Source organism: Kitasatospora sp. NPDC029312, from assembly GCF_055569215.1.
In genome coordinates this window covers 1-56321 of the sequence record NZ_JBVHXY010000044.1, presented here as the reverse complement: position 1 = coordinate 56321, position 56321 = coordinate 1, and the positions used below count along the sequence as shown (strand labels likewise).

The following is a 56321-nucleotide window of genomic DNA, read 5'->3' as shown; positions in this document are numbered from 1 at the left end:
GATCGTCGCTCCGGCGTGAGGACCGCTCCGGCGTAAGCGGCGCGCATCCGCCGGTAAATCAGGTGCACCGGCGGGAGGGGCCTGGCTATGGTCTCTCTCGTCCAGGTGCGCAGGCAGAGGTTACTTCCACTCCTCATGGGCGGGTCGCGGGTTCGAGTCCCGTCACCGGTATTCCGTACCGGTGTAGCTCAGTCGGCAGAGCAGCTTCGTCACCTCAGCCGATCCGGAACTCTGGACACCCACATGTGAATAGGAATTCCGCACCTCCCGGTGCGACGGCAGCGGTTACTTCTGGCAGACGCCGGTATTCCGGCGTAGCGGTTCGAGCCCGCGAAACACCGCCGCCCATCCGATCTCGGGAGGCATCGCGCTTCGGAGTGCCCGGTGCGCAGGCGGGGGTTACTTCGGATCTTGCGGTTCCGGGTTCAAATCCCGGGCGTGCCGTGCGCGAGCGCGGCCGCTAGCTCAATCCGGTAGAGCACAAGGCATACACCTCCGCCGACGTCGGCCGTCCCACGGCCGGCACGATCTCGGGCACCCCGCACAGCCGTATGCCTCCCTCCCGTCCACACCACCAGCAGACCGAGGGGGGCTGTCGTATGTCCAGGTTCAATCTCCGCAAGGCCAAGGCGGGTCCGAGCTCGCCGGTGACCACGACCGGGCAGCGCGGCCTCACCCACGAGGGTGGTGCCGGCCACACCCGGGACCGCAAGTCCGAACTCTTCCTCCTGTCGATCGCCAACATGGTCGGCCGGGACACCTTCTACGAGCGCGGCGGCGACCGCGACGACCGCTACACCGCGCTGGTGCGCGAACTCGCCGTCGCCGAGCCGGAGTGGACCCTCGGGCTGCTGCGCTGGCTGCGGTACGGGGCTCAGATGCGCACCGCCGCGCTGGTCGGCGCCGCCGAGTTCACCCGGGCCCGGCTGGACGCGGGCGCCCACGGCTACTCCCGGCAGGCCGTCGACGCCGTGCTGCGGCGCGCCGACGAGCCCGGCGAGCTGCTCGCGTACTGGACCTCGCGCTACGGCCGGGCGCTGCCCAAGCCGCTCAAGCGCGGGGTCGCGGACGCGGTGCGGCGGCTGTACGACGCGCGTTCACTGCTCAAGTACGACACCGCGACCAAGGGCTACCGCTTCGGTGACGTCCTGGAGTTGACCCACCCGACGCCCGACCCGGACAAGCCCTGGCAGGGCGCGCTGTTCGGCTACGCACTGGACCGCCGGCACCGGCCCGAGGAGGCCGTTCCGCCCGCGGCCCTGCCGCTGCTGACCGCCAACCGCGAGCTGCTGGCGCTGCCTGTGGCGGAGCGTCGGGCGGCCGCGACCGCCGAGGGCGGTGCCGAACGGCTGGCCGCCGCCGGACTGACCTGGGAGGCGCTGGCGGGCTGGCTCCACGGGCCGCTGGACGCCGCGGTCTGGGAGGCGGTCATCCCCTCGATGGGGCCGATGGCGCTGGTGCGGAACCTGCGCAACTTCGACAAGGCCGGGGTGTCGGACGAGGCCGCGGCCGAGGTGGCCCGGCGGATCTCGGACCGGGGCGAGGTGCGGCGCTCGCGCCAGTTCCCGTTCCGCTACCTGGCCGCGTACCGGCACGCGCCCTCGCTGCGCTGGGGGCACGCGCTGGAGACGGCGCTCGCCCACTCGCTCGCCAACGTGCCCGAGCTGCCCGGCCGGACGCTGATCCTGGTCGACCGCTCCGGCTCGATGTTCGACCGGCCCAGCGCGCAGACCGAACTCAACCGGGCGGACTCGGCGGCGATCTTCGGCACCGCGCTCAAGGTCCGGGCTGCGGAGGCGGACCTGGTCGAGTTCGGCACCACCAGCCGGGTGATCGAGGTCGGCCGGGGCGACGCGGTGCTGCGGGTGCTGGATCGTTTCAGCAGCCTGGGCGGCACCAACACCGCCGAGGCCGTCCGCACCCACTACCGGGGCCACGACCGGGTCGTCATCGTCACCGACGAGCAGACCGGCTTCGGCTACCGGGGCAGCGATCCGCTTGCCGCCGTGCCGGCCCAGGTGCCCGTCTACACCTGGAACCTGGCCGGCTACGCCCACGGCCACGGGCCCAGCGGCGGCGCCAACCGGCACACCTTCGGCGGGCTCAGCGACGCGGCCTTCCGGCTGATCCCGCTTCTGGAGGCGGGGACGAACGCCGGGTGGCCCTGGGAGGCGTAGCCGGGGGGCGGCGGCCGCACCGGATCGGGGGACCGGTGGGGCGCGCTGCGTCGACGCCGGGGGGTGCGGCGCATGTGGCCAGGGGGGCGCATGCGCCGCATCGCGGCCGCGCACGGGGGGAGGGGGCGGCGAGGCCCGGCTGGGAGGGGGACGGAGCCACCGGGGGGTGGCTCCGCCGACACCGGAGGTGGGCGGCGGAACCACGCCGCCCACCTCGGCATGCCCGACCGGCCCGGGCCCCGCCACCGTCCGCGGACGACCGCGCCGGACCACCGCGCCGGACGACCTGACCGGATCACCGACGGCGCGCCCCGCGCGGCGGAGCCTTCACGGGCCGACCGCCGCGCCGGGCGACGCCCGCGCCGCAGCCGAGAGGCCCCCTCGACCCCCACCGGCCCCCGTGGCAGCATCGGCGACAGGCGACAGGCGGCAGGCACGGACCAGGCGGCAGGCGGGAGCGCGCGGTGGCAGGCGAGGGCGAGTTCGATGTCGTGGTGGTGGGCGGCGGGATCGTCGGCCTGGCCACCGCCCACGCGCTGACCCGGACCCGGCCCGGCCTGCGGCTCGCCGTCCTGGAGAAGGAGCCCGGCTTCGCGGCCCACCAGACCGGGCGCAACAGCGGGGTGATCCACAGCGGCGTCTACTACCGCCCCGGTTCGTACAAGGCCCGCTTCGCCGTCGCGGGCGCCGCCGAGCTGGTGGAGTTCTGCCGCGAGCACGGCGTCCCGTACGAGGTGACCGGCAAGCTGATCGTGGCCACCCACGCCGCCGAACTGCCCCGACTGGCCGCGCTGGCCGAGCGGGGGCGGGCCAACGGCATCCCGGTGACCGAACTGGACCGGGCCGGGATCGCCCGGTACGAACCGGAGGTCAGCGGCCTGGCCGGGCTGCACGTCGGGACGACCGGCATCTGCGACTTCCCGGCCGTCGCGACGACCTACGCCCGGCTGGCCCGGGAGGCGGGCGCCGAGCTGCGGCCCGGCACGGAGGTGCGGACGGTGGCCAGGCGCCGGGACGCCGTGACGGTCGACACCGCGGACGGGGAGCTGCGCGCCCGGGTGCTGGTGAACTGCGCCGGGCTGCACAGCGACCGGATCGCCCGGCTGGCCGGGGACGACCCCGGCGTGCGGATCGTGCCGTTCCGCGGCGAGTACTACGAACTCGCCGAGCAGCGGCGGGACTTGGTGCGCGGCCTGGTCTACCCGGTGCCCGACCCGGCCTTCCCCTTCCTCGGCGTGCACCTCACCCGGGGCATCCACGGGGCCGTCCACGTCGGCCCGAACGCGGTGCCCGCGCTGGCCCGCGAGGGCTACGACTGGCGCACCGTCCGTCCGCGCGACCTGGCCGACACCCTCGCCTTCCCCGGCACCTGGCAGATCCTGCGCCGGCACTGGCGCCACGAGGTCGGCGAGCTGCACCGCTCGCTGTCCAAGCGGGCGTTCACCGCGGCCGTCCAGCGCCTGCTGCCCGCCGTGACCGCCGCCGACCTGCTGCCGACCGCCGCCGGGGTACGCGCCCAGGCGGTGGCCCGGGACGGCTCGCTGCTGGACGACTTCGCCTTCGCTGGCTTCGACCCCGACGACCCGCGCTCCCCGCGCCGCACCGTCCACGTGCTGAACGCGCCGTCCCCCGCCGCGACGGCCTCGCTGCCGATCGGCCGCGAGGTGGCCCGCCGGGCGCTGGCCGCACTGGAGGCGGGCGGATGAGCCGCGCGGCGGGGACCGCGGCGAACCGCCCGCTCCTCCCCCGGCCGAACCGCCCGCTCCTCCCCCGGCCGAACCGGCCGGGCGGGCCCCGGATGAGCCCCGTCACACACCCCGGCGGGCGCCCCGCACGGCCCCGTAGACTCGGGTGATTGTGACTGCCACCGCCCCGATCCCCCAGCAATCGCCGTCCGCCCGGATGTCCGCCGCGCCGGCCGCCTACCCCGCGCCGATGTACCCGCACAAGGCCACCGAGGCCCAGCACCGGGAGCGGCGCATCCGCAGCTTCCAGCCGCGCCGGGGCCGGATGACCAACGCCCAGGCGGGTGCCCTGGACCGCAGCTGGGAGAGGTACGGCATCCCCATCGACGGCAGCCCGCTGGACCTGCGGGAACTGTTCGGCGGCCTGCCGGTCACCCTGGAGATCGGCTTCGGCATGGGCGAGACCACCGCCGCGATGGCCGCCGCCGACCCGTCCATGGGCATCCTCGCCGCCGACGTGCACACCCCCGGCCACGGCAACCTGCTCGGCCTGCTGGAGCGCGACGGCTCGCAGAACGTGCGGCTGGCCGCCGGTGACGCCGTCATCCTGCTGCGCGACATGCTGCCGGACGCCTCGCTGGCCGGACTGCGGGTCTACTTCGCCGACCCGTGGCCCAAGCCGAAGCACCACAAGCGCCGGCTGATCCAGCCGTCCTTTCTCGACCTCGTGCTGCCCCGGCTCGCCCCCGGCGCCCTGGTGCACTGCGCGACCGACTGGGAGCCGTACGCGGAGCAGATGCTGGCCGTGCTGTCCGCCTCGCCGGAGCTGGAGAACCTCCACCCGGAGGGCGACGGCAGCGGCTGGCTGGAGCCCGCGGACCACCCGGACGGCAGCGTCCCCGGCTACGCACCGCGACCGGACTGGCGGCCCGTCACCAAGTTCGAACGCGCCGGGATCGCCAAGGGCCATGTGGTCCACGACCTGCTGTTCCGCCGCCGCTGAACCCCCGGCCGCCGTTCGAACGGGCGGCGGCCCGCTGAGCGGACGGCGCCGCGCCCCGCGAGCGGTTCGTCCCGACTCCTCCCGACGGGCGGCCGCCGTGGCCTACCCTGTGCCGCATGGGCAGCCCGTCCGGCGGCGGGTTCCGGACGTCCGCCCGTGCCGCCGCCGACGCACCGGGGACGGTCCAGCGCACCGGTGACACCCGGACCATCCCGGGGCCCCGGGGGCGCCGGGCCCGCCGGCTGCTGCCCCGGCCGACCGGGGCGTTACCGGCCGGCAGCGCTGCCACCGCTACAGGTCCGCGCGATCGGGCCGCCGGTCCGGCCGTACCGCCGGGCCGCGCCCGGTCGATGGCGCTGTCCTCCGTCACCGCGACCGCCGTCCTGACCCTGATCGGCTGCGGCGTGCTGATCCTGCACCTGGTCCAGCGGCAGACCGGCACGGTCGGACTGCTGGTCGGCCTGGGCCTGGCGATGGTGCCGCTGCCCTTCGTGCTCGGCGGCCTGGCCTGGCTCAACCTCACCGCCCGGGTGCCGCTGCGGCACACCGTGTTCTGCCTCGGCTGGGGCGCCTGCGCGGCCACCACGATCGCGATCCTCGCCAACAACTGGACCGCCGACTACCTGACCGCGCACCCCGACCCGCTCGGTCAGCTGCTCGGCGCCGGGATCGCCACCCCGCTGATCGAGGAGAGCGCCAAGGCCACCGCCCTGCTGGTGCTGCTGCTGCCGCTCGGCCGGCGGCTGCCCTGCCGCGGCCGCCGCACCGAGCGCCCCTGCGCGCCGCTGCTGCACCGGTCCCCGGTGCCCGGGCGCACCCGCCCGTACGAGCGCCGCCCGGCCGGGCCGCACGCCCGGAGCCGGCTGAGGCTGCGCCCCTACCTGCGGCCCCTGCCGTACCTCTGCCCGGCCCCGCCCTCCCCCGGCACCCCGCACCGCCGCTCCAGGCCGCGCACCCTGGCCGCCGGGGTGGTGCTCGGCGGGATGACGGCCTGCGGCTTCGCCTTCGTCGAGAACGCCCTCTACCTGGGCCGGGCCTTCACCACCGACCAGCGGAACCGGCTCGACAGCATCGGCCTGGGCGACCGGCCCAGCCTGCGGGACTTCGACAGCACCGTGCAGACCTTCGTGCTCCGCGCCCTGCTCTCCCCCTTCGCCCATCCGCTGTTCACCGCGCTCACCGGAATCGGCCTGGCCGTCGCCCTCACCACCGGACGCCGCTGGCTGGCCCGGCTGGCCGCACCCGCCGGCCTGCTGCTGGCGATGGTGCTGCACGGCACCTGGAACGCCGCCGCCGACCTCGGGACGGACGGGTTCCTGATGGTCTACGGCGTCCTGATGGTGCCCTGCTTCGCGGCCCTGGTCTGCTTCGCCGCCTGGGCCAGGTCCCGAACCTCCCGGCACGCCCCGAGGCACGTCCGACGGGCCCCGGAAGCGGCCTGAGGACCCCGCTCGGGGCCGCCCGCAGAACCGATTTCCCATATCGGCGACTTCCCCGTATCGTTGTGTTCACCGACGCGGGGTGGAGCAGCTCGGTAGCTCGCTGGGCTCATAACCCAGAGGTCGCAGGTTCAAATCCTGTCCCCGCTACTCAGTAGCCGAAGGGCCCGGAGGATTCGTCCTCCGGGCCCTTCGCCGTTTCCGGGCACCGGCAGAGCACGGTCCTGCCACGAAGCGATAACAGGGATCGAATCCAAGATCTACTGTCTGCGGCCTCACCCATACTTCAGAGGAAAAATTTCATCCATTCGGGGGTGGCAACGCCGTGCCCCGGGACAGGAATCACCTCATGCCGTCGAAGCGCCTGGTCAGCACCGCCGTGATCTGCCTCCTCCTGGGAGCGGGCACGGCAGCCTGCGGCGACACCAAGGACTCGGACAAGGCCGCCGCGCCCGCGACCACCGCGGCTGCGGCCGCGCCCGTGACCGCCACGCCGACGCCGACCCCGACCGTGGCGAAGTTGGACACCGACAAGCTGACCGCGCAGGAGATCAAGAAGCAGGCCAAGGACGCCCTGGCCGGTGCCACCGCGGTCAAGATGGCGGGCACGATGGTCGACGAGGACGGCAAGACGGAGCTCAGCCTGGCCATGGACAGCAAGGGCCAGTGCACCGGCACCATGTCGGTGCCGGGCATGGGCAAGGTCGAGATCGTCCGCGACGGCAAGGCCTCCTACATGAAGCCGGACGCCGCCTTCTGGACCGCCATGGGCGGCCCGAACGGCGCCAAGGCCGCCGAGCTCTTCAAGGGCCGTTACCTGACCGGGTTCGACAACGACCCGCAGATGAAGCCGTTCACCTCCCTGTGCGACCTCTCCGACTTCAGCAAGCAGATCGTCGAGGGCGGCGACACGGCCGGCACCGGTGCCGAGAAGGGTTCCGCCGGCACCACGAACGGCGTGAAGAGCTTCAGCCTCAAGGTCACCAACGCCCAGGGCGAGCACGGCACGATCTACGTCGCCACCGAGGGCAAGCCGTACCCGGTCCGCATCGAGACGGCTCCGAGCAAGGACGGCCAGACCCAGATCGACCTCACGGACTTCGACAAGCCCCTGACCGTCCAGGCCCCGTCGGCCGACAACACGATCGACTTCTCCAAGTTCAAGGACCAGATCAAGACGGCCTGATCAGCGGCCCGCATAAATCCGTTGCCTCCCCGACAGGGGCCTGCCTATCGTGGGGCCACACTGAAAGGAGGTGATCCTGAATTGAGTTCCATCAGGATGCGTGAGGTGGCTGCTCGCTAGAGCCGCCCCTGCCTGCGCAGGGTGAGGCCCCTGGCCTCCGGCAGGCGAAATCCACAGCAGTCACCCGGCCCGCAGGCTCACCGGAACATCCCCGGTGCCTCGGCGCCAGGCCAGTGCACGGGCCGGCGTCGAAGGAGCAGCCTGCGGGCCGTCTGCGTTTTGGGCGGCCGTCGCGTCGTCGCCGCGGTGCCCCCGGAACGTTTCCGTGGTGGGGTCGCGGCGCTAGAGTCGGCGCGGACTCCGCAGCGGAGCGGCGCGGACACTGGGGGTGGGCGATGGCGAGGTCGCGGCGGGTCGGCGCGTCGGCGATGCGGACGGCGCAGGGGGCGGCCGCCGGGGTGACGGCCGGGACGGGACTGCTCGGGCTGCTGCTGTTCGCGCTCGGCCGGGCGCACACCTGGCAGGCGCTCGGCGGCGGGCTGGTGGTGGCCGGGGCGTCGACGGTGCTCGGCGGTGCGTTGGGCTTCCTGTTCGGGGTGCCGCGGGTGAAGGGCGGTTCGGGGGAGCCGCAGGGCTCGTACACGCCGAACACCAATCTGGAGCAGGTGTCGGACTGGTTGACCAAGGTGCTGCTCGGCGTCGGGCTGACCCAGCTCGGCTCGCTCGGCGAACGGCTGCACCAGCTGGGCACGGTGCTGGCGCCCGCGCTCGGCGGTGGGGACGCGGCGGTGCCGTTCGGGGCCGCGCTGGTGCTGTACTTCCTGGTCCTCGGCTTCCTGGCCGGCTGGTTGGTGACCCGGCTCGCGCTGCCGCAGGCGCTGACCGACGCGGACCAGGCGCTGGACCTCTTCCTGGCCGGGCAGGACCGCGACCGGCACGGCGACAAGGTCGGCGCGGACGATCTGCGGATGCGCGCGATGCAGCACCTCGGACTGCTCGGCGGCAGTGCGGACCATCCCTCCGCGCTGGCCGCGCAGCTGCCGCCCTCCGTGGGCTCGCCCGCGGGGCCGGAGGGGGTGGTCGCCGAGGTGCGTTCGACCGCGACCCGCTCGGCGCTGACCGCCGACCAGGTGCGGGGCCTCTACGCGGACGGCTCGGAGGGCCGCCGGATCCAGGCGCTCGCGCTGATGCAGGGCGACCCGTCGCTGGCCGACCTGCCGAGCGTGCTGGACGCGATCGAACGCCCGCGCTCGGGCTTCGAGCAGTACCACGCCCTGCTGGCCGCCCGGGGCCTGCTCTCCCGGCTGACCGACCCCGACGCGCAGCGCCTGCGGGACGCGGTGGCGGCGCAGTTGGTCGACCCACGGGGGATCCCGTACGGGTCGGACCGCAGCTGGCTGGCGGAGAAGATCCTGTCCCGGCTGCAGGTGGCGGCCTTCGTTCCGGCCCGGCCCGCCGCCCCGGTCCCGGCCGCGGCTGCGGCCGCGTCGGCTTTGGCAACCGTTCCGGTCCAGCCGGCCGAGTCGGTCCCTCCGGCCCGCGACGACGCGCCTTAGACGGTGAAGCGCAGTTCGGGCTGTTCCCAGGGGGTCTTGGGCTGGGGCGGGCGGGTGCCGGTGCGTTGGGCGCCCATCTGGAGGTAGAAGCCCTCTGCGGGCGGGTGGGAGACGACCTTGACCGTGGCGATCCCGGCCTCGCGGGCGCGGGCGAGCATGTCGGTGATCAACCGGCGGCCGATGCCGAGGCCTTGGGCCTCGTCCGCGACGAACATCAGGTCCAGTTCGGCCGGGTCGCGGATCAGCGCGTAGAAGCCGAGCAGCCGGTCGTCGGCGGCGTCGACGGCCATCCGTACCTGGTGGCGCTCGACGTAGTCGGGTGTCACCTCGTAGCCGTCGACCATCGCGAAGTACGCGCCGCGGTAAGCGCTGGAGGCCTGGATCAGTGCCGTGAGCCGGGAGGCGTCGGCCGGCTGGGCGGGCCGGACCGTGGTCTCGCTCATGGCGTCCGAGTATATGGGCAATGCCGACTAGTGACTATTACCGATTCGGACTTCGCCGAGCGTCCGGGCGGCGCCGGTCGGCGGCTCGTAGTACCAGCATCCGGCGGGTGCGGCCGTCCTCGCGGGGGACGCTGCGGATCTCGCTGGAGATCCGGTGCCTGCCGAGCGCGTACCGCAGCCGGTCGAGGTGGCCGCAGCGGCGTCCGTACCCGTCGTGCAGCGGATGGACGCGGACCTCGCCGTCCGGGGCGGTGACCCGGACCAGCTCGATGAGCGCCGCCAACTGGCGCTCGGGGCGGAACAGTTCGGGGTAGGCGAAGAGCAGGTAGCCGCTCAGGGTGAGGGCGAAGGTGCCGTCGGCGAAGGGCAGTCGGGGCAGCGCGGCGGCCACGTACCGCTGCGGGTGGGCGGCCGAGTCGGCGGTGAACAGCCGCCGGGCGCGGTCCCAGCTGCGCAGGTAGCGCTCGGGCCGGCGGCGGCCGGAGGCGGGGTAGAGGTGCGGGCGGGCCGCCATGGCGACGGCCATCGACTTCCGGGCGGCCACCGCGTGGGCCGCGACCTGGGGCAGTGGCAGGGCGTACGCCGGGTCGGCGGCGATCACCCGGCAGCCCAGCGCGCGGGCCTCGGCGGCCAGGCCCGCCGCGCCGCCCGGGCAGTCCAGCAGCGGCCCCGGTAGGGCGGCCAGTCCGGCGCGGGTGAGGCCGAACAGGGCGCAGTACTCGTCCAGCGGACGGGAGGTGACCAGGACGTCGGGGTCCGGTGCGGGGGTGGGGGCGTCGGCCACGCGGCCATCCGAACACGGAGCGGCCCCGTCCGCATCCGGGGTGCATCCGGAGAGCGGCCGGAGCGCATCCGGGGCGCATCGCCCCTTGGGCGGAGCCGTCAGCGGCCGAGCAGGCCGACCGCGGCGGCCCGGTTGACGTTCGTCAGACCGCGGACCAGCTGTGCGGTGAGGAAGACCAGCAGCAGCCCGACCGCCGAGAAAGCGGCGATCTGCCAGGCGCCCTCGATGTAGTAGACGTGCCGGACGTGCTGGCTGTCGGTGTAGTCGAACACCCGGTATCCGGGCCAGTTCGTGAAGGTCGGGAAGACCCAGTGGTAGACCGGGTAGAGCGCCATCGTCCAGCCGAGCAGCAGGAACACCAGCGTCATGCTGAAGCTGAACACCGCCCACGGGAACATCACCACCTGGTACAGCACGCCCTTCCAGCCCGCCGCGTCCGCCAGCCGGGCGGTGATCGCGCCCCAGCTGCCCGGGCGGACCTGCCGTACCGGCGCCGGGCCGGGCACGTCCACGCCGAGCATTCCGCGCACCCGGGCCCGCTCGAGCCGGCCGAAGCCGCGGGCGGCGGCGGTCAGGCCGGCCAGCACGGGCAGGCCGAGGACGGTGACGAAGGTGCCGAGGCCGAAGCAGAACATGGTGATCGCGACGGTGAAGGCGACGATGGCCACCGGCAGGCCGGTCAGCGCGAAGCCGATCTCGCGGACGTGGTACGCGGAGAACGGCGACCGCCAGGCGGACGGCGGCCACTCCGTCCGGCGGACCCCGGCGCGGGGTCCCTTCTCGTCGTCGTAGCCGCCCAGGGTGTCCCACTCCTGGTCCAGCGTGCTTCGGCTGCTGCTCATGTCCCGGCTCCCGGCCCTTCGGTCCCTCGTGCTCTTCGACCCGACGTCCTCGAGTCTGGCCGAGCCGCCGCCGCGGGGGCATCCGGGGGACCGGCGGATCGGAGGTGGGGTTAACCCCCCGTCCCGGCCTCCTGCGTGCCGGTCCGGCCGGGCCACTCGTCGACGAGAAGCGAGTACTGGTGGGAGTCGGACCCACACGCCGCCCCGGTACACGTCGTGCCGGATCCGCCCCTCCAGCCGGAAGCCGAGTCTGGTGAGCACCCGGGCGGCGGCCGGGTTGTCCACATCGGTCCGGGCGGCCAGCCGGTGCAGTCCGAGCGGCCCGAAGGCGCACCCGCAGAGCAACTCCGCGATCTCGGTCGCGTAGCCGCGGCCCCACACCTCGGGGCGCAGCACGCAGCCGAGTTCGGCGGAGCGGAACCCGCCGAGGGTCAGGCCGGCCTGCCCGACCGGCACCGCGTCCGCCCGGTCCGCCGGGTACTCCCCGTCCCGCATGCCCGCCGCGCCTGCCGCGCCCGCCGCCTCCCCCGCGTCCTCGCGGCGGCAGACGGCGAGCCGGTAGGTGTCCCGCTCCTCCGCCATCGCCTCCTCCAGGTACAGCTCGATCTGGTCGGCGCAGTCCTCGCGGTCGCGCGGGCCGAAGGTGAGGCGGCGGGTCACCTCGGGGTCGCCGAACAGCGCGTGCAACGCGTCCACGTCCTCCGGGGTGTGGTGGTACTCGGATGGTGAGCCGGGGGCCGGTGAGTCGTACGGGGACCATGGGGGCCGACCCTGCCCGCGCCCGGCGGCTACCGTTCGGGACATGAACGACGATGACCTGCGGCTCGCTCCGCGCACCAAGGCCGCCGAGCTGCTCGCCTGGGCGGCCGAGCAGGGCCGCGCGCCGGTGGCCGAGGCGCCGCTGCGCACGGTGCTGGCGCTGCTGGAGCTGGGCGAGGGCAGGATGCACGACGGCTGGCCCGAACTGACCTCCGACGCGGTGGAGCACCTGCTGTACGAGCGGCTCCACCTGTACGTCCAACCGGCGCCGGACGCCGATCCGCTCGCCTACGGGAACGCCGTGCGGCTGCTGGTCGACCACCAGCGGGCGGTGAAGCGGCTCAATGCGAAGCGCCAGGAGCGGCTGCACGCCGAGGCCGAGTGGCAGGGCGAGGTCGCGGCCGGGCTGCTGCGCCGCGCCGATCTGGTCACCTGGCCGCGGCTGTACGCGGTGCTGCTGCACGCCCACGGGGTGGACACGGCCGACGGGGCGGCGGTGCGGGACTGGCTGACGGGCTTCGCCGCACTGGGCGAGGCGGAACGGCTGGCCGGGTACGAGGCGCTGGTGCCGGCCGGCTGGCTGGACGAACCCGATGAGCAGGGTTGGGGGCCGGGCCGGGTGCTGTCCGTCGGCATGGCCACCGACGGCGCGCGGCGGCTGCTGGAGCAGGGCCTGATGCGGCGCAGCTACCGCAACCTGGCCGAGCTGACCGCGCTGGGGCGGCCGATGCCGGAGGAACTGGCCGGGGATTTCGGGGCGTTCGAGGCGGCGGCGGCCGGGGTCGCGCTCGACCTGTTGGGCCAGTGGACGGTGCCCGGCCTGCCGCGGCTGCTGGTCGAGGAGTTCGCCGAGCTCGCGCCGGAGCCGGGGCCGGAGGAGATCGACGCCTATCTGGCGCAGTTGCCGGCGGAGTGAGGGACCGGAGGCGGGCTCCGGGCGCGCCCGGGGGCCCGCCCGTCGGGGGCCGTTGCGGCCGTCGGGGCCGTTACGGGTTGAGGCCGCGCTGCTGGAGCCAGCTCTCGGGGTCGACCGGGGCGCCGCCGCCGGGGCGGACCTCCAGGTGCAGGTGCGGGCCGGTGACGTTGCCGGTCGCGCCGACCTTGCCGATCTGCTGGCCGGGGCCGACCTTGCCGGAGCCCGTGATGATCGAGGAGAGGTGGCAGTACCAGATCTCGGTGCCGTCGGGCAGGGTCTCGACGATCCGGTAGCCGTACGCGCCGGACCAGCCCGCCGAGGTGATGGTGCCCTGGCCGACCGCGTACACCGGGGTGCCGGTGTCGGCGGCGAAGTCCAGGCCGGTGTGCAGGTGGGCCCAGTAGCGGGCGCTCTGGCCGTAGTGGGCGGACAGGTTGTAGTCCTTCACCGGCAGGGTGAGGGCGGCGGCCTTGGCGCGCTCGGTCTCCTCGGCGGCGCGCTTGGCGTCGGCCTCCTTGGCGGCGGCCTTGGCCTCGGCCTCCTGGGCGGCCTGGAGGCGGGCGTTCTCCTCGGCGGCGGTGCGCTGGCTGTCGGCCTGCTGCTGGATGCGGGCGGCGAGCGCGAGGCCGGGGTCGGCGGCGAGGGCGACCGGCGTCTCGTCCGCGGCCTCGACGGCGGGCGCGGCGGCCGGGGTGGCGGAGGCGAAGCCGGTGGCGCCCAGGGTGGCGGCGACGGCGGTGACGCCGAGGAGCGGGGAGGCCCCGCGGGTCTGACGCGGCATCCAGTGGCGGTTGGTCTCGGCTTCCGGGGCGAACTCGTCGGTGCCGAGAGACTCGGCACCGTCCGGGCCGGGGTGGTCGAGGAGCTGGGTACCGGCTGCGGGGCCGCCCGGGTGTGCCGGGGTGTGCGTCGACGCCACGGAGGCGCGCTCCTTTCCTTCCTTCGCGCCTACCGGGTTAGCTGACGGGTTCGGAGCAGGAAGGTCTCCTACGGCCGGGCCGGGGCCCCGCCGATTCACCCCAGGGAACGTGGTTCCCCGGCTCCCTGACCTGCCCGGAGGCCGGCCGGTGGGATTAGGCGACGGCGCACGGTGCCGTCTGGGTACGGCGTTGACGACCGCGCTGCGTTATCAAACGTTAATCCTAGGAGCCCCTGATTCCAAGCCATCCGTCCGGGACGGCTGGGGGCCGGGTGATCGGACGTCAACGAACGACCCGTCATTCACCTGGGTCCATCTGAGTACTCCTACTCATGTGTGACCCGACAGCGCCGTCGCATCCTGTCGCCATGACCGCACCGATGCAGACCCGCACCACGGCCGCGTACTACGCCCAGGCCGTCCTCTCCTTCACCATCTCCGGCGTGGCCCTCGCCGCCGGGATCGCCTGTCTGCCCGTCGCCGGATGGACCCGGGCGTTCCTCGGGATCGGCCTCCTCTACACCGTCACGTCCGCGTTCACGCTGGCCAAGGTCATCCGGGACCGGCAGGAGTCCGCGGACACCGTCGCCCGGGTCGACCAGGCCCGACTGGAGAAGCTGCTGGCGGAGCACGACCCGTTCAGGGTCGAGGGAGTCTGAGCCCTCGCCCGGCCGGTCGGGGGGGGCGAAGGGGGCCGGAACGAGGGGCTTGACGGCTAAGGCTATTAGCCGTAGCTTCTTGGCTATCGGCAGCAGCGCCCCCGTGGAGGACCACCGTGAACGGCACCAGCACCCCGAGCACCCAGTACCTCGACGTCTCCGGCGGCCGGATCGCCTTCGACGACACCCGAGAGGGCGCCGGCGCCCCCGTCGTCCTGCTCCCCGGCATGCTCGACACCCGACGGGCGTACCGGCACCTGCACCCGCTGCTCACCGCGGCCGGACACCGGGTCATCACCATGGACCTGCGCGGCTTCGGTGAGTCCTCGATCGTCTGGGACGACTACAGCCCGGCCGCCATCGCCACCGACGTCCTCGCCCTGCTGAACCGCCTCGGCATCGAACGGGCCGTCCTGGTCGGCCAGTCCTACACCGGGGCCACGGTGGTCAAGCTCGCCGGGGACGCACCCCAGCGGATCGCCGGGATCGCGCTCATCGACGCCTTCGTCGAGCACCGGTCCAACGCCCTGATGCGGGGCGTGATGGCCGTGACGGGCACCGCGCTGGTCCACTGGCCCGCCTCCTGGGGCCTCTACCTGCGCAAGATGGCCTTCCCCGGCCCCCGACCCGCCGACCTCGACGCGTACGTCGCCGGACTCGTCGCCGACCTGCGCACCCCGGGGCGCAAGACCGCCACCCGCGGGCACGTCACCGGGGACTCCGCGCCGATCGGCTGGTGCGCGGCCGTCCGCTGCCCCTCGCTCGTCCTGATGGGCAGCAAGGACCCCGACTTCCCGGACCCGGCGGCCGTCGCCGACCGGCAGGCCGCGGCGCTCGGCAGCCGGAAGGTGATGATCGAGGGCTCAGGGCACTACCCGATGGCCGACAACCCGCAGGCCGTGGCGGACGCCCTGCTGCCCTTCCTCGCCGAACGCGCCTGACGCCGCCGGCCCCGCATCCCTACGGAGAAAACCGAAGCCATGCCCCGAGTAGGACTGACCCCGGACCAGGTCGTCGGCTACGCCCTCGCCCTCATCGACGAGCAGGGCACCGAGGCCCTCACCCTGGCCTCCGTCGCCGCCCGCGCCGGGGTCGCCACCCCCTCCCTGTACAAGCACGTCAGCGGCGGTCTCACCGAACTGCGCCGGCTGATCGCCGTACGGGTCACCGAGGAACTGGCGGACCGGCTCGCCGACGCCGCGGTCGGCCGCAGCGGCGACGACGCCGTCACCGCCGTCCTGCGCGCCTACCAGGCCTACGCCACCGAGCACCCCCACCGCTACACCGCCCTCCCCCAGGCCCCACGACCCGACGACGACCTCACCCGCGCGGCCACCCGACTCCTCGGCGTGATCCTCGCCGTCCTCCGCTCCTACGGCCTCGACGGGCCCGAAGCCGTTCATGCCGCCCGCACCGTCCGCTCCCTCGCCCACGGCTTCGCCTCCCTCTCCACCACCGGCGCCTTCCAACTCGCCGAGGACCTCACCACCACCCATGACCGCCTCGTCACCACCCTGACCACCAGCCTTCGCAGTTGGCCGAAGCCGGCGCAGGAGGAAGTGGACGAGGAATAGGAAGCAGGGGGAAGGCGAGCGAACGCGGCCATCGGCCCGAGGAGCCGCGCGAGAAGTCGGACGGACCGACTTCCGGCGATCAGCGGGTGACAGCCCTCCGGCGGAAAGCAAGATGAAGGGCCGGCGAAAGCGGGGTGGAAGGGGCGGATCGAGTCACCCCCGCGCGCGAGAAGTCGGGCGGGCCGACTTCTCGCGAGTGCGGCGCAGCGGCTGGTGCACGCGGTGGGGCTGCTCGGTGCGGACGACCGAACCCTGGTGCCGGTACGGCGGCCGGGCGCCGGGTGGCACCGGTACGCCGGGCGGCCGCGGCCCGTTCCGTGACGCCGTGCGCACAGCTTCCCCACAACCGGGGACGGGAATCAGCCATCGACCGACCCGTCGACCGGGATCGGAAGTGCCTGGACGAACGGTCGCCGCCCTCCTCGGCCCCCTGCGGTCGGGGCCGAACCATGCGGGATTGGCGGCGTATTGACGGGATTTTGACGAGATCCAGTCACTTGGCGAGATCCGTTCACACCTACGTAGGATCATCACCCTAGAATTCGCGGCGTGACGATGACTCAGTGGTCCGTAACGGCAACCGGCGTGCTCGCCGTCCTCGCCCTCGTGGCCGCCGCCCGGTACCGTGCCGTGTCCGTCACCCAGCGCGTCCGGGCCGACCGGCTGCAGGACGAACTCGCCCGGCTCCAGGACCAGCTGACCGCCGAACTCTCCCGCCGGGGCGCCGACCTGGCCGCCGTCCAGCAGGAGCAGGAGCTCACCGCCTCCACCCAGCGGGCCTTCCTCAGCGTCGCCCGCCGCATCCTCGTCATGGCCCACGACCAGCAGGCCCTGCTCGACGACATGGAGCGCACCCACGACGACCCGACCCTGCTGGAAGGCCTGCTCAAGGCCGACCACGCCGCCGCCCAACAGGCCCGGCTGGCCCAGACCCTGGCCGTCCTGTGCGGCGCCCGGGCCGGACGGCACTGGCCGGAACCGGTGACCCTGGAGGACGTGGTGCGCGGCGCCCAGTCGCGGATCCTGCCGTTCCAGCGGGTGGTGGTCCGCAGCCGGATCGAGACCGCCGTGGTGGGCGCCGCCGCCGAGGCGCTGATCCACGCCATCGCCGAGCTGCTGGACAACGCCACCCGCTACTCCCCGCCCAGCACCCAGGTGTTCGTCACCTTGATGCCGGTGCACAACGGCGCGGTGATCGAGATCGACGACGGCGGCGTCGGCATGCCGGAGCAGGCCGTCGCCAAGGCCGCCGCCGCACTCGCCGGGGGCAGCACCCTGGAGATCTCCCGGCTGGGCGAAGTGCCGCAGTTGGGCCTGGCCGCCGTCGGCCGGCTCGCCGAGCAGTACGGCTTCCGGGTCACCCTCAGCTCGGCGCCCTCGCCGTACGGCGGGGTCCGTGTCGTGGTGCTGCTGCCGAACGCCCTGCTCACCGAGCCGCTGCCGCCCACCGTTCCCGGCCTCGGTCCGGACGACCGGGCGTTCACCCCAGACCCGCGCCCGGTCGCCGGCCACCCGCACCTCGGCAACTCGCGCAGCGGCCACCCACACAGCGGCCACCCGCACGCCGGCCACCCGATGGTGGAGACCCCGCCCACCGGCCGGCCCCCCGCGGGCGGCGACACCCCGCCGCCGCTGCCCCGCCGGAGCCACCGCCGCGACCGCGCGAACCGGCCCGCCCAGCACGCCGCTCCCCCGCCGCCGGCCCCGCCGTACCGCTCCGCGCAGGACGCGCAGGCGTTCATGGCGATGTTCCAGGCCGGCACCGCCAGCGGCCGATCGGCGGCCCGGGGCCAGGCCCAGACCCCGCCCGGCCACCACTGACCGTCCCCCCTCCCCGACTTCCCTGCCCCCCGGAGAGTTCCATGACCACCACCCCCGACCTCGGCTGGCTGCTCGCCGACATCATCGCCGTCCCGCAGGTGCAGCACGCCGTCGTCGTCTCCAACGACGGCCTGGAGATCGGCCGCAGCGCCGACATCCCGCGCGAGGACGCCGAGCGGCTCGCCGCCGCGTGCTCCGGCTTGCAGTCGCTGGCCCGCGGCGTCGCGACGGGCTTCGGCGGGCCGGGCAGTGCCACCCGCCAGATCATCATCGAGTACGGCGGCGGCTACCTGTTCATCGTCGCCGCCGGGGCGGGGGCGCACCTGGCCGTGGTGGCCGGCGAGGCGGTGGACGCCGGGCTGGTCGCCTACCAGATGCAGGTCCTGGTCGAGCGGATCGGCACCCACCTCACCAGTCCGCCACGGGTCGACCACGGGGCCGGGAGCCAGCGGTGAGCGGGCCCGTCCGGCCCTACGTCATCACCGGCGGCCGCAGCCGCCCCTCCCGGGCGGACCTGGCCGTCGAGAGCCTGGTCAGCGCGTTATCCGAGCCCCCGGAACTGCCCGAGGACGTCCTGCTCAACCGCGAGCACCGGCGCATCCTCGGGCTCTGCCACAGCCTGCTGTCGGTCGCCGAGGTGGCGGCCCACCTGGGGCTGCCGCTCGGCGTCGTCAAGGTGCTGGTCGGCGACCTCCGGGACCTCGGCGCCGTGCAGGTGCTCCCGCCCGTCCCGCAGGCCGAACGCCTGCCCGCAACCCTCCTGGAAGAGGTGCTCGTTGGCCTCCGCCAACTCCGCTGAAGCCCCCGTCGACCTGCCGTCCGAGCCGCAGTACCTGCCGTCCTCGGTGCAGGGCGCGGTCAAGATCCTGGTCACCGGCCCGTTCGGGGTGGGCAAGACCACCCTGGTCGGCTCGCTCAGCGAGATCACCCCGCTGCGCACCGAGGAGACCATGACCGCCGCCAGCAGCGGCGTGGACGACCTCACCGGGCGCAGCGGCAAGACCACCACGACGGTCGCGCTGGACTTCGGCCGGATCACCCTCAACTCCCGGCTCGCGCTCTACCTGTTCGGCACGCCCGGGCAGCAGCGGTTCTGGCCGCTGTGGGACGACCTGTCGCGCGGTGCGCTCGGCGCCATCGCGATGGTGGACCTGCGGCGGCCGGACGAGAGCTTCGACGTGCTGGGCCGGCTGGAGGAGCAGCGCATCCCCTTCGCGGTGGCGGTCAACACCTTCCCGGACACGCCGAGTTACCCGGAGGAGGAGCTGCGCTCCGCGCTGGACGTGCTGCCGGACGTGCCGATCCTGTACGCCGACGCGCGCGACCGGCGGCAGGCCTACGACCTGCTGATCGACTTCGTGGACCACCTGCACCGCAGCTCGCTCCTGGAGCTGCAGCGGTGACCGCCCCCGAGCCGCCGCGGGCCGCCGGCTGCCCGGTCGCGCACGGCGGAACGGGCTACGGCGGGGCCGGGTACGGCCAGGCGGGGCACGGCGGGCCCGGACCCGGCGGGCCCGGACAGGGCGGACCCGGACACCGCGCGCCGCTGACCCCGCTGTACGGGCAGGCCGTCGCCGACGACCCGCACGGCCTGTACGCCCGGCTGCGCGAGCGCTACGGCCCGGTCGCGCCGATCGAGCTGGAGCCGGGTGTCGAGGCCTGGCTCGTCATCGGCTACCCCGAGCTGCTCGAACTCACCCGCAACGAGGCGCTGTTCTCCAAGGACTCGCGGCACTGGCGGGTGCCCGCCGAGGGCCGGCTCGCCCCGGACTCCCGGCTGCAGCCGATGACCGCCTGGCGGCCCACCCTGCTCAACCTGGACGGCGCCGAGCACCAGCGGCTGCGCGCCGCCGTCTCGGACACCCTCGCGCAGATCGACCACCGGCAGCTGCGCGAGACCACCGAGGCCGCCGCCGACGGCCTGATCGACAGCTGGGGCCCGGACGGCACCGCCGACCTGATCGGCCAGTACGCCCGGGCGCTGCCGCTGCTGGTCTCCACCCAGCTGATCGGCCTGCCCATCGGGGCCGGGCCGCGGATGGTCGAGCTGATCAGCCACTTCGTGGACAGCGGGCCCGAATCGGTGCGCGCCGCCGGGGAGTTCCAGGCGACCCTGGCCGACCTGGTGCGCCGCCGCCGGGCCGAGCCCAGCGCCGACCTCACCTCCTGGCTGCTCGCCCACCCGGCCGGGCTGAGCGACGAGGAGGCGGTGCACCACCTCGTGGTGCTGATGGTCGCGGGCAACGAGACCTGCATCAACTGGATCGGCAACACGCTGCGGCTGCTGCTGACCGACCGGCGCTTCCGGGCCACCCTCACCGGCGGGCGGCTGACCGTCTCCGACGCCCTGGAGGAGGTGCTCTGGCGCGACCCGCCGACGCAGAACTTCCCCGGCCGCTGGGCCACCGGCGACACCGTGCTCGGCGGCCAGTACATCAGCGCCGGCGACATGCTGGTGCTCGGCCTGGCCGCGGCCAACGCGGATCCGGCCGCCCAGGGCGCCGCCTCCGCCGCGCAGGGCTCGCTCGGCGGCAACCGGGCGCACCTCGCCTGGGGCGCCGGCCGGCACGTCTGCCCGGCCCAGCACCCCGCCCGGATCATCGTCGAGACCGCCGTCGAGACCCTGCTGCACCGCCTGCCGGACCTCCAACTCGCCGTGCCGGCGGGCGAGCTGGCCTGGCGGCCGTCCCCGTGGTCGCGGGCGCTGGTCGCCCTGCCCGTGCTGTACAGCGCCTTCACCCCGCCCCGCCCGCCCGCCCCCGAGAGGCCCGCATGGTCACCGCCGCAGACTCCGCCGGAAGCCGCCCCGAGCCCCTCCGGCTCGACCCCTTCGGACGCGACCAGCACCGGGAGAACGCCCGACTCCGGGCAGCCGGGCCAGCGGTCCTGGTGGAACTCCCTGGTGGGGTGGTGGTCTGGGCGGTGACCCACCACGACACCCTGCAGTCGCTGCTGGCCGATCCGCGGGTCGGCAAGAACGCCGGGCTGTGGACCACGTTCCGGGAGGGGCGGCTGCCGGAGGGCTGGCCGCTGCTCAACTTCGTCACCGTTCCCGGCATGGTCACCGCCGACGGCGAGGACCACCGGCGGCTGCGCGGGCTGGTCAGCCAGGCCTTCACGCCGCGCCGGATAGCCGCGCTGGCCCCCGCGATCGAGGCCCGGACGGTCGCGCTGCTGGACGCCGTGGCCGAAGTGGCCGAGCGGGACGGGGAGTTCGACCTGCGCGAGCACTTCGCCTACCCGCTGCCGATGCAGGTGATCGGCGAACTGCTCGGGCTGGCGGTGGAGCAGCAGGACGAGTTGCACGCGCTCTCCGACACCCTGGTCTCCAGCTCGGCCACCCCGGCGGCGGCCGTCGCCGCCCAGCGGGGCCTGAACGCGCTGCTGGCCTCGGTGGTGGCGGCCAAGCGGGCCCGGCCCGGCGACGACCTGACCACCGACCTGATCGCCGTTCGGGAGGCCGGGGAGGGGCTCAGCGAGGCCGAACTCGTCGGCACCCTGCTGCTGATGCTGGTGGCCGGGCACGAGACCACGCTCAACCTGATCACCAACGCGGTACGGGCCCTGCTCGCCCACCCCGACCAGCTGCGGCTGGTCCTGGACGGTGCGCAGCCGTGGTCGGCGGTGGTGGAGGAGACCCTGCGCTACGACTCGCCGGTCGGGCAGTTCCCGCTGCGCTACGCGGTCGAGGACATCGAGGTCGGCGACGTGGTGATCCGGCGCGGCGAGGCGCTGCTCGCCTCGTACGCGGCGGCCGGGCGCGACGCGGGGCACTACCCGGACGCCGACCGCTTCGACGTGACCCGGCGGCCGCTGCGGCACCTGTCGCTGGGACACGGCCCGCACTTCTGCCTCGGCTCGGGGCTGGCCCGGCTGGAGGCGGAGACGGCGCTGCGGCACCTGTTCGCGCGGTTCCCGGGCCTGGCGCCGGCCCCCGGGCGGGTGGACGAACCGATCGGTTCGTTCGTCAGCAACAGCGTACGGACCCTGTGGGTGACGGTCTGAGGTGAAGGCCTGAGGAGACGGCCGGGGCGGGCGGCCGGGGCGGGCGGCCGGAGCGGGGCGCTCGGAGAGTGGCGGTCGGGGGGAGTGACGGCCGGGAGGAGTGACGGTCCGGGCCTGCCGGTTACCTGAGGGCGGCCCCGGTCGTTCGGCAGGGCATGAAGAAACTCGCCACCCTCGCCGCCCTCACCATGGCGGGCCTCGCCCTCGCCGCGCCGGCGGCGTCCGCCGCCACCCAGACCGCCGCCTCGCCGGACGCCACCGGCGGCCTCACCGACGGTCTCAACCTCTCCCCCGCCGACATCGCCCTCAAGACGGCGGGCAAGCTCCCGGTGGTCGGGCACACCGCCGATGAGGTGGAGGCCATCGGCACCAACCAGATGACCCACCCGGGGCTCAGCGGGCAGATCGGCTGACTCCCCCGCTCGACGGCCGACCCGCCGCCCCACTGACCCGCCGGCCCGCTGGTCGGCCCGACCGGCTGACCGACCCCCGTACGGCCAGCCGGTCGACGCGGGGCTCAGTCCGCGCAGAGTTCGTTGAGCTCCTGGTACGTCAGTCCGCCGTCCAGGGAGGTGTACGTGCCACTGGCGTACACCTCCTCGGCCGCGCGGCGGACCGCCGCGTACGCCGCCTTGGCCAGGCCGGGGCCCAGGCTGATCCGGGCCACGCCGAGCTTCGCCAGTTCGGCGACGGTCGGGGAGCCGGGGCCGGCGAGCACGTTCAGCGGCGCGGGCACGGCCGCGACCAGGGCGGCGATGGTCTCCGGATCGGCGACGCCGGGGACGAACACGCCGTCCGCGCCCGCCTCGACGTACATCCGCAGCCGGCGGACGGCCTCGTCGAGCCGGCCCTCGGGCTCGCCGAGGCCGCGCAGGAAGACGTCGGTGCGGCCGTTGACGAAGAGGTGCACGCCCGCCGCGCCGGCGGCCGACCGGGCGGCCGCGATCCGCTCGGCGGCCGTCTCCGGGGCGTCCTCGGCGTCCTCCAGGTTCACGCCCACCGCACCGGTGGCGAGCAGCGCGGCGATGGTCTCGCCGACCCCGGCGGGGGTGTCCGCGTAGCCGGTCTCCAGGTCCGCGGTGACCGGCAGGCCGACCGAGCGGACCACCTCCGCGGTCCGGGCCAGCACCTGCGCGCGGTCGGCACCGCCGCCGTCCGGGCTGCCGAGCGACCAGGAGACGCCGGCGCTGGCCGTCGCCACCGCCGGCGCCCCGGCGGCGGCCACCAGCCGGGCGCTCGCCGCGTCCCACACGTTGGCCAGTACCAGCGGCCGGCCCGGGCGGTGCAGGTCCTTGAGCAGCCGGGCCCGGTCCCGCCGGGTGGTCATGGCCGTCTCCGGCCCGTTCACTTCGCCGCCGGGCTCAGCCGGGTGGCCACGCCGAGCCGGTTCCAGGCGTTGATGGTGGCGATCAGCGCGATCAGCTGGGCGAGTTCGGTCTCGTCGAACTGCGCGGCGGCCTCCTGGTACACCGCGTCCGGTACGTGTCCCTGGGTGAGCAGGGTGACCGACTCGGTGAGAGCCAGCGCGGCGCGCTCCCGGGCGGTGAACCAGGGGGTCTCGCGCCAGGCCGGGAGGGAGAGCAGACGGTGGTCCTGCTCGCCGTTCTTGCGGGCGTCGGTGGCGTGCATGTCGATGCAGAAGGCGCAGCCGTTGATCATCGACGCGTGCACCTTGACCAGTTCGGCGAGCACCGGGTCGACGCCCTGCCGGGAGGCCCGGTCCACGGCGATCATGGCCTGGTAGTAGGCGGGGGCGAGGTCCGGGATCGCGAGGCGCTGCTCCGGCGCCGGCACCGGGCCCCCGGTCGTGGTGGCGGTCTCGTTCGTCGTCGTCATGACTGCCAGCGTAGAAGCGCGGTGGCCTGCCGCCCTGGTGCATTCGGCACCGTTTTCCTTGGGCCATTTCCGCCGAGCGAACAGGAGTGCGAGGATCGCTGAGGGGGCCGCCGGGACTCCGCCAGGCCGAGACTAGGGGGAGACGGGACCGTGTGCACGGCGTTCGTCAGCATCGAGCCGGGGGCGGCGGCACCCGTGCTGCTGCTGTCCGTCCGGGACGAGTACCTCGGGCGCGGCTGGCTGCCGCCCGACCACCACTGGCCGGACCGGCCCGGACTGCTGGGCGGCCTCGACCTCGCGGCCGGCGGCACCTGGCTGGCCGTCGACCCGGACCGGCGCACCGCCGCCTGTCTGCTGAACGGCTTCGGCCCGTCCGCGCCCGCCCACGCCCGGCTCAGCCGCGGCGAACTGCCGCTCACCGCCGTCCGGGACGGCGGGATCGGACACCTCGACCTCGCCCCGTACGATCCCTTCCACCTCGTCCAGGTCAGCCCCGACGGCGCCCTGGTCACCAGCTGGAGCGGCGAACGGCTGGAGCAGCGCCGACTGCCCACCGGACTCAGCGTGGTGCTCAACGACGGGCTGGAGGGCGCGGACGCCGACCGCACCGCCTCGGCACGGATCCGGACCCTGCTGGCCGCGCGCGCCGCCCACTTCCGGGCCCGGTTCGCCGCCGTGCCCCGGCCGCAGCCGACCGCCGACGGGACGGCCGCCGCGGCCTGGGGCGGCTGGCTCCCGGTCGTCACCGGCGACGGGCTGGCGCCGGACGAGGACGCCGCGCTGATCCAGCGGCGGGACTTCGGCGACGGGCGGATCTGGGGCTCCTCCTCGATCTCCCTGCTGGCGATCGGACCGGGGCTGCTGCGCTACGACTTCGCGGCGGCGCCGGTCCCGGCGGACGGGTCCGGGTGGCGGCGGGTGGCCGCGAGGACCTGAGCCTGACCGCGACGCGGGCCGTGACCGCCACTTGAGCCTGACCGCGCCTTGAGCGTGCCGACGCCTTGAAGCCCGGCGGACTTGAACCTGACGCTGCGGGAGGCGGCATGGTGGGCGTCCGTCGCCCACCCGCCCCGAAGGAGTCCGCGATGCCCGCGCTGCCCGCGCCGGACCGGCCCCGCGCCCGCCTCCGCCCCCGTCGCCGCCGCCCGTCCGCGCTGCTGCCCGCCGCCCTGGCCGTCGCCCTGCCGCTGCTGGGCACGCCCCTCGCGGTGACCGCCGGAGTGCTGCTCGGCGACGCCGTGCACCGGGCGCTCCCGGCCACCGCCGTACCCGGCGCCCTGCCGGGGGTCGTGTCCGGCACGGTGGCCGGGGTGCTGGTCCGGGGACTCGGGGCCGGTGTCGCCCAGGCGTACGGTCGATGAACTTCCGGCGGCAGGGCTGCCGGGTGTCTACATGCCCGTAGTAGCTTCGCGGAGGCCACCGGGATCGGCCGGCCGCAGACCCCCGAGCGAAGGTGCGCGATGTCCACCCTGACCTACCCGGAAGCGATAGGCGTCGGCCTGCTGCAGGGTGTGACGGAACTCTTCCCGGTCTCCAGCCTCGGCCACAGCATCCTGCTGCCGGCCCTGATCGGCGGCAAGATCCAGCAGGACCTCGACATGACCGCTGACGGCTCCTCCTACCTCGCCGCCCTGGTCGCCCTCCACCTGGCCACCGCGCTCGCCCTGGTGGTGTTCTTCTGGCGGGACTGGGTCCGCGTGGTCAGCGGCCTGATCAGCTCCGCCCGCTACCGCCGGGTGCGGACCCGGGACGAGAAGCTCGCCTGGCTGCTGATCATCTCCACCATCCCGGTCGGGGTGGCCGGACTCGTCCTGGAGAAGGCGCTGCGGCACGCGCTCGGCAAGCCCGTCCCGGCCGCCGTCTTCCTCGCCCTCAACGGGCTGGTGCTGCTCGGCGCCGAGCGGCTCAAGCGCGGTGGCACCGGCCGCCGGCGGGCCGGGCACGCCGCCCCGGTGGACGAGCCGGGCATGGACCCGGCGATCGCCTCCGACCACCGGCTGACCAGGCTCGGCTACGGCCAGGGCGCCTGGATCGGCGCCGCCCAGATCCTCGCGCTGTTCCCCGGCATCAGCCGCTCCGGCGTCACCATGAGCGCCGGCATCCTGCGCGGCCTGCACCACGAGGACGCGGCCCGGTTCTCCTTCCTCCTCGCCACCCCGGTCATCCTGGCCGCGTCGGTGCTGAAGGTGCCGGAGCTGTTCAAGCCGGAGAACTCCGCCGTGCTCGGCCCGGTCGCCGCGGGCAGCGTCGCGGCCTTCGTGGCGGGCTACGTCTCGGTGCGCTTCCTCACCAAGTACTTCGAGACCCGCAGCCTGACGCCGTTCGCGGTGTACTGCTTCCTGGCCGGCGTCGCCAGCGCGGTCTACCTGTCGGTCTGAGCCGCCGGAGCCCCTGAGCCGCCGAGCCGCTCAGAGGCTCGCCACGGCCGCGAGGATCACCTCGGCGACGGCCGCCGGCTGCTCGACCAGGACGAGGTGGCCGGCGTTCGGGACCGTCACCATGGTCACCTGCGGGCAGGCCTCCAGGGCCTCCCGCTCGGCCGGCTGGAGGCCGATCTCGTCGTGGTCGCCGCGGACGATCCAGGTCGGCAGGCCGGTGGCGCAGAGCCGGTCGACCAGGTTGCCGTACCGGTCCAGGTACTCGTAGTACCGCCGGACGACCTGCCGCGCGAAGGCCGGGTCGGTCGTGCCGACGTCACCGGACAGCGCCTGCGCCCGGGCCGGCGGCAGACTGTGCTTCATGGCCGTCGGCATGGCCTTCATCATCCCGGCCCAGGCCAGCGCCCCCAGCCCGGGCACGTGGCCCACGTGGTCCATGACGGTGAGGAACGTCGCCTCGTCACGCCGGGAGAAGGTCGGCGACAGCAGCACCAGGGGACCGGAGAACAGGCCGGCTGCGGCCGTCTCCAGCACGACGTTCGCCCCGAGGCTGTGGCCCACCAGGACGTCGCAGCCGCGCTCGGCGGCGAACCCGGCCATCAGGCGGGCGTAGTTGTCCATCGACAGGTCCTCGGGCGGGGTCGTCCTTCCGAAGCCCGGCTGCGTCACCGCCGTCAGGCCCACCCCCGAGGAGGCGAGGGCGGGCTCGGCCATCACGTCCTCGTACCAGACCGCGCTGCACATCCCGCCGGGCAGCAGCATCACCCGGTGCGGGGCGTCGGCCGGACCGGCCTCCCGGACCTCCCAGCCGTCGCCCCGGTGCCCGTCGCGCTTCCCGTCCACGTGCTCGTCCATGCGGCAGAGTCTGGGCTCGCGCCCCGGCCCCGGCGGGGACTGTGCTCCGATCGGAGTGTGTCGGCCGCCGGGGCCGGGCCGGTGGGGGCGGACCGTCAGGCCGTGAGGCCCAGGGCGGCCAGCCGGGCCGGGTCGGTGAGGATGTCCATCGCAGTGATCCGGCCGTCGTGGATGGTGAACGACATGACCGACAGCGGCAGGCCCTCGGCGAAGGAGACCACCCCGGGCGAGCCGTTGACCAGCACCAGGCGCCCCTCGGCGGCGAAGCGGGCGAAGATGATGGCCTGCGCGGCGACGTCGGCGGCGCCCCGGCGCAGCACGCTCGGCACCAGCGTGCCGCCGTCGGAACGGGCCACCACGTCCGGGTCCAGCAGTCTCAGCAGCGCCTCGAAGTCGCCGCCCCGGGCGGCCGTCAGGAAGGCCTCCACCACCTCGCGCTTGCGGGTGTCGTCGGAGTCCGCGGCCGGGGTGGCGCCGTGCACCCGGCGGCGGGCGCGGGAGGCCAGCTGACGGGTGGAGGCGGAGGTGCGGCCGAGCACCTCGGCGATGCCGTCGAAGGGCACGTCGAACATGTCGTGCAACACGAAGGCCACCCGCTCCGCCGGGGAGAGCGTCTCCAGGATCACCATCAGCGCGATCCCGACCGAGTCGGCGACGAGGATCTCGTGCACCGGGTCCGGCGCCGCCAGTCCGCTGACCACCGGGTCCGGCAGCCGCACCTGCCCGTCCTGCTCGGGCATCGGGTCCTCCCGGCGGGATGCGCGGGAGCGCAGTTGGTCCAGGCAGATCCGGCCGACCACGGTGGTCAGCCAGGCCCCGAGGTTCCTGACCCCGCTCACGTCGCTGCGGCTCAGCTTCAGCCACGTCTCCTGCACGGCGTCCTCGGCCTCCGCGACCGATCCGAGCATCCGGTAGGCCACGGTCCGCAGTTGGGGGCGCTCCGCCTCGAAGCGCTCGGCCAGTACGTCGGCCGGCACCCCGGCCGGCACGTCGGCCGGAGCTTCGGTCCGGGAACTTTCCTCGCTCACGTGTCACATCCTCGCGTCGGGATCCGTCGGATCACTGACGGACGCTAACCCAACCGGAGGAGGCCACGGTGACCACCGTCGCCCCCAGCACCCCCGGCTCGCCCGTACCGCCCGCACGGTCGGCGCCGCCCGTACGGAGCACCCGGCGATGGTCCTGCGCGTCGGCCGCGACCGGCCGGCGGCAGGCGAGAATGAGGCCCGTGAACGGCTCCTGGACCTCCTTCGGCGGCGACCTGCACCTGGACCTCACCGAGCGCCGTGCCGCCGGCGCCGGGCTCCGGGCCGCCCTGGAGGACGCGCTGCGGCAGGCCGTGCAGGACGGCCGGCTCGCCCCCGGCACCCGGCTGCCGTCCTCCCGGGCCCTCGGCGAGGACCTCGGGATCGCCCGCAACACCGTCGTCGAGGCCTACGGCCAGCTCACCGCGGAGGGCTGGCTCAGCTCCCGGCAGGGCTCGGGCACCACCGTCGCCCGGCGGCCGCTGCCCGCGCCCGTCGGGCGGGACGCCCGTCCGCAGCGGCAGCCGAGGCCCCGACCACGGGCCGTCCGGCACGACCTGACGCCCGGACGGCCCGACCTCTCGCTCTTCCCCCGCACCGCCTGGCTCGCCGCCGCCCGCCGGGCCCTGGCCACCGCCCCGCACGAGGCCCTCGGCTACGGCAGCCCGCTGGGCCGGATCGAGCTGCGGGAGGCGCTCGTCCACTACCTGGCCCGGGTCCGCGGCGTGCGCACCGACCCCGACCACCTGCTCGTCTGCACCGGCGTCCAACAGGGCCTGGGCCTGGTCTGCGCGGCCCTGCGGGATGGCGGGGCACGCTCGCTCGCGGTCGAGGCGTACGGGCTGCCCCCGCAGCACGCCGTGGTGCGGGCCGCCGGGCTGGCCACCGTCCCGCTGCCGCTGGACCGCGAGGGCGCCCGGACCGACCGGCTCGGCCACCCCGAAGAGCTCGGCCGCCCGCACGCCGACAGCGCCGCCGTACTGCTCACTCCCGCCCACCAGTACCCCACCGGCGCACCGCTGTCCGCCGACCGCCGGGCGGCCGCCGTGCGGTGGGCGCGCGAGCAGGACCGGTACGTCGTCGAGGACGACTACGACGGGGAGTTCCGCTACGACCGGCAGCCGCTCGGCGCGATGCAGGCGCTCGACCCGGAGCGGGTGGTGTACGCGGGCACCGCCGCCAAGAGCCTCGCGCCGGGCCTGCGGCTGGCCTGGCTGGCCCTGCCGGACGCGCTGGTCGAACCGGTCGCCCGGCTGAAGACGCTGGCCGACAGCATGTCCCCGGTGCTCGACCAGCTGACCCTGGCCGAGCTGATCACCTCGGGGACGTACGACCGGCACGTGCGGCGCTGCCGCCTGCACTACCGGCGCCGCCGCGACCGCCTGGTCGCCGCCCTGGCCGAACACGCCCCGCACGTGCGGGTCACCGGCATCGCCGCCGGCCTGCACGCCTTCCTCGAGCTCCCGCCCGGCTCCACGCCCGAAGCCGAACTCCTGGCCCGCGCCGAGGCCGCCGGGCTCGCCCTCAGCGGCCTCGCCTGGCACCGGGTCGCCCCGTCCGACGAGAGCGCCCCACCCGCCCTGGTGATCGGCTACGCCACCCCGCCGGAACACGCCTTCCCGGCGGCCCTGGCGGCGCTCTGCGACCTGCTGCGCGGGGCCTGACGGGCGGGGGGCGGAGCAGCCGGGCGCCCGCCTCCCACGGGGGTGGGGGCGGGCGCTTCGGGGCCGGCGCTGCGGGGCGGGCCGGGTCGGCTACTTGTTCCGGCTGCCCAGTTCGAACAGCAGCATGATGAAGCCGGCGAAGGCGTGGATGCCGGCGGTGTAGATCACCAGGCGGAGGTAGACCCGCTTGTTGGCCCACTTGCCGGCGTCCATGGTCTTCGGGCCGGCGGCGGTGTCAGCGGCGCCGGTGGTGGCGGTGGGATCGGCCACGGGGATCTCCTCCGGGGGGTCTGACGGCGGGCCAGAGGTCTGACGGCTGGTCAGTGGGCGGCGGCGGGGCCGCCGCCGAGGCAGAGCTCGCCGCCGGGGCTCTGCAGCAGGGTGTGGATGAAGAGCAGTTCGACGCCGTTCTCGGATTCGGCGGCGATGCAGTGCGGGGTGAGCGAGTCGTAGTGGGCGGAGTCGCCGGGGGCGAGGTGGTGGACGCGCTCGCCGAGGGTCAGCCGGAGCCCGCCGCGCAGGACGTACAGCCATTCCTCGCCGGGGTGCACCCGGACCACCGCGTCCTGGACGCCCGGCGGGACGTGCACCCGCAGAGCCTGCATGGCGCGCCCGGGGGCGCCGGCGCGGCGGTAGCCCCAGCCGCCGGCCCGGCCGGGCTCTATGGCGCCGCCGCGGACCACCGGGTCCGGCTCGGCCATGGTCTCGCCGAGCAGGCCGGAGACGGAGGTGCCGTAGGCGCGGGCGAGGCCGAGCAGGACGGGCAGGGAGGGCTGACGGCGGCCGGTCTCCAGCCGGGACAGATAGGCTGGGGAGAGTCCGACCCGCGCCGCGGCGACCTCCAGGGTGAGGCGGCTGCTGAGCCGGTGCTCGCGGAGGCGGGCGGCGAGGCCGGCGGCTTCCTGGTCGTCGAGCGGTACGGCCTGCTCGACCCGCTCGGCCTGCTCGCTCCGCTCGCCGGTGACGGGGGCGCCGGTGGGGCTGGTGGTCATGTGACCAGTGGACACCTCACGTGCCGGACGGGCAAGGAATTTGCCTCAGAGGCAAAACGCCCCCAGCACAGGCGCTGCGCTCACGGCCGGGGAATGTTGCGCAGGTTGCTGCGGGCCAGGTCGATCATCCGCCCGACGCCGCCGGAGAGCACCGTCCGCCCGGCCGCCAGGGCGAAGCCCTTCAGCTGGGCGGCGGTGATGTAGGGCGGGATGGACAGCGCGTTGGGGTCGGTGACGATGTCGACCAGCGCCGGCCCCGGCCGGTCCAGCGCCTCCGCCAGCACCTCCCGGACCCGGCCCGGTTCGGTGACCCGCTTGGCCGGGATGCCCATCGCCCGCGCGATGCCGGCGTAGTCCACGTCCCCGTTGTCGATCTCGGACTCGGGGTAGCCGGAGACCAGCATCTCCAGCTTGATCATGCCGAGCGCGCCGTTGTTTAAGACCACCGTCTTCACCGGCAGTCGGTACTTGGCCACCGTGAGCAGTTCGCCCAGCAGCATGCCGATCCCGCCGTCGCCCGCCATCGCGATCACCTGCCGTCCGGGGCAGGCGAGTTGGGCGCCGATGGCGTGCGGGAGGGCGTTGGCCATCGAGCCGTGCAGGAAGGAGCCGATCACCCGGCGGCGGCCGTTCGGCTGGAGGTAGCGGGCGGCCCAGACGTTGTTCATGCCGGTGTCCACCGTGAACACGGCGTCGGCGGCGGCCACGTCGTCCAGCACCGAGGCGACGTACTCGGGGTGGATCGGCAGGTGCTTGTCGATGTCCCGGGTGTAGGCGCCGACCACGTCCTCCAGCGCCCGGCAGTGCTTCCTGAGCATGGCGTCCAGGAAGCTGCGGTCGCCCTTCCCCTCGAGCAGCGGCAGGACGGCCCGCAGGGTGGCCGCGACGTCCCCGTGCACGGCCAGCTCCAGTGCGGTCCGCCGGCCCAGCCGGGTGGCGTCGTGGTCGACCTGGACGGTGCGGGTCTGCGGGAGGAAGGAGTCGTACGGGAAGTCGGTGCCCAGCAGCAGCACCAGGTCGGCGGAGTGCAGCGCCTCGTGGCAGGCCCCGTAGCCGAGCAGGCCGCTCATCCCGACGTCGTACGGGTTGTCGTACTGGATCCACTCCTTGCCGCGCAGCGAGTGCCCGACCGGCGCCTTCAGGACCTGCGCGGCCTCCATCACCTCGGCGTGCGCGCCGCGCACCCCGGCGCCGCAGAACAGCGCGACCTTGCGGGCGGCGTTGAGCAGCCGGGCCAGCTCCTGCACCTGGGACCAGGGCGGTGCGGCGACGGCCTGCTCGGTGAGGAAGTGGCTGGTGCCGGTCGGTCCGGCGGCGGAGTGGGCGGCGACGTCCCCGGGGAAGGCGAGCACCGAGACGCCGTGCGAGCCGAGCGCGTGCTGGATCGCGATCCGCAGCAGGCGGGGCAGTTGGGCGGGGGTGGTGAGCATCTCGCACCAGTTGCTGCAGTCGGTGAACACCCGCTCGGGGTGGGTCTCCTGGAAGAAGCCGGTGCCGATCTGCCCGGACGGGATGTGCGAGGCGAGGGCGAGCACCGGCAGGCCGCTGCGCTGGGCGTCGTACAGGCCCTGGATGAGATGGGTGTTGCCGGGGCCGCAGGAGCCGGCGCAGACCGCGAGGCGGCCGGAGAGTTCGGCCTCGGCGGCGGCCGCGAAGGCGCCGGCCTCCTCGTTGCGCACGTGCACCCAGCTGATCCCCTCGGCCCGGCGGATCGCGTCGACGACGGGATTGAGGCTGTCGCCGACGACGCCGTAGACCCGCTCCACCCCGGCCTGCCGGAGCACCTCCACCATCTGTTCGGCCACGCTCGCCACGGGTGCACTCCTTCGGTCGACGCAGTCCACCTGCACCCTCCGACGGGAGGGCGGTGCGCTGCACCCGGGGTGGGCCCAACGGGTGAGGGCCGCTCCACGGCGGGAGCGGCCCTCGACCGGCCCGGGCGGCTACTCCGCCGCCAGGTGGTCGGTCTGCCCCAGCTTGCCGGCGGCCAGGCCCGCCTGCGGCTGGCGGCGGGCGGGTTCCCGGCCGGGGGGCTGGGCGCAGCGTTCCTGGGCGGGCGGGGCGGTGGTCGGCAGGGTGACCGGGGCGCCGGCCTTGACCTGCACCAGTTCGCCGTCGTGCCACAGGTGCATCACCTCGCCGCGGCGCAGCGTGTAGGTCGTCCCGTCGTGGCTGATCCGCACGCCGAGCAGGTTGTCGCGCGCCAGCAGCGAGAAGCTGAGCCGCATCAGCCCGGGGGGCAGCCGGGGGCGGAAGGAGAGGGTCTCGGTGTGATCGCGCAGGCCGCCGAAGCCGGCCACCAGGGCGATGCAGGCCCCGGCGAGCGAGGCCATGTGCAGGCCGTCGCGGGTGTTGCCGCCGAGGTCGTGCAGGTCCATCAGGGCGGCTTCGGCGGTGTAGTCGTACGCGAGGTCGAGTTGGCCGACCTCGGCGGCGATGACGGCCTGGGTGCAGGCGGAGAGCGAGGAGTCGCGGACGGTGAGGCGCTCGTAGTAGGCGAAGTTGCGGGTCTTCTGCTCGTCGGTGAAGGCGTCGCCGCGGACCTGCATGGCGAGCACCAGGTCGGCCTGCTTGACCACCTGCTTGCGGTAGAGGTCGAAGTACGGGTAGTGCAGCAGCAGCGGGTAGTTCTCGGGCGGGGTGTTCTCGAAGTCCCAGATCTGGTGGTGGGTGAAGCCGTCGGCCTGCGGGTGGACGCCGAGGTCCTCGTCGTAGGGGACGTACATCGCGGCGGCGGCGTCGCGCCAGGCGGCGGTCTCCTCGGTGTCGACGCCGAGGGCGGCGGCCTCGCGCGGATGGCGGACGGCGGCCTCGGCCGCCTCGCGCAGGTTGCTCTGCGCCATCAGGTTGGTGAACACGTTGTTGTCGGCGACGGCGCTGTACTCGTCGGGGCCGGTGACGCCCTCGATCCGGAACTTCCCGGCGACGTCGTGGTGGCCGAGCGAGCGCCACATCCGGGCGGTCTCCACCAGGATCTCCAGGCCGTAGACGCGCTCGAACTCCGCGTCCCCGGTGGCCCGGACGTACCGGGCGACGGCGGCGGCGATGTCCGCGCCGATGTGGAAGGCGGCGGTGCCGGCCGGCCAGTAGCCGGAGCACTCCTCGCCGCGGATCGTGCGCCAGGGGAACACCGCTCCGGCGAGGCCGAGTTGGGCGGCGCGGTCACGGGCGAGCGGCAGCGTGGTGTGCCGCCAGCGCAGCGCCTGGTTGACGGCCCCGGGCAGGCAGTAGGTGAGCACCGGCAGGACGAAGGTCTCGGTGTCCCAGAAGCTGTGCCCGTCGTAGCCGGGGCCGGTCAACCCCTTGGCGGGGATGGCGCGTTCCTCACTGCGGGCGCCGGCCTGCAGCACGTGGAAGACGGCGAACCGGACGGCCTGCTGGAGTTCGACGTCGCCCTCGATCTCGATGTCGCTGGTGTTCCAGAACTCCTTGAGGAACTCCAGCTGTTCGGCGACCAGGCCGTCCCAGCCGGTGTACCGGGCGGCGGTCAGCGCGGCCTCCACCTGGTCCCGGACGGCGGGCAGCGAGCGGGTGGCGGACCAGCCGTAGGACATGAACTTGACCAGCCGCAGCCGCTGCCCGGCCCCCAGCACCGTGGTGACGCTGATCCGGCAGTGGTCGGCCTCGGCCTCGGCGACGGTGTCGAGCCGCTCCGGCCCCTCGATGACGTGGTCCATCCCGGCCGCGACCCGGATGCCGCTGAAGCGGGTGCGGTGCACCAGCACGGCCTTGGTGCCGCTGGCGTGGTGCGCCTCGGCCTGGAGGGGCGCCTCCAGTACGGCGGCGGCGCGCGGGTCCCCCTCGGGGCCGCCGGGCAGCTGCTCGTTGGCGACCAGCTCGGACTGGAGCACGATCCGCACCGGCCCGTCCACCGCCTCGACGCTGTACTCCACGGCGGCGATGGCGCGCTGGGTGAGCGAGACGAGCCGGGAGGAGCGCACCCGGATCGTCCGCCCGGCCGGGGAGCACCACTCGGCCTCGCGGTGCAGCATGCCCTCGCGGAAGTCCAGCCACCGTTTGTGGCTGATGAGTTCGCCGTAGCGCAGGTCGAAGGGCTCGTCGTCGACCAGCAGCCGGATGATCTTGCCGTTGGTGACGTTGATGACGCTCTGGCTGGACTCCGGGTAGCCGTAGCCGCCCTCGCCGTAGGGCAGCGGGCGGAGTTCGAAGACACCGTTCAGGTAGGTGCCGGGCAGGCCGTGCGGCTCGCCCTCGTCCAGGTTGGCGCGCAGGCCGATGTGCCCGTTGGAGAGGGCGAAGACGGACTCGGCGCGGGCCAGCCCGCCCAGGTCCAGGCCTTGTTCGGCGATCTGCCAGGGATCGATCGTGAAGTTGTCCGCAGGACTCATGCGTCCCCGCCCCCCAGCAGTTCGGAAAGGTCGTCCACCACCACGGTGGCGCCGTCGCGGCGGAGTTCGTCGGCCTGGCCGGTGCGGTTGACCCCGACCACCGCGCCGAAGCCGCCGGCCCGGCCGGAGGCGACCCCGGCGAGCGCGTCCTCGAAGACGGCGGCGTGCGCGGGGTCGACGCCGAGCTCCCGGGCCGCGAACAGGTAGGTGTCGGGGGCGGGCTTGCCCGGCAGGCCCTGCTCCTTGGCGACCACGCCGTCCACGATCACGTCGAAGAGCTCCAGGATGCCCGCCGAGCGCAGCACGTCCCGGCAGTTGGCGCTGGAGGAGACCACCGCGCTGGGCAGCCCGAGCGCGCGAAGCCGGTGCACGTAGGCGACGGAGCCGTCGTAGGGCTGCACGCCCCGCTCGCGGATCAGCCGCAGCACGGTGTCGTTCTTGGCCCGGCTGATCCCCTGCACGGTACGGGCGTTCGGCGGGTCGTCCGCCGTCCCCTCGGGCAGGTCGATGCCCCGGCTGTGCAGGAAGGCCCGGGTGCCGTCCAGGCGTGGTCGGCCGTCCACGTAGGTGTCGTAGTCGGTGACGGCGTCGAAGGGGACGAACTGCCCGCCGCTGCGGGCGGCTTCGGCGCGCAGGAAGGCGTCGAAGGTGTCCTTCCAGGCCGCGGCGTGCACCGTTGCGGTCTGGGTGAGCACCCCGTCGAGGTCGAAGAGGAATGCGCGGATGTCGTCCGGTAGGCCCAGCATGGGTGCAGTCTTACCCGGATCGCGGGGGGATACCGCCCATTCCCGGCGGCGCGTCGCGGGAAGGGCGGCGTCCGGCTGCCGTACCGTCGGCCCGGCTCCGGGCCGTCGTCGCCACGGCCGTCACTACGGCGAGTCGGGCATCTGCGCCTCGGGCGCCTGGATCACCGCGAAGGCGGCGCCCTGCGGGTCCCGGACCACGGCCATCCGGCCGGACTGCATGTCGAACGGCGGCTGGATGACCGAGCCGCCCGCCTTGACCACGGCGTCCACCACGGAGTCGGTGTCATCCACCGAGAAGTAGGTCATCCAGTGCGAGGGCGTGTCGCCCGACAGGTACCCGGGGATCTTCTGCATGCCGCCGACCGTGCGGTCCGCGACGTTCAGCGAGTAGTAGCCGTCCATGCCCTGGATCGTGGCCGGGCGCAGCCCCAGAGCGGGCTGGTAGAAGCGGCCGGCCGCCTCGGTGTCGGAGGTGTTGAGCTCGTTCCAGACCAGCGCGCCGGGCTCGTTGACCACACCCGCGCCGATGAAGTCCATGGCCTGCCAGACGCCGAACACCGCGCCGGTCGGGTCGGCGGCGACCAGCATCCGGCCGAGCGTGCCGACGTCCGCCGGGTCGAAGAGGATCGTGCCGCCGGCGGCGGCGATGGACTCCTTGGCCGCGTCGACGTCGTCCGAGGCGATGTGGGTGGTCCAGGCGACGGGCGGCACCGGCTGGCCCTCGGGCGCCGACTGCCCCATGATCCCGGCGACCGGCCGGTCGTTGAGCGTGCACACGGCGTAGCCGCCGAACTCGGCCGGGCCGACCTCGCCCTGCCAGCCGAACAGGTCGCGGTAGAAGTCGAGCGCGGCCTGCTGGTCGCTCGCCATCAGATCGGTCCAGCACGGGGTGCCGGGCTTGTACGGATCGGTCACTACGGGCATTGCTGGGCCTCCCGGAGGCGGTGGTGGCCGGCTGTGGTCGTCAGGCGGGCGGCGGCCCGGCCCGACCGGTGGAGCCGTCCGCGCGGACGGCCGTACGACGGGGTCACACCGCCCACCTTCGGTCCGCCGTCGCGGATCCGCCACCGGACGGCACCCTGGCGGGCGACCGGTTGCGGGGCGGCACCGGGCGCTCACTCGCCGTCGTGCCGCCTGGCGGTGACGAAGTACGGCTGCACCTTGCCGCTCTGCGCGTAGTCCTTCAGCCGGACGAGGAGTTCCGCCCAGGTGCCGGCCACCGCCGGGACGCCCTCCTCGCTGCCCGGCTGCCAGCCGCCGTGCCGGAACAGCAGCCGGGTGCGCTCGGGTGCGCCGGGCTGGTCGGCGAGGTCCCAGCTGATCCAGGTGCCGGCCCAGTGCGGCGGGAAGGCGCCGGCGTTGGCCCACACCACCCGGTCCTGGTCGGCCCGCTCGCGGCGCAGCCGGAAGGGCTCGGGGACGTCGGGGAAGTCGAGGAGCAGGACGTCGCCCTCGCGGTCCACGGCGGTGGTCCACCAGCCGGTCAGCCCGTCGTGGGTGTCGAGCGCGTCGAGCACGACGGCCCGGGGCGCGGCGATGTCGAGCCGCATGGCGATCTCGGGCATGGGGTCCGCCTTTCGGACAGCGTCTTCGGTGCCGCGGGGCCCCCACCGGGGCACGGGCCCCAGGGCCACCATGGCACGGCCCCCGGGCCGACGCGCCCCGGCGGGCGGTCGGCCCGGGGGCCGTCCCCGTGCCGTCCGGTGGCGGGGGTCAGCCGCCGCTGCCGTAGGTGGTGTTCGCGCAGATGTCGTCGTCCGCCGAGCGGGCGTCGTTGGTGACAGTGGTCGGCAGCGGCTGCGGGGGCGTCGGGGTGCCGGGGGTGGCGGCGGAGGCCGACCCGCCGGTGGCGCCGGTTCCGAGGCCCATGGCCGCCGCGAAGTCCTGGCCGACGATCACCGAGATGCCGCGCGCGCCGCTCGGCTCCAGGCTGGCGCCCGGGAACAGGGCGGCGACCTTCTCGGCGTTCGCCTTCAGGCTGGAGCTGTACTCGATCGTGGTGGTCTTGTACTTGGTGCTCGCCGCCTGGCCCGCCGTGCTGGCGGTGAACTTGGCGCCCTTGAGCTGCTCGGTCGCCTTTCCGGCCAGGCCGTTGACGACGGTGCCGTTGTAGACCGCCACCTTGATCGCGGAGTTGGCGGGGTCCCCGGCCGAGGCGGGCGGGGTGCCGGGCGCGGCCTGCGACGGCGCGGCGCTCGGGCTGGCGGGGGCGTCGGGCTGCTGGCCGGTGGCGTTCTGGCCGTCGATGGTCTGGTCGGCCTTGAGGGTCTCCCAGAGCTTGTTGGAGTCCGGCTGGACCAGGTCGATGTTGGCGTCCTGGGTGCGGTAGCGCCAGGGCACGGTGACGAACTTGAGGTCGTGCATGTCGATGTTCTTCAGCGACAGGCCGAAGGAGAGCAGCTTGTCCGCGGAGTTCAGCCCCGGGTCGACGGTCAGCGACTTGGTCGCGGCGTCGGCCAGCGGCAGCAGGTTGGTGGGGTTCAGCCCGTCCTTCTTCATCTTGGTGGCGAGCGAACTCATGAAGGCCTGCTGGCGCTTCATCCGGCCGATGTCGGAGCCGTCGCCGATGCCGTGCCGCAGCCGGACGTAGTCGAGCGCCTTCTGGCCGTCCACGGTCTGTTTGCCCTGCGGGAGGACGAGGTCGCCCTTCTTCTTCAGGTTGGGGTTGATGTCGCCCTCGTAGATCGGCTTCGGCAGGCAGACGTCGACGCCGTTGACGGCCTTGGTCATGGCGGCGAAGCCGTTGAAGTCGACCACGATGGTGTGGTCGACCCGGATCCCGGTGAGCTTCTCCACCGTGTTCTGGGTGCAGGCCGGGTTGCCGTTGTCGCTGCCGCCGACCGAGAAGGCGGCGTTGAACAGGTCGTTGCCGCCCTTGGTCCACTTGCCGTTGGGCAGCTTGCAGGACGGTATCTGGACCACCGCGTTGCGCGGGATCGAGATGCCCACGGCGTGCTTGTGGTCGGCGTAGACGTGCAGCAGGATCGTGGTGTCCGAGCGGGCGCCGCCGTCCTCGCCGCCGCCGAGGTCGGAGTTGTTGCCGCCCCGGCTGTCGGAGCCGATGAGCAGCAGGTTGACCGGCTTGTTGCCGTCCGCGTCGGCCTTGGACTCCGGGGGGCGGTCGGCGGCGATCGCATCCGCGTCGAAGGACTTGATGTTGGCGTTCAGCTTGAAGTAGATCGCGCCGCCGGTGCCCGCGATCAGCACCAGCACGCCGGCCGCCGACCAGGCGACGATCTTCTTCACGTTCTTCTTGGGCTTGGCGTTCTTGCGCGCCGCCGCCCGTCCGCCGGTGGTGGCGGCGCCGCCGTCCCGGGCGTCCGCCCGGCCGCCGCCCTTGCCCTGCGCGGCCCGGCGGGCCTCCGCCCGGCCGCCGCTGCGGGGCCCGGGCACCGTGCCCGTCGCGTCTTCCGTCGTGGGCACGTCCTCGCCCCGAGCCGGGCTCTCGCCCCTCCGACCTGACATGCGCGTACCTTTCACCGACGGAAGCGACGCCCCGGACGATCTGGCGCACCGCACACAGAAGAGACGGACGAGGCCTCTCCCGGGTTGCACGTACGAAGGTCGGTAGAGACCGACCATCGTGGCTTCCGATCATATGGAGAGCGAAGGCGATCACGGCCCTCAGGTACACCTACGGTCCCGGGGCCGCAGGGGGTTGCCCGACATAACGCCCGAAACCGCCCGATTCGTTGGTCCCCGGGGCAGCCAGGCGTCCACCGTGGCGGGGACGGCCGTCACGGAGGGTGCGCGGGCCTTCCGCCGGTACCAGGAATCGTCGGATGCGCCCTACAGCCAGCCGCGGCGTCCGGCCAGCAGGCCGGCCTCGAAGCGGCTGCGGGCGCCGAGGCGGTCCATCAGGTCGGCCATCATGCGGCGGGCGGTGCGCAGGGAGAGACCCAGGTGCTTGCCGGCCGCCTCGTCGGTGTAGCCCTGGCCGAGCAGGCGGAGGAGTTCCTGTTCCTGGCGGGTGAGGCCCTGCTCGTCACGCTCGCGCGGGGCGCCGAAGGGCGTCGCGTCGGCCCAGGTCTGCTCGAACAGGGACACCAGGGCGGTGAGGACGCCCGGGGAGGAGATCTGGACCGCGCCCTTGAGGGTGTTCGCCGGGTCGATCGGGACCAGTGCCACCCGCCGGTCGATGACCAGCATCCGCAGCGGCAGCGCGGGCACCGTCCGCACCTCGCAGCCCAGCCCGGTCAGCCACTCGGCGTGCTGGACGGTGGCCCGGTCCTTGCGGACCGAGTCCAGGTAGACGGTGCGCATGGTCACGCCCCGGGCGAGCAGCGCCTCGTTGTCGGGTCGGCTGGCTTGGAGGGAGGCGGCGGACTGGGCGCCGCCGGGGCTGAAGGTGAGCAGTTCGTCGCGGACCGAGCCGACCAGCTCCTCCATCCGCGCCTGCACGGTGGCCATCCCGATCAGCCGCTCCAGCCGGGCGTCCTCGTTCGCCGACTCGTCGCGGAACTGGGCGAGCATGCTGGTGATCTCGGCCTGGCGCTGCTCGAATTCCAGTTGGGCCTGCTGCTGGACCGATTCGTAGTACCGCAACAGGGCGGGTAGTCCGACCCTCGGATCCACCGGCCGCAGGCCGCCGGGCGGTTCGCCGGGGACCTCCTCGGTGGGGCGGAGCAGGCGGAGGTCGGCGAGCTGGTCCAGGGCCGCGCGGACCTGCTGCTCGGTCAGGCCGAGCTTCTCGGCCAGCCCATGCGCAGGCAGTTGATGATCGGTCAGCATCAACCGGTAGACCGCCTGCGCGGAGTCGTCGATCCCCCGCATCATCGGCGCAGCACCCCCCGCAGCGTGTCCCGATTCCCGCACTTCGGCGGACAAGTCCGGGCCCGATCATGCCAGGGTGGGGTGGTCGAGACAACCGCGGTGACGCTCCGTTTACGGCCGCCGGAGAGGCTCGCCACAAACGAGGTCACGGGAAGGTAATGGCACCAAGGTGCCACGGCGATCTTCCTGCCGCCCCGAACACCTTCCGATACCTCTCGGCGTCCTCCAGACTTTCCGTTGTCGGGGAGCCGCGAGCTCCCCCGCCGGGCCCGCCGATGACCACGCACCGTCATCACCGACGGTCGACCGACGAGGTCGTGGAAATGGCCGGCACCTGCTTCCGAAACACATGTCCTGGGGGATGTCATGCTGCTTTCCTGCCGTAAGTTCACCTGTACCGCCGCGGCCGCGCTGGCCGTCGCCTGTGGCGTCCTGGCCGGGTCCGCGCACGCCGCGTCGGGCTCCGCGCCCTCCGCCGGCGCCACCGTCTCGGTCCCCGGTGCGGTGCACCACTTCGCCGGCAACCTCTCCAACCAGCTCCGCGAGTCGCAGCTGCTCATGCTGGCCGGAGCGGCCACTCCGGCCGACTGGCGCTGGGGCTGACCGTCGCTCACCGCGACGGCACCTGCCGCCGCCTCACCGCCGCCGGCCGCCGGGCAGTCCCGCCGGGCGGTGACGGCGGCACCGGGGCCGCAGTCCCCACCCGGCCGGCTGCGGCCGGGGGAACTCCGGACCGCCCCACAATTTGAATGTGCAACAAACCTGTCAGGAGCGACAGTGCCGGTTATCGAGCCGATTGTGCTGGACTTCTTCGGCATCGAGATCGCCCTCGTCCAGGCCGACCGAGACGAGATCTCGTTCCAATTCGGGCCGCACCTCACCGGGATTTCCCGGGACCCCGACCAACTGCGGGTGGAATTCTCGCCCACCCCGGGGAAGGACGCGCCCGGCGATTTCCTGGTGCGGCGCAGCGACGGCACGCCATTGCTGCGCCGGGCCTTTCGGGGCTGGGGCAACGTGCCCCCGGCGGTACCGCCGTTCGCGGCCCTGCAGGACCGGTTCTGCCTGGCCCGGGCGGTGGTGCTGGCGAAGGGCGGTGCCACCGTCGCGCTGATCGGCGGTCCGTACGCGGAACAGGCCAACGTGGGCGCCGCCTTGGCGCAGCGCTCCTGGGAGTTCGTCTCCGGACGGCTGCTGGTCCTGGACCGCCGCACCGGGCACGCACTGCCCTACCTCGCCCCGCTGGAGGCGCGCGGCCCGGCCGCCGCCCGGCTGCGCGGCGCCGGCCTGCCGGAGGGGATGTGGCGCACCGTCACCTCGCCGGCCGGCGGCGAGGTGCTGCAGGTGCGGCCGGAGTGCCTCGGCCCGACGGTGCCGGTGCGCGCCCGGCTCGCCCCGCCGGCGCTGGTCCGGCTGTGTCGCAGTGCCGACGAGGAAGTCCGGCTGGCACGATGGGAGTTCACTGCCCAGACCTGGCCGGCCGGGTCCGCCGGGCTGCTCTCCGGGGCGCCGACCCATTGCCTGTACCTGCCCGGCGTGAGCGGGGCGGAGGAGGCGGCGGGTCTGATCGATCACGCAATGACCAAGGAGAAGGACGAGTCGTGCCTCGACGTACCCGCTATGCCATCGGCGCACCGTGCTGGGCTGACTGCATCACTCCCGATCTGAGCGGAAGCCGGGAGTTCTACTCGGCGCTGCTGGGCTGGGAGTTCGTCACCGAGTCGCCGGACTACCAGCTGGCGGTGCTGCGCGGGGAGGTCATCGGCGGCTTCGGCGCCGCCCCGGCGGGGCTGCCGCCGCAGGCCTCCTGGAACGTCTACCTGGCGACGAAGGACGCGGACCACAGCTGCGCGCAGGTCGGGCTGCTGGGCGGGCGGGTGGTGATGCCGCCGGTGCCCGCCGGGGACAACGGGCGGCTGTTCCTCGCCGTCGACCCGTCGGAGGTCACGGTGGGCTTCTGGGAGGGCCGCCGGGCCGAGGGGGTGGTGCTGGCCGACGAGCCGGGCGCGATCTGCGGCCATGAGCTGCGGGTGCCGGACGCCTCGCGCGCCGAGTCCTTCTACGGCGCCCTGTTCGGCTACCGGATCGCCCCGGACGGCGGGTTCGAGCTGGACGGTGTCACCCACGCCCGGGTGGTGGTGAGCGACCAGGGCCGTCCGCTCTGGCTGCCGCACTTCGGCGCGGCCGACCCGGTGGACGCCGTCCGCCGGGCGGTGGACCTGGGCGCCCGGCTGATCCGGCCCGGCCGGGAGCAGCCGCCGGTGCTGCGCGACCCGTGGGGCGCGGAGTTCGGCGTGCTGCCCGCGTAGGCGCCGCGTTCGCCGGGGCGCTGCGTTCACAGGGACGCTATGTCCACAGGGACGGTGTGTCCACGTGGCCGCCGCGTTCACAGCGCCTTGACGGCGGCGCCGAGTTCGGGTCTGCCCTTGATCGCCAGCTTGCGGTAGATCCGCCCCAGGTGGGTGTCCACGGTGCGCTTGCTGAGGCAGAGCCGTTCGGCGACCTCCAGGTTGCTCAGGCCCTGCAGCACCAGTTCGGTGACCCGGCGCTCGCTCGGGGTCAGCCGGACCGGCCCGGCGTCCCGGGTGCCGATGGCCGGCCCGGTGCGTTCCTCGGCCGGGCGCGGCCGGGCGTCGCCGCCGGGCAGCGGGTCGGCGGCGATGGTCCGGGCGGCGGCGTGCTCGCCGAGCGCCTGGTAGGCCTGCGCCGCGTGGGCGCGCCAGGGCACGCAGGCCGGGTTGGCGACGCCCCGGGCGGCCAGCTGGTGCCCGCATTCCAGGAAGAGCCGCAGCGCCTGCTGGTGGTCGCCGCGGTGGGCGGCGACCAGTCCGCGGGCCTCCAGCACGACCGCGCGCAGCAGCGGGTGGGCCTCGGCGGGCAGGTCGACCGCGGCCAGGTCGGCGACCACCGGTCCGGCGGAGTCCGCCGGCAGGCCGCGGCGCAGCCGGGCCCGCACCACCAGGGCCGTGGCGGCCCCGGCCAGTTCCTCGGCCCGGACCTGCCGGGCCAGTTCGGCGGCCAGCTCGGCGTCGGCCAGCGCGGCGTCCAGCCGGCCCTGGCGGTGGGCGATGTCGGAGCGGGCCAGCAGGGCGAGGGCGAGTTCGCCGCGGTGGTTCCAGCGCTGGGCGGAGCGGACGGCGCGGCCGGCCCAGGCGGCCGCCTCGTCCAGCCGTCCGGTCCAGGCGTAGGCCATCGCGGCGCCGAGGACGTCCGGCCCGGCTTCGGCGGGCGAGACCCGGCGCACGCAGCGCGCCGCCAGCCGTACCGCCGCGCGGGGCAGGCCCCCGGCGGCGGCCAGGGCGGCGAGGGCTCCGAGCATGGCGGGAGCGGCGGGTTCCGCGGCGTTGCCGCGCAGCGCGGCGAGCGCGGGCCGCAGGGCGGTGCGCCGGCCGGTCAGCAGGGTCTGGGCGGCGAGCGGCAGCAGCAGGTCGGCGGGGGCTGCGGGGGTGGCCGCGACGGCCCCGGCGGCCTCGGCGAAGGGGACGGCGGCGCCGGCCGCGCTGAGCGCGAGCACCGGGCCGGCGAACGGCCGCAGCAGCCGGGCCCGTTCGAGCGGGTCGGCGGCCTCCGCGAGTCCGGCGGCGCAGCGGGCGGCGGCGGCCACGTCGCGGTGGAGTTCGACGGCGCCGAGCTGCCCGGTGAGCGAGCGGACCAGCGCCGGGTCGGCGGCGTCGGCGAGGGCGCGCTGGAGGTAGCGGGCGGCGTCGTCCCAGTGGCCGTCGGCGGCGGCGTCCTTGGCGGCGGTGCGCAGCACCGGGACGGCCCAGTCCAGGCCGGTGGTGCCGGAGGACATCAGGTGTTCGGCGGTGCGGGCGGCCGGGGCGCCGAGCCGGACCAGCAGCGCGGCGGCCCGCTCGTGCAGGGCGACCAGGACCCGCGGGTCGGTGCGGGCGAGGACGGCGGTGCGGACCAGTTCGTGGCGGAAGGTCTCGGGCGGCCCGGGTTCGATCAGGTCGGTGCGGCGCAGCGCCTCGCGCGCGTCGTCGGCGAGCAGTTCGCCCTGGCCGGTGAGCAGGGCGGCGGTGGCGAGGTCGGCGTCGGCGCCGAGGACGGCGAGCCCGGTGAGCAGTTCGGCGGCCCCGGGGTGGCTGCGCCGCAGCCAGCTGAGGGTGGTGTCGGCGAGGGTGCCGGCGCCGATCCGCAGCACGGTGGCGAGGTCGGGGGAGCCGGCCGAGATCCGGGCGGCGACCAGGCGGGCGGTCAGTTCCTCGAGCACCAGCGGGTTCCCGCGGGAGAGGTCGTGGCAGACGGCGGCCAGTTCCGGGTCGACCGGCGCGTCGAACTCCTCGGCGACCCGTTCGGCCACGCAGCTGTCGCACAGCGGGCCGGGGGTGAGGGTGCGGGCGTGTCCAAGGGCGCCGAGTTCGGCGGCCAGTGGGTCGTCGGCCTCGTCGGCGGTGGTGGCGAGCAGGACGACGGGCAGGCCGTCGAGCCGGCGGGCGAGGTAGGAGAACCACTGCCGGGACTCCTCGTCGGCCAGGTGGAGATCGTCCACGGCCATCACCACCGGGGTCCGGGAGGTGAGTGAACGGGCCGCGTGGAAAAGGTTGTTCAGGACCCTTTCGCGCCCGTTGCCGGCGTTTTCGGCGTCCGCCGGGAGGGCTTCGGCGAGGAATTCGTCGGGCGATTCCCCGGGGAATTGCGGGGCGCCCGCCCGGTCGTTTGTCATGCGCATGAAGGGGTCGAAGAGCTGGCGCACCACGCCGTACGGAAAGTCCCGCTCGTTGTCGTGACATCGGGCCCGCAGCACCACCGCCTCGCCCGGTATCCGGGCCAGCGCGGCGCGCAGCAACGCACTCTTCCCGATCCCCCGCGAGCCCCTGACCAGCACGACCGCAGCCCGGCCGGCCGCCGCACCGGCCACCGCCCGGGCCAGCTCGGCCAGCTCCGTTTCCCGGTGCAGCAAAACTCCAGTCGGCACCGCAACCCCCCGTCGTCACCTGCGCGCGGACACACCAGTATCGCCCTCCCGACCCACCTGTCAACGCTCGGGGTGAATACGTACGGCCCTACGTACCGACGGCCCGGAATACGCAATTCCGCGCGATGCGTAACTCCGCCGCCCTGCCGCATATGCAGTATGTACATTCCTTTTGACGCCGTGTTCGAATATCTGCAACGAACTTGTGAACTCAGGGGGATGACTTATGGAGCGTCCGCGGCTCAAGGCCCATTTCCTCACCGAGACGGTGGGCGAAAAGGTCTTCCTGCTCGGAGAGGGGCAGGACTACCTCGTCCCGGGAGCCGCCGCGGTGCGCCTCCTGCCCTTCCTGGACGGACGGCGCACCGTCGCCGAGATCCTCCAGGAACTGGGCACCGAGGTCCCGCTCGGCCAGGCGCTGACCGCCCTGCGCCGCTACGAGGCGGCCGGGCACCTCGCCGAGGGCCGGCCCGACCTGCCCGACCACGTGCTCGCCTACTGGGACGCCCAGGGCGTCGACCCGGCCGTCGCCCTCGAGGCCGCCCGGGCCACCGAGCTGCTGGTACTGGCCCTCGGCGCCGCCGAGGCCGCCCCGCTGGTCGACGCACTGACCGGCACCGGCCTGCGGGCCCGCGCCGTCACCGAGGACGCGGCGGTCGCCGCCGGCCCGGACACCCTGGTGATCGCGCTGACCGACGACTACCTGGCCCCCGCCCTGGAGCGGCTGAACACCGCCCGGCTCGCCGACGGCCGCCCCTGGCTGCTCGCCAAGCCCACCGGCACCTCCCCCTGGCTCGGCCCGCTGCTGCGCCCCGGCGAGACCGGCTGCTGGACCTGCCTCGCCCAGCGCGTCAGCGGCAACCGCCAGGTCGAGCGCTACCTGGCCGGCAAGCGCGGCGAGACCGTGCCGCTGCACCCGATGCGCGCCGCGATCCCGGCCGGCCCGGCGATGGCCGCCCAGCTGCTGGCCACCGAGACCGCCCGCATCCTGGCCGACGGCTGCTGCTCCGCGCTGTCCGGCACCATGGTCAGCCTCGACCTCAACACCCTGCAGACGGCCGAGCACACCCTGGTCCGCCAGCCCCAGTGCCCCAGCTGCGGGGACCCGGCACTGCTCACCGAGCGCAGCCCCAAGGTCGTGCTGCAGCCCAGCCCCGCCCGGCACACCACCGACGGCGGCTACCGCGTCCAGGCCCCGCAGTTCACCTACGACCGGCTGAAGCACCACATCAGCCCGCACCTGGGCGCCATCACCCGCCTCGGCGCGCACGAGGACACCGGCAACGGCATCACGTACAGCTTCACCGCCGGCCACAACTTCGCCATGGTCAACGACAACATGGACCTGCTGCGCCGCAACATGCGCGGCCAGAGCGGCGGCAAGGGCCGCTCCGAGATCCAGGCCAAGGTCAGCGCGATCTGCGAGGCCATCGAACGCTACTCGGCCGTCTGGCGCGGCGAGGAGCCCGTCGTCCGCGCCGCCTACCGCGACCTCGACCCGGCCGTGGCCGTCCACATGGACGCCCTGCTGCAGTTCTCCGAGGCCCAGTTCGCCGGCCGCGCCGAGTGGAACGCCGACCCCAAGCACCGGCTGCACCTGGTGCCCGACCCCTTCCCGGTCGACGCCGAGCTGGACTGGTCGCGCGCCTGGTCGCTCACCCACGACGAGGAGCGGCTCGTCCCCTCCGGCTACGCCTGGTACGGCCACCCGGACCTCCAGCAGCACTTCTACTGCGTCGGCGACTCCAACGGCTGCGCCAGCGGCAACACGCTGGAGGAGGCGATCCTCCAGGGCTTCTGCGAGGTCGTCGAGCGCGACGCGGTCGCCCTGTGGTGGTACAACCGGCTCGCCCAGCCCGAGTTCGACCTCGACTCGCTGAACGACCCGTACGTGGACACCATGCGCGCCTTCTACGCCTCGGTGGACCGCGAGCTGTGGGTACTGGACCTCACCTCCGACCTCGGCGTGCCGGTGTTCGCCGCCGTGTCCCGGCGCAAGCACGAGGTCGAGGACATCATGGTCGGCTTCGGCGCCCACCCGGACCCGAGGATCGCCGCGATCCGCGCGCTCACCGAGGTCAACCAGTTCCTCCCGTTCGTGGACCGCCGCGACGAGAACGGCAACACCCTCTACCGCACCGACGACCTGGAGACCCTGGAGTGGTGCCGGACGGCGACGGTCGCCGGGGAGCCCTGGCTGCTGCCCGACCGCGCGCAGCCCGCCAGCACCCTCGCCGACTTCGACCCGCTGAGCGGTGACGACCTGGCCGGGCACGTCCGGGACTGCGTCGAGCGCGCCGCCAGGGCCGGCGTCGAGGTGATCGTGCTCGACCAGAGCCGCCCCGACCTCGACCTCGCCGTGGTCAAGGTGATCGCCCCCGGCATGCGCCACTTCTGGCGCCGGCTGGCCCCGGGCCGGCTGTACGACGTGCCGGTGCGCATGGGCCGCCTCGCCGCTCCGCACACCGAGGAGCAGCTCAACCCGAAGAACGTCTTCTTCTAGAACGGCCGGGTGCTGACGCCATGACCACCGAGACCACCGAGACCACCCGAACCGTCGCGAGCGCCGGGACCGTCGGGACCACCGGCCCCGACGGGATCCACCTGGCCGCGGCCGCCCGCACGGTGCGCCGGCTGCGGCTGCGCCCCGACGGCGCGTTCGCCCCGCTCGGCCCCAAGGCCGTCCGGCTGACCGCGCCGGTCGGCGCGCTGAACCTGCCCGACCTCGCACCCGGCGCCCTGGAAGCCGTCGCCGCGCTGGCCGCCGGGGAGCAGACCGAGGAGGAGCTGGCCGCCCTGGTCGCGGCCCGGGACGGCGACGCCGGACTGCTGCGCTGGCAGCTGACCCGCCGCCGGCTCGGGATGGCCGGGCTGCTGGAGCACTCCGTCCATCTGGTGACCGGCACCGCGGACGAGCCGCTGGCCCGGCTGCGGCCGGTCGGCCGGGGTGCCGCCGAACCGGGGCCCACCCCGGACCCGACCGGGCAGGTGAAGCTGTCCCGCTTCGCCTCCGCCGCGGTCGAGGACGGCGCCCTGCTGGTGCGCGCCCCCGGCAGCCCGCTGGCCGTTCAGCTGACCACCCGGGCGGCCGGCCTGCTGGCCGCGCTGGCCGGCTGGACCAGCCCCGCCGCGCTCGCCCAACTGCCCGGCGGCCTGCCGCTGGACGCCGTCCGGCAGACCCTGCGGCTGTTCGCCGCGGCCGGGCTGCTGGCGTACGGCGCGCCCGGCGCCGAGCCGGAGGCCGAGGAGCAGCGCTTCGCCCAGTGGCAGGCGGCCGACCTGGCCTTCCACTCCCGCACCCGCCGGCCGAGCACCGTCGCCGGGTACGGCGGCACCTACCGGTTCGGCGACCGCTTCGCCCCCGAGCCGGCCTCCCCGGCGCCCTTCCCGGGCCCGAAGGTCGCCCTTCCCGTCCCCGACCTGGACGAACTCGCCCGCGCCGACCGGCCGTTCACCGAGGTGCTGGAGCAGCGCCGCTCGGTGCGCGACCACGACGAGCAGGCGCCGATCACGCTGGCGCAGCTCGGCGAGCTGCTCTACCGCAGCGTGCGCCGGCGGCAGACCTTCACCGGCGGCGACGGCCAGGAGCTGGCCGACCGGCCGTACCCGAGCGGCGGCGCGGTGCACGAGCTGGAGGTGTACCCGCTGGTGACCTCCTGCGCCGGGCTGGAGCCGGGCCTGTGGCACTACGCGACCGACCGGCACGAACTGGAGCTGGTCAGCGCGCCCGGCCCGGCGACCGCCCAACTGGTGAAGCACGCCCGCGAGTCCAGCCTGATGCCGGCCGACCCCCAGGTGGTGCTGCTGGTCACCGCGCGCTTCGGCCGGGTGATGTGGAAGTACGAGACGGTCGCCTACCCGCTGATCCTCAAGCACGTCGGCGCGCTCTACCAGACCCTCTACCTCGTCGGCACCGCCATGGACCTCGCGGTCTGCGGCCTCGGCGGCGGCGACGCGGCCGACTTCGCCGCGGCCAGCGGCCTCGACTACTTCACCGAGGGCACCGTCGGTGAGCTGGTCATCGGCAGCCGTCCCCCGACGCTGCGCCAGGACGTCGGCGTCCCACGGAGAGAAGCCAGACGATGAAGTTCCGTTTCAAGGCCCTGCAGCGGATGCGCGAGCCGGACGAGCTCGACTCGCCCACCCTGCTCGCCGCGCCGCGGGGCTGGATCGCCCTGTTCGTCGTGATGATCACCATGGCGGCGGCGCTGCTGTGGACCTTCGCCGGGACGATCCCGATCACCGTGGACGCCCCCGGGCTGCTGACCCGCCCGCACGGCACCGCGATGATCCAGAGCCCGTACGGCGGGATGGTGCGCACCGTGCTGGCCAAGCCCTCCGACCAGGTCAAGCAGGGCCAGTCGGTGGCCCGGGTGGAGGACGCCGAGGGCCACAGCCGGGAGATCACCAGCCCCTTCGGCGGGCGGGTGGTCGGCCTGTCGGTCACCGACGGCCAGGTGGTCGCCCCCGGCTCGCCGGTGGTCTCGGTCGAGCGGATCGACGACCCCCAGGAAGGCGTGGTCGCGATGGTCTTCGTGCCCGCGACCCGCACCGTCGGGCTGGAGCCCGGCGACCAGGTGGACCTCAACGTGTCCACCACCCCGGCCGGCGCCTTCGGCCTGCTGCGCGGCACCGTCAGCTCGGTCAGCCCGTACGCGCTCACCAAGGAGGCCGTCTCCGGCCTGGTCGGCGGCGAGCTCGCCGCCCAGCGCTTCCTCGGCAAGGACGCGCCCCGGCTGGTCGTCGTCGAGCTGACGCCCGACCCGAACACCCCGACCGGCTACTCCTGGACCTCGCAGAGCGGCCCGCCGAACCCGCTCGGCACCCAGGTCGCCGTCACCGCCACGATCAACGTGGGCAAGCAGACGCCGTTCAACCTGATCCTCGGCCGCTGAGGGGGGCTCCGATGACAGCCACGATCCCGGAGACCGCTCCGAAGACCGCTCCGGAAGCCGGACCGGCCAAGAACAAGCGCCGCCGCGGCCGCCCCACCCGGGCGGCCGCGCCGCGGCGCTGGCGGCACGTCGTTCCCACCGTCCTGCAGATGGAGTCGGTGGAGTGCGGCGCCGCCAGCCTCGCCATGATCCTCGCCTACCACGGCCGTTGGGTGCCGCTGGAGGACCTGCGCGGCGTCTGCGGCGTCTCCCGCGACGGCGCCCGCGCCTCCACCCTGCTGGGCGCAGCCCGGACGTACGGGCTGAAGGCGCGCGGCTACCAGACCGAGGCCGAGAACCTCCGCGACCTCGACGGCCCGGTGATCATCTTCTGGGCCTTCCAGCACTTCATGGTGGTCGAGGGCATCCGCACCCGGTACGGCCGCACCGTCGTCGCGGTCAACGACCCGGCCAGCGGCCCGCGCCTGATGGAGTGGGACGAGTTCGACTCCGGCTTCACCGGCATCGTGCTCTCCTTCGAGAAGGGCCCCGACTTCCGGACCGGCGGCGACCGCGGCGGCATCGGCCGCGCCCTGCTGGAGCGCCGGCTGCCCACCGGGCGCGCCATGCCGCTGGTGCTGCTCGCCAGCCTGCTGCTGGTGCTGCCCGGCATCGCCATCCCCGCGTACACCCGGGTGTTCATCGACCGGGTCCTGGCCGGCAGCGGGAGCGGATACCTCCTCCCGCTGCTGGCCGCCATGGCCGCCACCGCCGTGGTGGTGTTCGTCCTGACCTCCGTCCAACGGCACTACCTGCTGCGGATCGAGATCCGGATGGGGCTGGTCAGCTCCGCCCGCTTCTTCCGGCACCTGCTGCGGCTGCCGGTCGACTTCTTCCTCCAGCGCCGCCCGGCCGAGGTGGCCAAGCGGGTGTCCGGCAACGACGTCGTCGCCGAGATCCTCTCCCGCGACCTCGCGCTCACCGTGATCAACCTCGGCCTGGTGCTGTTCTACGCGGCCGTGCTGATCCGCTACGACATCCTGCTCGGCGTGGTCGGCGTCGGCATGGCCCTGCTCAACGTGGTCGTGCTGCAGGCCGTCGCCCGGGCCCGCACCGACGCCGTCGCCGCACTGCGCACCGACCGCGGCAACCTCACCGCGACCACCTTCACCACGCTCGCGCTGATCGAGACCGTCAAGGCCACCGGCGCCGAGCAGGACGCGTTCAGCCGCTGGGCCGGCTTCCTGGCCAAGGTCGTCACCGCCAAGCAGAAGCTGGGCATCCCCAGCGCCGTGCTCACCGTCGTGCCGCCGATGCTGGCCGCGCTCAACAGCGGGCTGATCCTGCTGGTCGGCGGCCAGCGGGTGGTCGACGGCGCGATGAGCGTCGGCATCCTGGTCTCCTTCCAGACCCTGCTGGCCGCGCTCAGCCGCCCCGTCACCCAGCTCACCAACCTGGGCGGCCGGCTCCAGGACGTCACCGCCGACATCAAGCGGCTGTACGACGTCGAGCGCTACCCGGTGGCCGCCGCCTTCGCCAAGCCCGAGCCGCCGGCCGGGCCCAAGCTGGACGGCAACCTGGAGTTCGAGAGCGTCCGCTTCGGCTACAGCCCGCTCTCCGAGCCGATCATCAAGGACCTCAGCCTCACCGTCGTCCCCGGCCGCCGGATCGCCGTCGTCGGCGGCTCCGGCAGCGGCAAGTCCACCCTGGGCCGGCTGCTCACCGGCCTCTACACGCCGTGGTCGGGCCGGATCCTGCTGGACGGGCGCCCGCGCGAGGAGATCTCCCGCACGGTGCTGGCCGCCTCCCTCGCCTACGTGGACCAGGACATCTCACTGTTCGAGGGCACCGTCCGGGACAACCTGACACTCTGGAACGACGACGTGCCGGACGAGGCCGTCACCGCCGCGCTGCGCGACGCCGCCGTCTTCGACACCGTGATGACCCGCCCCGGCGGCATCCACAGCCCGGTCCTGGAGGGCGGCCGCAACTTCAGCGGCGGCCAGCGCCAACGCCTGGAGCTGGCCAGGGCGTTGGCCACCGAGCCGACCCTGCTGGTGCTGGACGAGGCCACCAGCGCGCTCGACCCGGAGACCGAGCGCGTGATCATGGACAACCTGCGCCGCCGCGGCTGCGCCTGCCTGATCATCGCGCACCGCCTCTCCACCGTCCGCGACGCCGACGAGATCATCGTGCTGCACGAAGGCGACATCGTCGAACGCGGCACCCACGAAGAGCTGTTGGCGCTCGGCGGCCACTACACCGCGCTCATCGAGTCGGCGCGCCGCGAGGAGGAGGACGAACTGTGAGCCTGACCGTGGAAGTCTTCTCACCGTTCTTCACCGAGGCGGCCGAGCCGGTCGAGCCGCTCACCGACCGCTACCTCGTGCTGGACGACCCCGGGCGGATGCTGCTGGTCCGCTCGGGCGCCGTCGACCTGTTCGCCGTCCGGCTCGACGCCGGTGCACCGCAAGGCCGTTGGCACTTCCTCTGCCGGATCGAGGCGGGCACCCTGGTGCCCGGCGCGGCCGCCGGGCCGTGGCGCGGCATCGTCGCCCGCCCGGTGCTCGGCGCCGAGCTGTCCTACCTCGCCACCTCCTGGGTCGAGGGCCTGTCCGCCCGCGGCCGGGAGTGCGGCACCGCGGCCGGCGCGGCCGTCCGGGCCCTGCCCGAGAGCGAACAACAGCTCGCCGCCGACCAGTTCCTGGCCGGGCTCGGCCGAGGCCTCACCGCGCTCGCCGGCGCCCTGCGCGACACCCTGCCGCCGCGCGAGTTCACCCCGCTCGACCCCGCTGGGCCGACCGCCCTCAAGCGCGGCCAGGCGCTGCGCTCGGTGGACGGCCTCCAGTGGGTGCGGATCGAGGAGGGCACCGTCGAGGCCCCCGAGGGCTCGGCGGGCGAACTCACCGAAGGCGCCGAGATCTGCCTGACCGAACGGGACTGGCTGGTCGCGGCCGGACCAGCGGTCGTCCGGGCCCGCTCCCCCCGCTCACTGCTCGACGAGGGCGGCCTCTGGGAACGCCTCGCCGCCCACTGCGGACGGCTGCTGGACGCCGTCGACCGCCGGATCGAAGCCCGCCGCAGCACCGAGACCGACCTCATCACCACCCGGCGCGAGCGCGACGCCGGGACCCTCGCCCATTCCGCGCGCGGCTTCGAGACCATCCTGCGCGACACCGCCTCCCGGCTGCGGATCGGCGACGCCACCGGCGACGAGCCGACCCTCGCCGCCGCCCGGCTGGTCGCCGCGCACGAGGGCTTCACCGTCACCGCCCCGGTCCACGGCACCGGCCACGACCGGCGGCTGGACCGGCTCCAGGCCATCGCGCTCGCCTCCAACGTCCGCACCCGGGCCGTCCGGCTGGACGGCGCCTGGTGGCGCAACGACCTCGGCGCGATGGTCGGCTACCGCAAGGCCGGCGCCCCCGTCGCCCTGCTCCCGCTGGGCAACGGCTACGTCCTCGCCGAGGGCGGCAAGGTCACCCCGCTGACCCCGAAGCTGGCCGCCGAGCTGCAGAACAAGGCCACCGTGCTGTACCGGCCGCTGCCGGCGACCGTCCGCTCCGTCGGCGGGCTGCTCCGCTTCGGCCTGCGCAACAACCGGCAGGACCTGTGGATGTTCACCGGCATGGCCGCCCTGGTCGCGCTGATCGGCCTGCTCGTCCCGGTGATGACCGGCGAGGTGCTCGGCACCTTCGTCGCCCACGCCGAGCGCAACCTGATCACCGAAGGCGCACTGGTGGTGATCGGCTCCGCGATGGCCGTGGCCGCCCTGTCCATCGTGCAGAACATCGCGGTGCTGCGGATCGAGAGCCGCTCCACCGCCGCGATGCAGGTCGGCGTCTGGACCAGGCTGCTGTCCCTGCCCGCGCCGTTCTTCGCCAACTACTCCACCGGGGAGCTCGGCACCACGGTGCTCGGCGTCAGCGCCGCCCAGGAGACCCTCTCCGGGATGATGACCACGGCGACCCTCGGGCTGCTCACCGGTCTGGCCAACCTGGTGCTGGTCTTCTTCTACGACCTGCGGCTGGCCGGCCTCGCCACCCTGCTGGTGCTGGTCGGCGTCGGCGTCGGCCTGGCCGCCGGGCGGCTGGAGATCCGCTGGCAGCGCAAGCTGTACGCGCACGAGCAGACCATGTCCGCGCGGGTCTTCCAACTGCTCACCGCCGTCCCCAAGTTGCGGGTCACCGCGGCCGAGGACCGGGTGTTCGGGGTGTGGGCCGCCGAACTCGGCAAAGGGCGCGGCCTCGCCGCCTCCTCGCGCCGGATCCAGAACGCCGTCACCACCTTCAACGCGGGCTTCCCGCTGGTCTGCTCGGTGGTGATCTTCGGCGTCATCGCCGGCCCGCTGGACGGCGCCGTGCCGATCCCCGTCTTCCTCTCCTTCTTCACCGCCTTCAACCTGCTCATCGCCTCCAGCCTGCAGTTCACCTCCGCCGCGGTCACCGCACTCGGCGTGGTGCCGATGCTGGAGCGGCTGCGGCCGATCCTCGAGGAGAAGCCCGAGGTCGACGACAGCAAGGCGGACCCGGGCGACCTCTCCGGCCGCCTCGGCCTCAGCCACGTCACCTTCCGCTACGGCGAGGACGGGCCGGCGGCGCTGCAGGACGTCACGCTCAGCATCGAACCCGGTGAGTTCGTGGCCATCGTCGGCCCCTCCGGCAGCGGCAAGTCCACCGTGCTGCGCCTGCTGCTCGGCTTCGAACGGCCGGAGAGCGGCACCGTCCTCTACGACGGCCAGGACCTCGGCGAACTCGAGGTCTCGGCGGTACGGCGCCAGTGCGGCGTGGTCCTCCAGAACGGCGCGCTGCTGGCCGGCGACATCAAGGCCAACATCGTCGGCTCCACCAACCACACCCTGGACGACGCCTGGGCCGCCGCCGAGATGGCCGGCATCGACAAGGACATCGCGGCCATGCCGATGGGTATGAACACCGTGCTCTCCGAAGGCACCAGCACCCTCAGCGGCGGCCAGCGGCAACGCCTGATGATCGCCCGCGCGCTGGTCTCCCGGCCCCGCATCGTCTTCTTCGACGAGGCGACGAGTGCGCTGGACAACCCCACCCAGCGGCTGGTCACCGAATCCACCCGCCGGCTCAACGCCACCCGGGTGGTGATCGCCCACCGGCTGTCGACCGTCGCCGAGGCCGACCGGATCATCGTGATGGACCAGGGCCGGGTGGTGCAGCAGGGCCGCTACGAGGAACTGCTGGCCGACCGCGACGGGCTGTTCGCCCGCCTGGCGCACCGGCAGATGTGAGGCGACCTCCGCTTCGGGGAGGGGACATTTCGGGGAGGGGACATGGAGTACGCACTGCTCGTCTTCGGCCAGGAGACCGACTGGGACCGCATGACGCCCGAGGAGCGCGAGGCCCGGTTCACCGCCAACCGCGCCTTCGGCCGGGAGCTGGCCGGGGCCGGGGTGCGGATCGCCTACGGCGCCCGGCTGGCCCGGCCGGCGGCCGCCGAGAGCGAGGCCCGGGCGGCGGATGGCGTGCTGGAGGTCGGCGGCCTCTGGATCATCGACGTGCCCTCCGAGGAGGAGGCGCTGCGCTGGGCGGCGAAACTGCCGGTCAGCGAATCGGGTCGGGTGGAGGTCCGTCGCTGCGACGGGCCTCCGCGCACCGACCGGCCGGTGCGAACGGAGAACTGAGAACCATGGAATACACCCTGCTCATTCACGGCGACGAGCGGGTCTGGAACGGACTGAGCGCGGCCGAGGAGGCCGAACTCGACGCCGCCCACGCACGGTTCGGCCGCGCGATGCACGAGGCCGGCGTCACCGTCCGGTACGGCGGCGGCCTGCGGCGCAGTTGCAGCGCCCGCCTGGTGGTCCCGGGCCCGGACACCCCGGTCTCCGACGGCCCGTACCGGGAGGGCCACGAACACCTCGGCGGCCTCTGGGTCATCGACGTCCCCGACGAGGCCACCGCCGTCGCCTGGGCCCGCCGCATGCCCGCGGCCCCCGGCGACCTGGTCGAGGTCCGCCCGGTGCGGGTGACCTGAGCGGGCGCGCGGTTGAGGAGGGGGGGGGGGGGGGGGGGGGAGCTCCCCCCCCCCCCCCTGTGGGGGGGTGCCCCGCTCTTGTTGGGGAATGGCGTGTTTTTCTCTAGCAAAGTAATACCTTTCTCCCCCCTCCC

The 56321-nt window shown here is 74.2% G+C and carries 50 protein-coding genes, 1 tRNA gene and 1 riboswitch (1 of these 52 running past the window's edge); of the genes, 33 read left to right on the top strand and 18 right to left on the bottom strand.

All coding sequences use genetic code 11. From position 1 onward, the window contains the following. The 8 genes from ACZ4WV_RS28780 to ACZ4WV_RS28745 all read left to right on the top strand — a co-directional run. Nucleotides 1-19: the 3' portion of an MFS transporter gene (locus tag ACZ4WV_RS28780; RefSeq protein ID WP_350745095.1), read on the top strand. The gene continues 1409 nt to the left of window position 1, outside the view; the window shows 19 of its 1428 coding nt (coding positions 1410-1428); its start codon lies off the left edge, out of view; it ends in the stop codon at nucleotides 17-19. A 580-nt stretch (nucleotides 20-599) separates the two neighbouring features. After that, complete coding sequence (locus ACZ4WV_RS28775) at nucleotides 600-2177, top strand: vWA domain-containing protein (protein ID WP_465751551.1); 1578 nt, start codon at nucleotides 600-602, stop codon at nucleotides 2175-2177. Between the two features lie 464 nt (nucleotides 2178-2641). Further along, nucleotides 2642-3883, top strand: coding sequence for an L-2-hydroxyglutarate oxidase (gene lhgO / locus ACZ4WV_RS28770; protein ID WP_465751550.1), 1242 nt, complete (start codon nucleotides 2642-2644; stop codon nucleotides 3881-3883). Between the two features lie 151 nt (nucleotides 3884-4034). Next, nucleotides 4035-4865, top strand: a complete 831-nt coding sequence (trmB, locus tag ACZ4WV_RS28765) for a tRNA (guanosine(46)-N7)-methyltransferase TrmB (RefSeq protein WP_465751549.1) — start codon at nucleotides 4035-4037, stop codon at nucleotides 4863-4865. A gap of 116 nt (nucleotides 4866-4981) precedes the next feature. Continuing rightward, nucleotides 4982-6307, top strand: a complete 1326-nt coding sequence (locus ACZ4WV_RS28760; RefSeq protein ID WP_465751548.1) for a PrsW family intramembrane metalloprotease — start codon at nucleotides 4982-4984, stop codon at nucleotides 6305-6307. A 73-nt stretch (nucleotides 6308-6380) separates the two neighbouring features. Then, nucleotides 6381-6454: transfer RNA gene (locus ACZ4WV_RS28755), tRNA-Met, on the top strand. A 199-nt stretch (nucleotides 6455-6653) separates the two neighbouring features. Beyond that, a complete protein-coding gene (locus tag ACZ4WV_RS28750) occupies nucleotides 6654-7490 on the top strand; it encodes a hypothetical protein (RefSeq protein ID WP_465751547.1) in 837 nt (278 codons plus the stop codon). A gap of 395 nt (nucleotides 7491-7885) precedes the next feature. Then, entirely contained in the window at nucleotides 7886-9046 is a 1161-nt protein-coding gene (locus tag ACZ4WV_RS28745; protein ID WP_465751546.1) for a hypothetical protein, read from the top strand. Here ACZ4WV_RS28745 and ACZ4WV_RS28740 read toward each other — a convergent pair. From ACZ4WV_RS28740 to ACZ4WV_RS28730, 3 genes are all read right to left on the bottom strand, one after another. Then, nucleotides 9043-9489: a GNAT family N-acetyltransferase gene (locus ACZ4WV_RS28740; protein WP_465751545.1), complete on the bottom strand. Its 447-nt coding sequence runs from the start codon at nucleotides 9487-9489 to the stop codon at nucleotides 9043-9045. The genes ACZ4WV_RS28745 and ACZ4WV_RS28740 overlap by 4 nt on opposite strands. A gap of 37 nt (nucleotides 9490-9526) precedes the next feature. Then, entirely contained in the window at nucleotides 9527-10273 is a 747-nt protein-coding gene (locus tag ACZ4WV_RS28735; protein WP_465751544.1) for a class I SAM-dependent methyltransferase, read from the bottom strand. A 98-nt stretch (nucleotides 10274-10371) separates the two neighbouring features. Continuing rightward, the gene (locus tag ACZ4WV_RS28730) at nucleotides 10372-11919 is read right to left on the bottom strand and encodes a GNAT family N-acetyltransferase (protein WP_465751543.1); all 1548 of its coding nucleotides are present in this window, start codon (nucleotides 11917-11919) and stop codon (nucleotides 10372-10374) included. On the opposite strand from ACZ4WV_RS28730, the gene ACZ4WV_RS28725 reads away from it, so the two are divergent. Further along, nucleotides 11918-12790, top strand: a complete 873-nt coding sequence (locus tag ACZ4WV_RS28725) for a hypothetical protein (RefSeq protein ID WP_465751542.1) — start codon at nucleotides 11918-11920, stop codon at nucleotides 12788-12790. The genes ACZ4WV_RS28730 and ACZ4WV_RS28725 overlap by 2 nt on opposite strands. A gap of 70 nt (nucleotides 12791-12860) precedes the next feature. On the opposite strand, the gene ACZ4WV_RS28720 is transcribed toward ACZ4WV_RS28725, so the two are convergent. Then, entirely contained in the window at nucleotides 12861-13709 is an 849-nt protein-coding gene (locus ACZ4WV_RS28720; RefSeq protein WP_465751541.1) for a M23 family metallopeptidase, read from the bottom strand. A gap of 12 nt (nucleotides 13710-13721) precedes the next feature. Continuing rightward, nucleotides 13722-13880: riboswitch (cyclic di-AMP (ydaO/yuaA leader) on the bottom strand. A gap of 197 nt (nucleotides 13881-14077) precedes the next feature. Here ACZ4WV_RS28720 and ACZ4WV_RS28715 point away from each other — a divergent pair. From ACZ4WV_RS28715 to ACZ4WV_RS28670, 10 genes are all read left to right on the top strand, one after another. After that, nucleotides 14078-14368, top strand: coding sequence for a YiaA/YiaB family inner membrane protein (locus ACZ4WV_RS28715; protein WP_465751540.1), 291 nt, complete (start codon nucleotides 14078-14080; stop codon nucleotides 14366-14368). Nucleotides 14369-14484: 116 nt separating this feature from the next. Further along, nucleotides 14485-15309 carry an alpha/beta fold hydrolase gene (locus tag ACZ4WV_RS28710; RefSeq protein WP_465751539.1) on the top strand — a complete coding sequence of 275 codons (825 nt, stop codon included), beginning with the start codon at nucleotides 14485-14487 and terminating at the stop codon, nucleotides 15307-15309. Between the two features lie 39 nt (nucleotides 15310-15348). After that, on the top strand, nucleotides 15349-15942 hold the full coding sequence (locus ACZ4WV_RS28705) for a TetR/AcrR family transcriptional regulator (RefSeq protein ID WP_465751538.1): 594 nt from the start codon (nucleotides 15349-15351) through the stop codon (nucleotides 15940-15942). A 555-nt stretch (nucleotides 15943-16497) separates the two neighbouring features. After that, the gene (locus ACZ4WV_RS28700) at nucleotides 16498-17763 is read left to right on the top strand and encodes an ATP-binding protein (RefSeq protein ID WP_465751558.1); all 1266 of its coding nucleotides are present in this window, start codon (nucleotides 16498-16500) and stop codon (nucleotides 17761-17763) included. A gap of 41 nt (nucleotides 17764-17804) precedes the next feature. Then, nucleotides 17805-18218, top strand: a complete 414-nt coding sequence (locus ACZ4WV_RS28695) for a roadblock/LC7 domain-containing protein (protein ID WP_465751537.1) — start codon at nucleotides 17805-17807, stop codon at nucleotides 18216-18218. Then, nucleotides 18215-18562, top strand: a complete 348-nt coding sequence (locus ACZ4WV_RS28690; protein WP_465751536.1) for a DUF742 domain-containing protein — start codon at nucleotides 18215-18217, stop codon at nucleotides 18560-18562. Before ACZ4WV_RS28695 ends, ACZ4WV_RS28690 begins: the two co-directional genes overlap by 4 nt. Continuing rightward, nucleotides 18540-19166, top strand: coding sequence for a GTP-binding protein (locus ACZ4WV_RS28685; RefSeq protein WP_465751535.1), 627 nt, complete (start codon nucleotides 18540-18542; stop codon nucleotides 19164-19166). Before ACZ4WV_RS28690 ends, ACZ4WV_RS28685 begins: the two co-directional genes overlap by 23 nt. After that, entirely contained in the window at nucleotides 19163-20689 is a 1527-nt protein-coding gene (locus ACZ4WV_RS28680; protein ID WP_465751534.1) for a cytochrome P450, read from the top strand. Before ACZ4WV_RS28685 ends, ACZ4WV_RS28680 begins: the two co-directional genes overlap by 4 nt. Then, nucleotides 20653-21768 carry a cytochrome P450 family protein gene (locus ACZ4WV_RS28675; protein ID WP_465751533.1) on the top strand — a complete coding sequence of 372 codons (1116 nt, stop codon included), beginning with the start codon at nucleotides 20653-20655 and terminating at the stop codon, nucleotides 21766-21768. Before ACZ4WV_RS28680 ends, ACZ4WV_RS28675 begins: the two co-directional genes overlap by 37 nt. Nucleotides 21769-21923: 155 nt before the next feature. Next, nucleotides 21924-22181 carry a hypothetical protein gene (locus ACZ4WV_RS28670; protein ID WP_465751532.1) on the top strand — a complete coding sequence of 86 codons (258 nt, stop codon included), beginning with the start codon at nucleotides 21924-21926 and terminating at the stop codon, nucleotides 22179-22181. A 104-nt stretch (nucleotides 22182-22285) separates the two neighbouring features. On the opposite strand, the gene ACZ4WV_RS28665 is transcribed toward ACZ4WV_RS28670, so the two are convergent. Further along, nucleotides 22286-23095: an isocitrate lyase/PEP mutase family protein gene (locus ACZ4WV_RS28665; RefSeq protein ID WP_465751531.1), complete on the bottom strand. Its 810-nt coding sequence runs from the start codon at nucleotides 23093-23095 to the stop codon at nucleotides 22286-22288. Nucleotides 23096-23112: 17 nt separating this feature from the next. Continuing rightward, nucleotides 23113-23604, bottom strand: coding sequence for a carboxymuconolactone decarboxylase family protein (locus tag ACZ4WV_RS28660; protein WP_465751530.1), 492 nt, complete (start codon nucleotides 23602-23604; stop codon nucleotides 23113-23115). Nucleotides 23605-23754: 150 nt separating this feature from the next. On the opposite strand from ACZ4WV_RS28660, the gene ACZ4WV_RS28655 reads away from it, so the two are divergent. The 3 genes from ACZ4WV_RS28655 (at nucleotide 23755) to ACZ4WV_RS28645 (ending at nucleotide 25982) form a co-directional block, all read left to right on the top strand. Then, nucleotides 23755-24540 carry an NRDE family protein gene (locus ACZ4WV_RS28655; RefSeq protein WP_465751529.1) on the top strand — a complete coding sequence of 262 codons (786 nt, stop codon included), beginning with the start codon at nucleotides 23755-23757 and terminating at the stop codon, nucleotides 24538-24540. 149 nt (nucleotides 24541-24689) lie between these two features. Continuing rightward, complete coding sequence (locus ACZ4WV_RS28650; RefSeq protein WP_465751528.1) at nucleotides 24690-24965, top strand: hypothetical protein; 276 nt, start codon at nucleotides 24690-24692, stop codon at nucleotides 24963-24965. A gap of 99 nt (nucleotides 24966-25064) precedes the next feature. Then, a complete protein-coding gene (locus tag ACZ4WV_RS28645) occupies nucleotides 25065-25982 on the top strand; it encodes an undecaprenyl-diphosphate phosphatase (RefSeq protein WP_465751527.1) in 918 nt (305 codons plus the stop codon). A gap of 30 nt (nucleotides 25983-26012) precedes the next feature. Here the strand turns inward: ACZ4WV_RS28645 and ACZ4WV_RS28640 are convergent, their stop codons facing one another. Then, a complete protein-coding gene (locus ACZ4WV_RS28640; protein ID WP_465751526.1) occupies nucleotides 26013-26837 on the bottom strand; it encodes an alpha/beta fold hydrolase in 825 nt (274 codons plus the stop codon). Between the two features lie 95 nt (nucleotides 26838-26932). Beyond that, complete coding sequence (sigJ, locus tag ACZ4WV_RS28635; RefSeq protein ID WP_465751557.1) at nucleotides 26933-27814, bottom strand: RNA polymerase sigma factor SigJ; 882 nt, start codon at nucleotides 27812-27814, stop codon at nucleotides 26933-26935. 242 nt (nucleotides 27815-28056) lie between these two features. Between sigJ and pdxR the strand changes: the two genes are divergently transcribed. Beyond that, entirely contained in the window at nucleotides 28057-29526 is a 1470-nt protein-coding gene (gene pdxR / locus ACZ4WV_RS28630; protein ID WP_465751525.1) for a MocR-like pyridoxine biosynthesis transcription factor PdxR, read from the top strand. 90 nt (nucleotides 29527-29616) lie between these two features. On the opposite strand, the gene ACZ4WV_RS28625 is transcribed toward pdxR, so the two are convergent. The 9 genes from ACZ4WV_RS28625 to ACZ4WV_RS28585 all read right to left on the bottom strand — a co-directional run bounded on the left by ACZ4WV_RS28625 (nucleotide 29617) and on the right by ACZ4WV_RS28585 (nucleotide 40389). Next, a complete protein-coding gene (locus tag ACZ4WV_RS28625; protein WP_465751524.1) occupies nucleotides 29617-29796 on the bottom strand; it encodes a DUF6126 family protein in 180 nt (59 codons plus the stop codon). Between the two features lie 50 nt (nucleotides 29797-29846). Continuing rightward, nucleotides 29847-30518, bottom strand: a complete 672-nt coding sequence (locus ACZ4WV_RS28620; RefSeq protein WP_465751523.1) for a helix-turn-helix domain-containing protein — start codon at nucleotides 30516-30518, stop codon at nucleotides 29847-29849. Nucleotides 30519-30598: 80 nt separating this feature from the next. Then, nucleotides 30599-32332: a pyruvate dehydrogenase gene (locus tag ACZ4WV_RS28615; RefSeq protein WP_465751522.1), complete on the bottom strand. Its 1734-nt coding sequence runs from the start codon at nucleotides 32330-32332 to the stop codon at nucleotides 30599-30601. Between the two features lie 129 nt (nucleotides 32333-32461). After that, the gene (locus ACZ4WV_RS28610; protein WP_465751521.1) at nucleotides 32462-34867 is read right to left on the bottom strand and encodes a glycoside hydrolase family 65 protein; all 2406 of its coding nucleotides are present in this window, start codon (nucleotides 34865-34867) and stop codon (nucleotides 32462-32464) included. Beyond that, the gene (locus tag ACZ4WV_RS28605) at nucleotides 34864-35613 is read right to left on the bottom strand and encodes an HAD family hydrolase (RefSeq protein ID WP_465751520.1); all 750 of its coding nucleotides are present in this window, start codon (nucleotides 35611-35613) and stop codon (nucleotides 34864-34866) included. Before ACZ4WV_RS28605 ends, ACZ4WV_RS28610 begins: the two co-directional genes overlap by 4 nt. Nucleotides 35614-35736: 123 nt before the next feature. Further along, nucleotides 35737-36537 (bottom strand): VOC family protein, encoded by an 801-nt coding sequence (locus ACZ4WV_RS28600; protein ID WP_465751519.1) that lies wholly within the window; start codon nucleotides 36535-36537, stop codon nucleotides 35737-35739. 191 nt (nucleotides 36538-36728) lie between these two features. Then, a complete protein-coding gene (locus tag ACZ4WV_RS28595) occupies nucleotides 36729-37178 on the bottom strand; it encodes an SRPBCC family protein (RefSeq protein WP_465751518.1) in 450 nt (149 codons plus the stop codon). 148 nt (nucleotides 37179-37326) lie between these two features. Beyond that, complete coding sequence (locus tag ACZ4WV_RS28590; RefSeq protein ID WP_465751517.1) at nucleotides 37327-39036, bottom strand: LCP family protein; 1710 nt, start codon at nucleotides 39034-39036, stop codon at nucleotides 37327-37329. A 366-nt stretch (nucleotides 39037-39402) separates the two neighbouring features. Further along, the gene (locus ACZ4WV_RS28585; protein ID WP_465751516.1) at nucleotides 39403-40389 is read right to left on the bottom strand and encodes a helix-turn-helix transcriptional regulator; all 987 of its coding nucleotides are present in this window, start codon (nucleotides 40387-40389) and stop codon (nucleotides 39403-39405) included. 363 nt (nucleotides 40390-40752) lie between these two features. Between ACZ4WV_RS28585 and ACZ4WV_RS28580 the strand changes: the two genes are divergently transcribed. The 3 genes from ACZ4WV_RS28580 (at nucleotide 40753) to ACZ4WV_RS28570 (ending at nucleotide 42695) form a co-directional block, all read left to right on the top strand. Next, nucleotides 40753-40989, top strand: coding sequence for a hypothetical protein (locus ACZ4WV_RS28580; protein ID WP_465751515.1), 237 nt, complete (start codon nucleotides 40753-40755; stop codon nucleotides 40987-40989). Between the two features lie 195 nt (nucleotides 40990-41184). Beyond that, entirely contained in the window at nucleotides 41185-42054 is an 870-nt protein-coding gene (locus ACZ4WV_RS28575) for a hypothetical protein (protein ID WP_465751514.1), read from the top strand. Then, on the top strand, nucleotides 41988-42695 hold the full coding sequence (locus ACZ4WV_RS28570; protein ID WP_465751513.1) for a VOC family protein: 708 nt from the start codon (nucleotides 41988-41990) through the stop codon (nucleotides 42693-42695). Before ACZ4WV_RS28575 ends, ACZ4WV_RS28570 begins: the two co-directional genes overlap by 67 nt. A 77-nt stretch (nucleotides 42696-42772) precedes the next feature. Here the strand turns inward: ACZ4WV_RS28570 and ACZ4WV_RS28565 are convergent, their stop codons facing one another. Beyond that, a complete protein-coding gene (locus ACZ4WV_RS28565; RefSeq protein WP_465751512.1) occupies nucleotides 42773-45307 on the bottom strand; it encodes an AAA family ATPase in 2535 nt (844 codons plus the stop codon). Between the two features lie 226 nt (nucleotides 45308-45533). On the opposite strand from ACZ4WV_RS28565, the gene ACZ4WV_RS28560 reads away from it, so the two are divergent. Genes ACZ4WV_RS28560 through ACZ4WV_RS28530 form a run of 7 tightly spaced genes read left to right on the top strand, consistent with a single transcriptional unit; the run spans nucleotide 45534 to nucleotide 56187 of the window. Then, on the top strand, nucleotides 45534-47810 hold the full coding sequence (locus ACZ4WV_RS28560; protein WP_465751511.1) for a TOMM precursor leader peptide-binding protein: 2277 nt from the start codon (nucleotides 45534-45536) through the stop codon (nucleotides 47808-47810). A 20-nt stretch (nucleotides 47811-47830) separates the two neighbouring features. Continuing rightward, a complete protein-coding gene (locus ACZ4WV_RS28555) occupies nucleotides 47831-49393 on the top strand; it encodes a SagB family peptide dehydrogenase (RefSeq protein WP_465751510.1) in 1563 nt (520 codons plus the stop codon). Next, nucleotides 49390-50202 carry a biotin/lipoyl-containing protein gene (locus ACZ4WV_RS28550; protein WP_465751509.1) on the top strand — a complete coding sequence of 271 codons (813 nt, stop codon included), beginning with the start codon at nucleotides 49390-49392 and terminating at the stop codon, nucleotides 50200-50202. The genes ACZ4WV_RS28555 and ACZ4WV_RS28550 overlap by 4 nt, the downstream gene beginning before the upstream one ends. 11 nt (nucleotides 50203-50213) lie before the next feature. After that, nucleotides 50214-52490 carry an NHLP family bacteriocin export ABC transporter peptidase/permease/ATPase subunit gene (locus tag ACZ4WV_RS28545; RefSeq protein ID WP_465751508.1) on the top strand — a complete coding sequence of 759 codons (2277 nt, stop codon included), beginning with the start codon at nucleotides 50214-50216 and terminating at the stop codon, nucleotides 52488-52490. Beyond that, complete coding sequence (locus ACZ4WV_RS28540; protein WP_465751507.1) at nucleotides 52487-55441, top strand: NHLP bacteriocin export ABC transporter permease/ATPase subunit; 2955 nt, start codon at nucleotides 52487-52489, stop codon at nucleotides 55439-55441. The genes ACZ4WV_RS28545 and ACZ4WV_RS28540 overlap by 4 nt, the downstream gene beginning before the upstream one ends. Before the next feature lie 42 nt (nucleotides 55442-55483). Next, complete coding sequence (locus ACZ4WV_RS28535; protein ID WP_465751506.1) at nucleotides 55484-55834, top strand: YciI family protein; 351 nt, start codon at nucleotides 55484-55486, stop codon at nucleotides 55832-55834. 5 nt (nucleotides 55835-55839) lie between these two features. Continuing rightward, nucleotides 55840-56187, top strand: coding sequence for a YciI family protein (locus ACZ4WV_RS28530; protein ID WP_465751505.1), 348 nt, complete (start codon nucleotides 55840-55842; stop codon nucleotides 56185-56187). Nucleotides 56188-56321 lie beyond the last annotated feature (134 nt).

What these genes read in the sequence shown, in the direction of transcription:
- ACZ4WV_RS28775 (WP_465751551.1), top strand. Translation starts at nt 600, where the DNA reads ATGTCCAGGTTCAATCTCCGCAAGGCCAAGGCGGGTCCGAGCTCGCCG.
- ACZ4WV_RS28760 (WP_465751548.1), top strand. Translation starts at nt 4,982, where the DNA reads ATGGGCAGCCCGTCCGGCGGCGGGTTCCGGACGTCCGCCCGTGCCGCC.
- ACZ4WV_RS28750 (WP_465751547.1), top strand. Translation starts at nt 6,654, where the DNA reads ATGCCGTCGAAGCGCCTGGTCAGCACCGCCGTGATCTGCCTCCTCCTG.
- ACZ4WV_RS28745 (WP_465751546.1), top strand. Translation starts at nt 7,886, where the DNA reads ATGGCGAGGTCGCGGCGGGTCGGCGCGTCGGCGATGCGGACGGCGCAG.
- ACZ4WV_RS28740 (WP_465751545.1), bottom strand. Translation starts at nt 9,489, where the DNA reads ATGAGCGAGACCACGGTCCGGCCCGCCCAGCCGGCCGACGCCTCCCGG.
- ACZ4WV_RS28725 (WP_465751542.1), top strand. Translation starts at nt 11,918, where the DNA reads ATGAACGACGATGACCTGCGGCTCGCTCCGCGCACCAAGGCCGCCGAG.
- ACZ4WV_RS28730 (WP_465751543.1), bottom strand. Translation starts at nt 11,919, where the DNA reads ATGTCCCGAACGGTAGCCGCCGGGCGCGGGCAGGGTCGGCCCCCATGG.
- ACZ4WV_RS28715 (WP_465751540.1), top strand. Translation starts at nt 14,078, where the DNA reads ATGACCGCACCGATGCAGACCCGCACCACGGCCGCGTACTACGCCCAG.
- ACZ4WV_RS28705 (WP_465751538.1), top strand. Translation starts at nt 15,349, where the DNA reads ATGCCCCGAGTAGGACTGACCCCGGACCAGGTCGTCGGCTACGCCCTC.
- ACZ4WV_RS28700 (WP_465751558.1), top strand. Translation starts at nt 16,498, where the DNA reads ATGACTCAGTGGTCCGTAACGGCAACCGGCGTGCTCGCCGTCCTCGCC.
- ACZ4WV_RS28695 (WP_465751537.1), top strand. Translation starts at nt 17,805, where the DNA reads ATGACCACCACCCCCGACCTCGGCTGGCTGCTCGCCGACATCATCGCC.
- ACZ4WV_RS28670 (WP_465751532.1), top strand. Translation starts at nt 21,924, where the DNA reads ATGAAGAAACTCGCCACCCTCGCCGCCCTCACCATGGCGGGCCTCGCC.
- ACZ4WV_RS28665 (WP_465751531.1), bottom strand. Translation starts at nt 23,095, where the DNA reads ATGACCACCCGGCGGGACCGGGCCCGGCTGCTCAAGGACCTGCACCGC.
- ACZ4WV_RS28660 (WP_465751530.1), bottom strand. Translation starts at nt 23,604, where the DNA reads ATGACGACGACGAACGAGACCGCCACCACGACCGGGGGCCCGGTGCCG.
- ACZ4WV_RS28650 (WP_465751528.1), top strand. Translation starts at nt 24,690, where the DNA reads ATGCCCGCGCTGCCCGCGCCGGACCGGCCCCGCGCCCGCCTCCGCCCC.
- ACZ4WV_RS28645 (WP_465751527.1), top strand. Translation starts at nt 25,065, where the DNA reads ATGTCCACCCTGACCTACCCGGAAGCGATAGGCGTCGGCCTGCTGCAG.
- ACZ4WV_RS28640 (WP_465751526.1), bottom strand. Translation starts at nt 26,837, where the DNA reads ATGGACGAGCACGTGGACGGGAAGCGCGACGGGCACCGGGGCGACGGC.
- pdxR (WP_465751525.1), top strand. Translation starts at nt 28,057, where the DNA reads ATGAGGCCCGTGAACGGCTCCTGGACCTCCTTCGGCGGCGACCTGCAC.
- ACZ4WV_RS28620 (WP_465751523.1), bottom strand. Translation starts at nt 30,518, where the DNA reads ATGACCACCAGCCCCACCGGCGCCCCCGTCACCGGCGAGCGGAGCGAG.
- ACZ4WV_RS28610 (WP_465751521.1), bottom strand. Translation starts at nt 34,867, where the DNA reads ATGAGTCCTGCGGACAACTTCACGATCGATCCCTGGCAGATCGCCGAA.
- ACZ4WV_RS28605 (WP_465751520.1), bottom strand. Translation starts at nt 35,613, where the DNA reads ATGCTGGGCCTACCGGACGACATCCGCGCATTCCTCTTCGACCTCGAC.
- ACZ4WV_RS28600 (WP_465751519.1), bottom strand. Translation starts at nt 36,537, where the DNA reads ATGCCCGTAGTGACCGATCCGTACAAGCCCGGCACCCCGTGCTGGACC.
- ACZ4WV_RS28595 (WP_465751518.1), bottom strand. Translation starts at nt 37,178, where the DNA reads ATGCCCGAGATCGCCATGCGGCTCGACATCGCCGCGCCCCGGGCCGTC.
- ACZ4WV_RS28585 (WP_465751516.1), bottom strand. Translation starts at nt 40,389, where the DNA reads ATGATGCGGGGGATCGACGACTCCGCGCAGGCGGTCTACCGGTTGATG.
- ACZ4WV_RS28580 (WP_465751515.1), top strand. Translation starts at nt 40,753, where the DNA reads ATGCTGCTTTCCTGCCGTAAGTTCACCTGTACCGCCGCGGCCGCGCTG.
- ACZ4WV_RS28560 (WP_465751511.1), top strand. Translation starts at nt 45,534, where the DNA reads ATGGAGCGTCCGCGGCTCAAGGCCCATTTCCTCACCGAGACGGTGGGC.
- ACZ4WV_RS28555 (WP_465751510.1), top strand. Translation starts at nt 47,831, where the DNA reads ATGACCACCGAGACCACCGAGACCACCCGAACCGTCGCGAGCGCCGGG.
- ACZ4WV_RS28550 (WP_465751509.1), top strand. Translation starts at nt 49,390, where the DNA reads ATGAAGTTCCGTTTCAAGGCCCTGCAGCGGATGCGCGAGCCGGACGAG.
- ACZ4WV_RS28545 (WP_465751508.1), top strand. Translation starts at nt 50,214, where the DNA reads ATGACAGCCACGATCCCGGAGACCGCTCCGAAGACCGCTCCGGAAGCC.
- ACZ4WV_RS28535 (WP_465751506.1), top strand. Translation starts at nt 55,484, where the DNA reads ATGGAGTACGCACTGCTCGTCTTCGGCCAGGAGACCGACTGGGACCGC.
- ACZ4WV_RS28530 (WP_465751505.1), top strand. Translation starts at nt 55,840, where the DNA reads ATGGAATACACCCTGCTCATTCACGGCGACGAGCGGGTCTGGAACGGA.